Source organism: Rathayibacter sp. AY1B5, assembly GCF_002932795.1.
Classification (GTDB): domain Bacteria; phylum Actinomycetota; class Actinomycetes; order Actinomycetales; family Microbacteriaceae; genus Rathayibacter.
Window position 1 is genome coordinate 1 of record NZ_PSWM01000009.1, and the last position, 54,397, is coordinate 54,397.

Genomic DNA, 54,397 nt, shown 5'->3' on the forward strand with positions numbered 1-54,397 from the left:
CGGCGCTCGGCGACGGTGGGCGTGGAGGTGCGCTGGCACGGCGGTGCCCAGCCGCGGATCCGCGCGGAGGTGCTCGACGCCGTGGCGCGCGCGACCGGGGAGTGCCTCGAGAACGTGCGCCGTCACTCCGGGGCCGCGGTGGCGCATGTGAGCGTCGCGGAGGAGGCGGGCTCGCTCCGGGTCGTCGTCACGGACGAGGGGCGCGGCTTCGATCCGGCCGCGGTGCCGCCGGGGCGCCTGGGCCTCGCGGAGTCCGTCGTCGGCCGCGTCGAGGCGGTGGGCGGCACGGTCCGGGTCTTCTCGGCGCCGGGATCCGGCGCGACCGTGCTGCTGAGCGTGCCTTTGCCGAGCGTGCCGCTGTGAGCGGGAGGCGGCAGGAGGAGGGGCCGGAGGACGGGACGCTCCTCGAGCTGGTCCGCGCGGCGGACCGGAGCCCCGGAGCGCTGTGGAGCATCCGCGAGCGCCTGACGCGGCCGAACCGCCTGAGCGGGAGCTACCTCGGGCTGGGCTTCCTCACCATGGCGGTGATGCTCGACATCCGCGGACTGATCTCGTACCTCTGGTCCCTCGACGCCCGGTCCGCGACCTGGGTGAGCGGTCTCTCCTGGCTGCTCGTGATCGCCGCCAGCGCGGCGGGGGCAGCGATCGCCCTGCGCCGCCACGGCGAGCTGCCGCGCTGGGCCTTCGCGGGCGTCCTCGGCGTCGACGTGGTCGCGCTGCTGCTCGAGTTCGCCGACCACGCGCTGCCGACTCCGGCTCCGATGTACTACCCGTCGGTCTGCGTGGGAGTGGGCGCGGGCGTGATCGCGCTGATCACCTTCCAGCCGCTCTCGCGCTCGTTCCTCGCCCTCGTGGTCCTGGTCGCGCTCGCGGCGCTCGGACTCGTCGGCCAGGCGCTGCTCGGCGACGGAGGCGCCGCCCTCGCGGTGGGCAACGTCCTCCTCGCCACCGCACCGGCGGCCGTGTGCGTCGTCGTGCTGACCGCGCTCGACCAGTACGTGCGGCGCACGCTCGACCGGAGCCTGGCCGACAGCACCGTCCACGCCGCGGACGACGAGTTCTCGCAGGTGGACGCCCGCATCGAGGAGCTCCTCGAGCGGGTCCGGACGCCGGTGCCGCTGGACGAGGAGCTGGGCGAGCGGGCGCGCGTGCTGGGAGACGAGCTCCGGGAGGCGCTCGCCCGCAGCCACGACCGCACCTGGCTGCGCATCGCCGTGGAGGAGTCGGCGCTGCTGTCCTCCGCGGTCGCGGTGGACGATCCCGCCGGAGCCGCCGCGCTGCTGCCTCCGCTCGACCGCTCGCGCCTGCTCTCGGTGCTCTGGCTGCTCACCGTCCCGGCGGCCCGGCCCTCGCTGGCCGTCCGCCTGGAGGCGGGCGCTGGCGGCGAAGTGGAGCTCACCCTCGTCGCCGCGGGCATCCGAGCCCGCGACCTGGACCGCTCGGTCTGGGGCATCCTCAGCGAGCTCGGCGAGCACCGCACGACGACCGACCACGGCGCGACGAGAATCCTCGTCGCTCACCGGCCCCGGAGGAGGACGACGACATGAACGACCAGCCCGCGATCACCCTGGCCATCCTCGACGACCACCCGATCCTGCTGGCGGCGCTGGCCGAGTGGATCCGCCGCTCGGGCCCGGACATCCGCGTGGCGGCGACGGCCGGCACCTGGACGGACCTGCTCGCGCACCCGGCCTTCCCGACCGACGTGGTGCTGCTGGACATCGACCTCGGCGACGAGCTCGACCTGGCGATGAAGATCCGGATCATCGCGGCCGCCGGCGCCGCCACGATCATCATCAGCACCCACTCCGAGCCGGGCACGATCAGCCGGGCGCTCGAGGCCGGAGCGCACGGCTACGTGGTCAAGAGCGAGCGGACGGAGACGATCCTCGCGGCGATCCGCGCGGCGGCGAGCGACGAGCGCTTCCTGACGGCGCAGACCCGGGAGCTGCTGGGGGCCGACCGCCCGGGCACCCTGACGCACCGGGAGCGGGAGATCGTCCGCCTCTTCGTCGACGGGATGCCGCTGAAGCAGGTCGCCACGCTCCTCGGCATCACCCAGGACGCCGCGCGGAGCTCGCTGCGCAGCGCCCGGGGCAAGTACCGGGCGGAGGGGCTCGCCGTCGGCACGAAGATCTCGCTCCGCCGCCAGGCGCTGCGCGACGGGATCGTCGAGCGCTAGGCGCGCGCTCGACGAGCCCGAGGGCCTAGACCGTCTCGGGGCGCTTCTGCCGCGCGGGCTCGGCGGGGTCGGAGGGGCCGTTCCAGATCGAGACGATGCCCCAGACGACCGCAGCGATCGGCACGGCCAGCACGGCGCCGACGATGCCGGCGAGGACGGTGCCCACGGTCAGCGCGATCAGCACGATCAGCGGGTGCAGCTTCAGCGAGCGCGCCATCACGACCGGCTGGAGGAAGTTGCCCTCGAGCTGGTTGACCCCGATGACGACCAGGATCACGATCAGCGCGGCGACCGGGCCGTTGGCGACCAGCGCGACGAGAGCGGCGAGGATGCCGGCGGCCGTCGCTCCGACGATCGGGATGAAGGCGGTGAGGAAGACGATGACGGCCAGCGGGATCGCCAGGGGCACCTGGATGATCGCCAGCGCGACGCCGATGCCGATCGCGTCGACCGCCGCGACGGTCGCCGTTCCGCGGACGTAGCCGCCCAGCACGTCCACCGTCTTGTGCCCGACGCGCTTGGCGCGCTCGTACCCCGAGCCGGTGAAGGGGCGCAGGAGGAACTCCCAGATCTTCGGGCCGTCCTTCATGAAGAAGAAGAGCACCACGATCATCAGGACGAGGCCGGTGATGAAGTTCGCCGCCGCGGAGACGCCCGCGAGCGCTCCGTTGCCGAACGAGCTGGAGGTGAGGAAGTCGACGACCGACTGGCGGGCGGACTCGATCTGCTCGTCGGTGATCTGGAACGGCAGGTGCTGCACGTAGTCCTGCAGCGAGGTGATGCCGTCGGAGGCGCTGCTGACCAGCTCGTCCCACTGGTTGCGGACCGCGACCGTGATCAGCCAGCCGACCGCGCCGAGGATCGCGAGCAGCCCGATCAGCGCCAGCCAGGTCGCGAGGATCGACGGCACGCCCTTGCGCCGCATCCACGACAGGACCGGGTGGATCGCCGCGGCGAGGATGAGCGCGATCATCACGGGGATGAGCACCAGCGTGAGCTGCGTCATCGCGAAGACGAGCACCGAGGCCAGCAGGAGGACGATGACCACCTGGAGGCAGCGGGTCGCGAACCGGCCGAGGCCGTCGCTCCAGACCCGCCGCTGCGGATCGGGTGCGCTCGGCTGCGGCGCGGCGGCGCGGGTCGAGGAGTCGTTGCGGTCGAAGAAGCCCATGGAGGGACGGTATCGGCTCGGCCCGACCTGCCGTCCCTCCTTGACACCCCGGCCGCGCCGCGGCGATCCGGGGGTCAGAGACCGGCGGGCTTCTCCGGCGTGCGCAGCCAGGTGTCGAAGAACTCCGCCAGATCGGAGCCGGAGACGTTCTCGGCCAGGGCCTGGAAGTCGGCGGTCGTCGCGTTCGAGTAGCGGTTCTCGGAGGCCCAGCGCTTCAGCAGCACGCCGAACGCGTCCGCGCCGATCCGGTCGCGGAGGGCGACGAGCGTCAGGCCGCCGCGATCGTAGACGGGCGCGTCGAAGAGTCCCGCGGCTCCGGGGTCGGCGACGGCGGTCGACCAGAACGGGTCGTCGGCGGGAGCGGCGGCGACCCGGGCGGCGGACTCGGTGACGCTCGCACCGCCGCTGTGCTCCTCCCAGAGCCACTCGGCGTAGGTCGCGAAGCCCTCGTTCAGCCAGATGTCGGACCAGGTCTCCGGAGTGACGCTGTCGCCGTACCACTGGTGCGCGGTCTCGTGCGCGACGGTCGACTCGTCCGCGCCGCCGGAGTAGAACGAGCGTCCCTGGGTCTCGAGGGCGTAGCCGATCCGCTCGTCGTCGACCACGGCTCCGGCCGAGCGGAACGGGTACGGGCCGAAGACCGAGGAGAAGTAGTCGATGATCGCGCCCTGCTTCGCGAGCGCCGCCTCGGTGCGGGCGCGGGTGTCGCCGGTGATGTCCCGGTCGATCGCGTCGATCGTCGTCACGCCGCCCTGGGTGGAGCGGACCAGGTCGTAGTCGCCGATGTTCACCATGGCGAGATAGCTCGCCATCGGGCTGGTCTCGACCCAGCGCGAGGTCGTCCAGCCCTTCGACGTGGTGGGGGAGCCGATCGGCAGGCCGTTCGCGACCACCGTCCGGCCCTCCGGGACCGTGATGCTGAAGGTGTAGCGCGCCTTGTCGGCGGGAGAGTCGTTGACGGGGTACCAGGTCGAGGCGCCGTCCGGCTCGCTGGCGACCAGGGCGCCGTCGTCCGTCGACCACCAGCCGAAGGGGGCCCCGGTGCCGTCGACGGGATTCCCGGTGGTCCCGGCGTAGTCGATGCTCACCAGCGCGGGAAGGCCCTTCCGGAGGGTCCGGGCGGGCGTGACGGTCAGCTCGTCCCCCGACTGCGAGAACCGGGCGCCCCCGGCGTTGACGGTGACCTTCGAGACGGTGAGGCCGGTCAGGTCGAAGGAGAGGGAGCGCAGGTCCTTCTGGGGCGCGAGCGTCACCACGGCCCGGCCGCCGAGGGCCCGGGTCGCCGGGTCGTACGTCAGGACGAGGCTGTAGGTGAGGGCGTCGAAGCCGCTGCTGCCGAGGCCGGGGAAGTACGGATCGCCGGCGCTGGTGCCCCCGTCGACGGCGCCCGCGCGGGCGGCGGGGGAGGCGATGGCGGCGGGTGCGAGGAGGAGGGAGGAGGCCACGAGCGCGCAGAGCGCGGCTGACGCACGGAATGTCATGTCCGCACGGTAGCGGGCGGGCGTTTCGTGCGCGTGTCGGCGCCGTGCCGGGGAGAAGCACCGTCGGCCGAGGGACGGCCGATCCCGTGCGCCTCGTCGCCGAGGAGCTGCGGAATCCGTCGTGGTGACGGACCATCACAAGGTGGAATTACCCGTTCGAGCGGTCGGAGCCGCCCGGATCGTTGCGGCGGCGACGGATTCCGCACTACAGTCTCCGTGTTCATGCAGGTGCATGGGGTGCGGTACCCGAAGCCGCACTGCACCGCCCTGCTCGGAGCAGACGCCTCCGCCGGGAGGGATGACGATCCTCTCTCCCGGCGGGAGGCGGACCGGGCGGATCCGCCCGGCCGCCGCCGGCGCTAGGCCGGGACGCGCACCGTCAGCCCGCCGGGCTCGATCCAGGTGCGGAACGCCGAGGTCGAGCCGAACGGATCGCCGTCGAGCTCGATCTCCTGCGCGTGCTCGAGGCGGACCGTGAGGTCGCGGCCCTTCACGTACCGCAGGGCCGACACCTCCTTGGTCAGGCCCATCAGCTTCTTGCCGACGACGCCGCTGCGGCGGAGCACGCCGTTCTCCCACACCACCTTGAAGATGATCTGCACCCAGCCGAAGAAGCCCTCGGGGCGCAGCAGGACGATGTCGAACTCGCCGTCGTCGACGGCCGCGTCCGGCAGCAGGAGGATGTTCGCGGGCAGGGCGCCGCAGTTGCCCACGATGATCGTGTGCGCGCGCACCTTGCGGGTCTTCGAGTCGTCGAGGCGGTAGCGGAACTCGAGCTGGTTCTTGTCGAGGAGCGCCTTCCGGAGCGCGTCCACGTACGCGAGCCAGCCGGCGCGCTTCTTGAGGTCGTCGTCGGTGTTGGCGAGCATCTTCGCGTCGATCCCGAGGCCCGCCATCACGACGTAGGCGTGGCGGTCGCGGCCCGTCGACGTCTCGATGTCGATCATCCCGACGTCGATCGCGCGGTCCCGACCGGAGAACGCGACGGTGAGGGAGTTGTCGATGTCGTCGAGCGTGAGGTTCAGGTTGCGGGCGAGCAGGTTGCCGGTGCCGGAGGGCAGCAGCGCGAGCGACGCGTCGGAGCCGCGGAGGGCCTCCGCCACGACGCGGACCGTCCCGTCGCCGCCGGCCGCGATCACGACGTCGGCGCCCGCGGCGAGGGCCTCCTTCGTCTGGCCGGCTCCGGGGTCCTCGACGGAGGTCTCGTACCAGAGCGTCTCCTCCCAGCCGGCGGCCTCCTCGGCGCGCTTCACGGCCGCCTTCACGGACTCCAGGTCGACCTTGACCGGGTTGTAGACGACGGCGGCACGGCGGCGCTCAGGCATCGTCGCGGTTCTCGTCGAGCTCGTCGCCGTTCTCGTCGACCCGGCCCGGACGCACGGCGGCGTCCTCGCGGATGTCGATGCGGGTGTCGCCGGCCTCGGTGGTCGAGACCTCGATGCGCGGGGCCGCGTCGGCCTCAGTCGCCTTCGGGGCGCTGGTCAACTGGTCGTGGCGGTCGTCCGCGCTCTGGTCGGTCATGCCTGGACGGTAGCAGCGGGCGATCCGCGCCCGCGCGGGCTTGCGTCAGCGGCTGCGTGCCGCCTGGAGCCCCCAGAGCACGAGCGGGATCTGGAGCGGGAGGCGCAGCAGCGTGATCGCCCGGGTCCGCGGCCGACGGGCGTCCCGCGCCATCTGCACGTTGCCGGGGAACACAGCGGCCATCAGGGCGGCGGAGGCGAGACCGCCGGCCGCGCGGGTCCGCGGATGCAGCGTCGCGGCCGCACAGGCCAGCTCCGCCGCTCCCGAGACGAGGACCCAGGCGCGCGCCGAGCCCGGCATCTTGCGCGGGACCACCGCGTCGAAGGTCCGCGGGTGCACCAGGTGGACGACTCCCGAGACCGCCATCGCCGACACGAGCACGAGGGGGCCCGCGCCCAGGCGGCTCATCGGCCCTCCGCCCCGCGCTCGAGCGGAGCGACGTGGTCGAGGATCCGGCGCCACTCGCGCACCAGCGCCAGCCGGCCGGCTCCGTCGACCGTCACGGTGCGGGCCTGGGCGAGGCGGCCGCGGTACCAGCGGCCGTCCTCGGCGCTCGCCACCGGATCCGCATCGCCGTGGACCAGGAGCGTCTCGGCCGTCACCCGGTCGAGGTCGTCGGCCCAGGAGCCGTCGCGGAGGGCCGCGAGGTCGGTCGCGGCGCCGCTGGGTCCCTGCCGCCAGCCCTCGGCGAGCATCCGCTCCAGCCGGTTGCGCAGTCCGCCGTGGGTGGCGAGCACCGGGTCGTCGGAGTCGATCCCGAGCGCGTCCAGGCCCGGCTGCGTCTGCGGGAGGGCGGCGGCGATCGTGTCGGCGTCCTCCCCGCGCAGAGTCTCGCGCCGCTCCCACGCGCCGGTGGGGTGCACGATCACGCCGGCCTGCGGGGGCGCGGGGGTGCCGACCAGCGCGAGGCGGTCGACGAGGTCGGGGTGCCGGGCCGCGAGCGAGAGCGCGAACGCGCCGCCGGAGCCCCAGCCGACCACGCCGACGCTGCCGAAGCGGGCGCCCTCGACCATGCGGGCCGTGCGCTCCGAGCGGCGCAGGTACTCGGCGAGGTCGTCCGCGCGGTCCTCGACGCGGCCGTGAGCGGCGTCGACCGGGTCCGAGGCGCCGTAGCCGGGGCGGTCGAGGATCAGCAGGTGCAGGCCCCATGGGCCGGTGACGGTCGGGTCGGGGTCGAATCCGCCCGCTCCGGGGGTGGGGTGGCAGAACACCACCAGCCGGTCGGCGACGGGATCGCCCGCCGCCGAGACGCCCATCCCGCGGCCGGACCGCAGCTCGAAACGGTGGTTCGCCATGTCGCCTCCCGGGTGCGCCGAGGGTCGGCGCGTCGCCCCCAGTCAAGCGGAGACGGCGGCCCGCGCGCTGGGCCTTGTGCCGGAGCGGGAGCAGTCGGACGCGGACCGGGCGGGTGGACGGGACGGTCCCTCCAGGAAGCAGCGGCGCGGGCCGGAGCCGCCGTCGCCGGCGCACCGTCCGTTCGCCCGATGTCCACGTGACGCCGCGGGGGAGGGGAGCGAGGATGGCGGTATGTCCCGTCGTCTCCTCCTCCCCATCGCCGGCGTCCTCGCCGCGGCCCTCGCCGCCGGCGGGCTGACGCTCCTCGTCTGGACGATCGACGAGACGCACTTCGCGCGGCCCGACCCCGGCTTCGACCGTCTGACGAGCGAGGTCGCCGCAGTGCCCGGAGTCTCCCTCGACGGCGCCGAGCGCTGGGTCGAGGCGCCCGCGTTCGGCCCGCCGACCTCGTGGGTCGGGGTCGCGGTCGAGGAGCCGGCTCTCGCCGACGCCCTCGCGACCGCCTGCGCGACCGAGTACGCGGATCCGGTGCTGTGGTCGTTCCGGGCGACGTCGGCAGGCGGGAACGCCCTCTCCTTCGCGGGCGCGGAGGAGCCGACCGCCGCGTGCCCCGCTCCCGCTGTCGACGCGTCGGCCCTGCTCGAGCGGATCGACGGACTCGGCCGCGGCCTGGAGCTGTACGCGTCGGTCCGCGAGGGGGCCTTCGCCCTCGACGCCTTCGAGGACGTCTCCGGCGGGCTGCCCGCGCTGCTCCCGATCGTCCGGGCGGCGGAGGACCTGCGGGACGCTGCGGGCGCGGACCGGGGCGCCCCCGTCGAGATCTCCGGCCCGTGGACAGCGATCACCGTCGGTCCCGGCGAGCAGGAGCGGACCGCTGCGCTGCTCACGACCCTCGTCGAGGAGCACGGCGTCACCGCTTACTGGGCGACCGAGGACGGCCTGCGGATCGTCGCGCCCGACGGCGGGCATACCGCGATCGAGGCCGCCGTGCGCGCCTCCGGGCTGCCGGTGGCCGACCTCCCCCTGCGCTTCGAGGCCGACGAGTCCTGACGTCCGGCGCCCGTGATCGCGGGCGCCCCGCGTCAGCCCTCGGTGGAGGGCGCTCGACGTGCTCCTCGGCTCACGACGGGAGGCACCTCCAGGACGGGGACTGCACGCTTCATGAACCGGTCGAAGTCCGGAACAGTGAACGCGGCGTACCCGTGCTCGGGAGTGAAGAGGAGTCCCATCCCGATCAGCTCGGCACGGACAGGTCCGAGCTGGGTGGACGCCCGCTCCAGGAGTGCCGCGACGTCGCCCGCTTTCTGAGGCTCCGGTCCGAGCTCCGCCATGGCCCGCATGTACGCGGTCTGGAGTGGACTCGCTCGATCGAGCCGCACGCGGAAGAAGGAGCTGTCGAGCTTCGCCTCGTAGGCCTCCCTTGCCAGTTCGACGTCCTCCCGGTGGATGCGATCGTTCTCGGCCACCGTCCAGACCTGGTAGCCCAGTTCCTGGATGAAGTAGGGGTAGCCGCTCGTGATCTCGACTGCGAGCTCGACGGCGTCGTCGTCGTAGACCGCGCCCTCGACCGCTGCCGGCTCTCGGAGAGCCGCTACTGCTTCGTCGTGATCGAGCGAGTCGATGCGGGGAAAGGTGAAGAGCCGCTCGGCGTACGATCTCGCGTCGCCGACCAGCTCTGCGATCTGCGGAAGTCCGGCGCCGACGAACGTGACCGGGAGGCTCCGCTGCACGGTCTTGTGGATGGCTTGGATGAGCGCTTCGAGCTGCGGCGAGTCGAGGAACTGGACCTCGTCGATGAGCAGGACGATCCCCTCGCCCTGCTCGGCCGCCGCTTCACCCACGGCGACGAGGACGTCCGTCAGGTCCAGCCTGAGATCCCGATGATCGGCCAGTCCTTCTGCCGGCGGTACGTCCCATCCGATGGACCACACGGCGTCCGCTCCGACAGACACCGCGAAGGCGCTCAAGACCGCGGCGGCGTGCCTCCCGCGATCGGTCCATCTCGCGCGGGGGGACAGCCGGAGGAGTGCCGCCTTCAGCTGCGAAGCCAGCACCTGACGGAACCGGCCCTCGTCGTGCTTGACCGCCTCGAACTCGATCACTTCCCAGTTCTCCTCCTGGGCGATCGTCCGGAAGCTGTTGAGAAGAACCGTCTTTCCGACGCCTCGCAGCCCCGTGATGATCATCGACTGGTTCGTGCGGCCCCGCCGAAGTCGCGTCAGCAGTGTGCGGAACGCCTGGGTCTGCTCGTCTCTGCCGATGAGGATCTCCGGTCGCGCTCCCGCGTTCGGCGTGTAGGGGTTGTCGACGGCATCCATGCGTACCAGTTTAGGAGTTTTAGGGCACTTTATTCAGATCGAATAAAGCGCAGTAAAGCCATCAAACCGCGCCGGTCATGCGCGCCAGGCGGCCAGCTCCTCCGGGGTCGCCAGGACGCGGTGGGTCGGCGAGAGCTCGTGGACGCTCCCGGCCGAGTAGTCGATCCCGAGCGCGACCGGGTCGTACGGCTCGGAGGGGGCGCGGCGGCGCATCGCGCGCGGGTCCGCCGAGAGCACGGCGCGCAGCAGCGAGCGGGTGTACGGGTGCACGGGTCCGGAGAAGATCTCAGCGGTCGTGCCCGTCTCGACCAGGTGGCCCTTGTGCATGACGCCGATGCGGTCCGAGATGTACTTCACCATTGCGAGGTCGTGGGCGATGAAGAGGTACGCGGTGCCGAGCTCCTCCTGGAGTGCGCGCATCAGGTTCACGACCTGCGCCTGGATCGAGACGTCGAGCGCCGAGACGCACTCGTCCGCGATCACGAGGTCGGGCTGCATCACGAGTGCGCGGGCGATGCCGATGCGCTGCCGCTGGCCGCCCGAGAACTGGTGCGGGTAGCGGTCGGCGTGGGAGCGGTCGAGGCCGACCTTCTCGAGGATCGCGTAGACCTTCTCGTCGCGCTCGGCGGCGGAGGAGTACCGGCGCTGGGTCGTGAGTCCCTGCGCGACGATGTCGAAGACGGTCTTGCGCGGGTTGAGGCTCGACATCGGGTTCTGGAAGATCATCTGGATGCTGGAGCGCAGGTGGTCGCGCTGGGCGGCGTCGAGCCGGCCGCTGATCGTGCGGCCCGCGAGCACCACCTGGCCGTCGGTCGGGTCGATCAGCCGGATGATCGATCGGCCGATCGTGGACTTGCCGCTGCCCGACTCCCCGACCAGCCCGAAGGTCTCGCCGCGCCGGATCTCGAAGTCGACGCCGCCGATCGCCGTCACGTGGTGGCGCCGCCCCAGCCGGAACACCTGGGTGAGGCCGCGCACCGAGAGCAGGGCGGGCGCGGAGTCGGGCGTCGGAGCGAGTGCGGTCACGGGGTCGGTCCTTCACTGGGGGCGAGCATGGCGTCGATCTTGGCGCGCAGCGGCGCCGGCATCTCGACCGGGGGAGCGGAGGGGTGGCAGAGCCACGAGGCGACCCGGTGCCCGCCGCCGACGTCGAACAGCGGCGGCTCCTCGACGAAGTCGATCTCGAGCGCGAACGGGTTCCTCGGAGCGAAGGGGTCGCCCGGCGCGCGGTTCACCAGGCTCGCCGGGCTGCCGGGGATGGCGAACAGCTCGGGGGAGTCGGTGGTCAGGTCCGGCATCGCCGCGAGCAGGCCCCAGGTGTAGGGGTGCCGCGGGTCGTAGAAGACCTCCTCGGCGGTGCCCTGCTCGATGATCCGCCCGGCGTACATCACGCTGACGTGGTCGGCGACGGTCGCGACGACGCCGAGGTCGTGGGTGATGAAGATCACCGAGAGGCCGCGGTCCGCCTGCAGGCGCTTCAGCAGCTCGAGGATCCGCAGCTGGATCGTCACGTCGAGCGCGGTCGTCGGCTCGTCGCAGATCAGCACGTCCGGGTTGCACGACAGCGCGATGGCGATGTTCACCCGCTGGCACATTCCTCCGGAGAGCTGGTGGGGGTACTGCTTGAACCGCCGCTCCGGATCGTCGATGCCGACCTCGCCGAGGAGCTCCACGGCTCGGGCGCGCGCCTCGCGGCGGCCGAGCCCGAAGTGCTCCTGGATCCCCTCCATCACCTGCTTGCCGACCGACATCGTCGGGTCGAGGCAGGTCAGGGCGTCCTGGAACACCATCGCGATGCGGCGCCCGCAGATCTCGCGGCGGATCGCCGACTCGGGCATCGCCGCGATGTCCTTCGTGGTCACCGTGCCGTCGTCGCTCCGGTGCGAGAACTCGATGCTGCCCGCGGTGATCCGCTGGTTGCGGGCCATCAGGCCGAGGATCGCGCGAGCCGTGACCGACTTGCCGCTGCCGGACTCGCCGACGATCGCGACCACCTCGCCCTCGTGCAGGTCGAAGCCCAGTCCGCGGATCGCCTCGACGCTGCCGCCCTCGTTGTCGAACGAGATCGCCAGATCGCGCACCGACAGGAGGACTCTGCCGCGCGCCGGCCCGGCCGTGTCCTGACGGGTCGTGCCCGTGCTGCTCTCGGTCATGTCAGTGGCCTCTCGAGTGGGACAGTCGCGGATCGGTGGCCTCTTTCAGCCCGTCGGCGACGAGCGTGAACGCCACCATGAGCAGGCCCAGCACGACCACGGGGACGATCACGAGGAACGGATAGGAGAGGAACGACTTGTAGCCGACGCTGACGAGCGAGCCGAGCGAGGCCATCGGCGCCTGGACGCCCAGGCCCACGAACGACAGGTACGACTCGGTGAAGATCGCCGACGGGATCGAGAACATGCTCATCGTCACGATCGGGCCGATGATGTTCGGGAGGATCTCGACGAACACGATCCGGCTGTCCCGCGCTCCGAGGGTGCGCGAGGCGAGCACGTACTCCTCCGTCTTCTGGCGCAGCGCCTGCGCGCGGCTGACGCGGCTCATCGCGAGCCAGTTGCTCAGCAGCAGGCCGAAGACGATCGCGCCGATGCCCGGCCCGACGGCGACCACGAAGAGCGTCACGATCACCAGCTGCGGGATGCCGGAGAGGACCTCGACCACGCGTTGCATCGCCGAGTCGGTGCGACCGCCGAAGTAGCCCGAGACGAGGCCGTAGGTCATGCCGATGACCACGTCGATCGCGAAGGCGATCACGGCGATCAGGAGCGAGACGCGCGTGCCGCTCCAGACCCGCGACCACACGTCGCGGCCCAGCTCGTCGGTGCCGAAGAGGAAGTAGGTGCCGGGCGGCAGGCCCGCCGCGGCGTACGCGTCCTGGCCGTCGCGGGTGCCGTCGAGGATCCCGAGGCCCTCGAGCAGCGGCACGCGCGGCGGGAGGAAGCGCGAGCCGACGTCCGCTCCTCCTCCGGCCGCGGGGAAGAAGGGGACCACCAGGCTCAGCACGACGATGACCACCAGCAGCACCAGGCCGACCATCGCGGGCCAGTTGCCGCGGAAGCGCCGGGCGATGTCGCGGCCGCCGCCGCGGATGATGCGGGTCGAGGTGGTCGGCGGGCCGGCGGGCCGGTTGCCCGGCGAGACCAGGCGCAGGCCCTCGGGCGGGACGCCGGCGTCGAGGCCGGCCGTGGGGGAGACGCGGTCGCTCATGCTGCCTGTCCTGCCAGTCGGATGCGGGGGTCGATCAGTCCGTAGAGCACGTCGACGAGCAGCATCACGAGGATGTAGATGATGCTGTAGACGAGGCTGATCGCGATGACGATGTTGTAGTCGACGTTCTGGATCGCCGTGAGCAGCAGCTGGCCCAGGCCCGGCGCTCCGAAGATCTGCTCGATGACGACGGACCCGGTGATCAGGCCGATCAGCAGCGGCGAGAGCACCGTGATGATCGAGACCAGGGTGTTGCGCAGCGCGTGCCGCCCGATCACCTTCGAGGGGCCGATGCCCTTCGCCTTCGCCAGGAGGATGTAGTCGCTCTCGAGGCAGTCGAGCATCTCGGAGCGGGCGTAGCGGGCGGTCACCGCCATCACGTAGGCGGCGAGCGAGATCGTCGGCAGCACGCTCGAGGTGAAGGGGTCCGACTCGGAGTACCGGATCGGCAGCAGCTTCCACTCGAAGCCGACGAAGTAGACCAGCAGCAGCGCGATCACGAACGAGGGGACGCTGAAGGCGATCACCGAGACGAACGTCGAGAGATTGTCGAACCAGCCGCGCGGGCGGATCGCCGAGACGATGCCGATCAGCAGGCCCAGCACCACGCCGAGGACGAGGGCCTGGAGTCCGATGCGGATGGTGACGGGCAGGCGGCTGCCGAGCATCTCCGAGACGGGGAAGTCCGGGATGAGGTTGTACGAGATGCCGAAGTCGCCGCGGGCGAGGTTCACCAGGTAGGTGCCCAGCCGCAGGAGCACCGGCTCGTCGAGCCCGTACTTCTGGGTGAGCAGCTCCTTCTGCACCGCGTCGAGCTTCTCGCTGTTGAAGGGCGAGCCCGGGAGCAGCTGCAGCAGCGCGAACATCACGATCGCGATCGCGACGATCGTGAAGACCGAGGTGAGCAGCCGGGTGGCGACGTACTTCGTCACCGGCTCGACCCCTCGGCGATCTCGGTGCGAGCGCCGTCCTCGGGGATGCCGGCCCAGGAGCGGGCGTGGAACTGGGTCAGCCCCACGCGCACCAGGGCGCGGCGGGCGAGGGAGTCGATGATCTCCTCCACCGAGGCCGGCCGCGTGTAGAACGCGGGGACCGGCGGCGCGATGATGCCGCCCGAGCGGGCCACCGCGTCCATCGCGGCGAGGTGGCCGCGGTGCAGCGGCGACTCCCGCACCATCAGGAGGGTCGGCACGCCCTCCTTGAGGCAGACGTCGGCTGCCCGGGTGATCAGGTTGTCGGCGAGCCCGTAGGCGATGCCGCTGAGGGTCTTGATCGTGCAGGGCGCGATCACCATCGCTGTGGCGGGCGTGGACCCCGACGCGATGGAGGCGCCGATGTGCGCGGGCCGATGAGCCGTGTCGGCGAGCGCCTCCACCTGCTTCTGGGTGAGGCCGCACTCCTGGTCGAGCGTCATCGCGCCCGCCTTCGAGACGATGACGTCGCTGCGCAGCCCCGGATCCATCCGCAGCAGCTCGAGGATGCGGACCCCGATGCCGACTCCGGAGGCGCCGGTGATGGCGACGATCACGCGGCCGGGGGGCTCCTGGCGGGTGCGGTTCATGCGAGGCCTTCCTTGTCGAGGGTGAGCACGGACTGCGCGAGCGCGTGCACGCCCACCGCGATGTCCGTGATCCCGGTGTACTCCTCCGGGCAGTGGCTGCGGCCGTCCTGCGAGGGGATGAAGATCATGCCGATGGGTCCCAGTCTCGCCATCTGCACCCCGTCGTGCCCGGCTCCGCTGTAGAGGCGGGCGGCGGGGTGGCCGAGGCGCTCGATGGAGCGGCCGATGCCGTCCGCGAGGCGGGGGTCGATGGCCGTCGGGCGCTCCCAGGGCAGCCAGGTCACCTCGTGGCCGAGGCCCCGCGCCGCCGCCTCGGAGGCCGCGGCCTCGGCGATCTGCTCGCGGGCCAGGGTGAACCAGCAGGGGTCGGGGCTGCGGAACTCCGCGGTGACCAGGGCGCTCTCGGTGACGACGCTGGTCGCCTCCGGGGTGAAGGTGACGGAGCCGACGGTGCCGACCGCCTCCGCGGCCCGGGAGGCGATGCGCTCGACCGCGAGGACCACGCCGGCCGCGGCGCAGCCGGCGTCGTGCCGCAGCGCCATCGGCATGGTGCCCGCGTGGTCGCGGCGGCCCGAGAAGAGGGTGCGGAACCGGGAGATCCCCGCGATCGAGGTGACGACTCCGAGCGGCAGCCCCTCGCGCTCGAGGACCGGCCCCTGCTCGATGTGCAGCTCGAGGAAGCCGAGCACCTCGTCGGGGCTCCAGCGGGTGCCCGAGAGCGGATCGGACCAGCCGGCGGCCTCGAGCGCGGCGCCGAGGGTGCGCCCGGTGTCGTCGGTCGCCGAGAGGTGCTCGCCCGTGAGCGAGCCGGCGAGCGCGCGGCTGCCCAGGCAGGAGAGCTCGAAGCGGTTGGCCTCCTCGTTGTAGAAGTCGACGACGCGCAGGTCGTGGTGGAGCCGGATCCCCGACTCCTGCAGCAGGCGCGCCACCTCGATCGCGCCCAGCACGCCGACGATGCCGTCGTAGCGCCCGCCGCCGTCCACCGTGTCGGTGTGCGAGCCGATCACGATCGCGCGGCGGGCGGCTCCCGTGCCGGCGAGGGTGCCGATCACATTGCCGATCCCGTCGATCCGGACCTCGAGGCCCGCGGAGCGCATCCGCTCGGCGACCCAGTGGCGGGAGTCGGTGTCGACCTCGGTCATCGCCACGCGGCTCCAGCCGGGGCGCGAGGAGTCGACGAGGCCGGCGATCTCCTCGAGGTCGAGGGTCAGCCGGGCCGTGTCGGGGAAGCGCACGTCGGGGGTCATCGCGGGTCCTCCCCGCCGTCGGCCAGGGAGCCGTGCACGACGATCGCGGGGCGGAGGGTCAGCCCGTCGGCGACGAGGGCGTCGCGCACGCGGCGGAGGACGTCGGCGGGCGGGACGGCCAGCTCGGCGCCGAGGGCGCGGTCGCCCTCCTTGCGGGTCGCGTCCATCCCGACCTTCGTCACCGTGCCGCCGACCTGCATCGGCACGTTGCGGTCGGTGGCGACTCCGTCGACCAGCATCAGGTCGCGGTCCCACCGCATCCGGCTCGTCCGGGCCCAGTGCACGTGCTCCGGGTCCCAGGCGTCCACGTCGGAGTCGACGACGGTGACCTGCTTGACCATGCTGACGGCCGCGAACGCGCCGAACATCACGCGCTTGGCGGTGCCCGGACGGCCGTTCGCGATCGCGACCACCACGTCGACGCGACCGCCGCCGGAGTGCGTGACCGCCACGTCGACGATGTCGCAGCCGACGTTCCGCAGCGCGTGCCGGATGCCGGCGGCGATGGGCAGCGCCGCGATGTAGCTGTGCTCCGAGGAGAGGCCGGGCAGGATCACCTGGACCTCGGGGGACTCGCGGCGGGTCACGGCGGTGACCTCGAGAGTGATCCCGTCGCCGTAGTCCTCGTACATGCCGTGGTACTCGTTCACGAGGCCCTCGTGCACCGGCCGGTCGGCGTGCAGGATCCCCTCGATCACGATCTCGGCGTCGGCGGGGACGAGCACGTCGCTGGTCGTCGCCCGCGCGACCCGCACCTCCTCGCCGAGCAGGTGGGCGGCGTGCTCCAGCTCGTCGTCGCCGAGGGCGAGGTAGCAGCAGGCGGCGAGCTGCACGGCCGGGTGCGCTCCGAGGACCACGGCGACGGGGAGCCCGCCGACGGCCGCGGCCGAGCGCGAGAGCGCGGTGAGGTGGTGGTTCGGCGCGATCCCGACGAAGCCGGTGGTCGCGTCGAGCGGCTTGATCCGCGCGTAGGAGGCGTTGCGGTGCCCGGTCACCGGGTCGAACGCCACGATGAGCCCGGCGGTGAGGTAGCCGCCGGAGTCCTTCTCGAACCAGACCGGAGCGACGACCTCCTCCCACACGGAGGCGGCGGGCAGGCGCACGGCCTGCACCGGGGCGTCCTCGACCACGCGCACCGGGGTGCGGTCGGCGACCGCGGCGGTGAGCCGGTCGAGCAGCTCGTCGACCCGGCAGCCGACGGCGCGGGCGATCCGCTCGCGGCTGGAGAGCACGTTGCCGACCACCGGGTGGGCCGAGCCGGCGACGGAGGTCAGGCGCACGGCCGGCCCGCGGTCCAGGAGCGCGAGCACGCTCGACAGCTCGAAGCGGGCGTCGACGGTGCGCTCGACGGTGACGAGCTCGTCGGCCGGCAGCGCGTCGACGTAGGCGCGGAGGGACTGCTCGCCCATCAGGCGGCCCTCGCGACGAAGCGGCCGTCGCCCGGCCGGCCGAGCAGACCCGCCTCCCGGCTGAAGACGGGGGTCCCGCGGACCACGGTGGTCTCGAGGCGCCCGGGGAAGGACATGCCCGCGTAGGGGCTCCAGGTCGCGGTCGAGAGCATCGGCGTCTCGTCGATCACGGTCGTGCCGGACGGGTCGACCACGGCGAAGTCCGCGTCCAGGCCCGCCTCGATCGCGCCCTTGCGGTGGCCGAGGCCGAACGCGCGGGCGGGGTTCGTCGCGAGGACCTCGGCGGCGCGCAGCAGCGAGAGGCGGCCGCCGAGGTAGCCGGCGCCGATCACGATCGGCAGCAGGGTCTGCACGCCGGGCGCTCCGGAGGCGTTGTCGAAGATCACGTCGGCGCTCTTCTTCGCCAGCGGCCACGGCGCGTGGTCGGAGGTCACCAGGCCGATCCGGCCGTCGGCGAGCGCCTCCCACATCCCGCGTGCGTGCTCGGCGGTGCGCAGCGGCGGATTGATCTTGCCGAGGGCGCCGAGGCGCTCCATGTCGTCCTCGCTGAGGACGAGGTAGTGCGGGCAGGTCTCCAGCGTCGCGTCGAGCCCGCGGTCGGCGCTCGCCGTCACGAGCTCGACGGTGCCGGGGAGGCTCGCGTGGAAGATGTGGAAGGGAACACCGGCCGCCGAGGCGAGCTCGAGTCCGAGCGCGACCGAGGAGGTCTCGGACACGGGCGGGCGGCTGCGGACGTGGTCGAGGGGGGCGGTGCGGCCGGCGGCCCTCGCCGCCGCGACGAGCGCGCCGATGATCTCGCCGTCCTCCGCGTGCACGCCGACGCGGACGCCTCGCTCGGCCATGATCGCGAAGGCCTCGAGCAGCTGGTCGGAGGGGATGCGGGGGAAGCGGATCGGATCGGTCTCGAACAGCGAGACCTTGAATCCGCAGACGCCCTCGTCGATCATCCCGGCCACGTCCCGCGCGCCGTCCCCGGGGCGGACCGTGCCGTGCAGGGCGACGTCGACGACGGCCTCGCGCTCGAGGCGCTCGCGCTTGGCGACGACGGCGGCGGCCGTGTTCACCGGGCTGCCCGCGTCGTAGGGCATGTCGAGGATCGTGGTCACCCCGCCCGCCGCGGCGGCCGAGGTCGCGCCGGTGAACGTCTCGGCCGGCTCCGAGAAGGCGTGGACGTGCGCGTCGACCGCGCCGGGCAGGACGAGCATCCCCGCGCCGCCGATCACGACCGAGGCCTCCGCGAGGGCGCGCGCCGCCTCGCGTCCGCGGAGCACGGCGGCGATGCGGCCGTCCTCGACGACCACCGCCCCGTCCTCGATCACGGCGCCCGGCGTGACGACGCGGCCGTGGACGACCGTCCCGCCCGCGGTCACCGCACGGCTCCGATGCGCGCCTCGACGGCGGTGAGGACGGTGCCGAGCACGACCATCGCCTGCGCGTTGATCATCTGCTCCGACTGGTAGATGTCCTCGCGGGTCATCGGGACGATCGAGCGGACCGCCTCGTAGGCGGCCGTGCTGCCCTCGCCGAGCGCCCGGTCCTCCAGGTGCGGCGACGCGAGGTCGATGCCCTGGGTGGCGAGGATGAACTCCACTCCGAGGATCACCTGCGTGTTGTGGATGATGCTGCGCGCCTTCCGCGAGGAGAAGGTGCACATCGAGACGTGGTCCTCCTGGTTCGCCTTCGTCGGGATCGAGTCGACGACGGAGGGGAAGCAGAGCACCTTGTTCTCGGAGGCGATGGCCGCCGCCGCGCAGTGCACGATCGAGAAGCCCGTGTTGAGGCCGAGCTGGCCTCCGACGAGGTTGAGCGGCAGTCCGTAGCTGAGGTTGGGGTCGGTGAGACGGAACGAGCGGCGCTCGGAGATGGCCCCGATCTCGGCCACCGCGATCGAGATGAGGTCGGCCGCGACGCCGATCGGCTCGCCGTGGAAGTTGCCGCCGGAGAGCACGTCGTAGCCGCCCTCGCCGTTCGGGAGCACCAGCGGGTTGTCGGTCGCGGCGTTGGCCTCGCGCACCAGCAGGGTCTGCGCGAACAGGAGCGACTCGCGGGTCGTGCCGTGCACCTGCGGCGCGCAGCGGAGCGAGTAGGCGTCCTGCACGCGCGGCTTGTAGACGCCGCCGACGCGCTGCTCGTCCGGGAGGCGGAGGCGGCGCGCCTCCTCGACGGTGCGCTCGCTGCCCGCGGTGAGGGCGCGGACGTTCGCGGCGACGTCGACCTGGCCGGGGGCGTTCCGCGCGAGGTGGATGCGCTCGTCGAACGCGTCGAGCTCGCCGCGGATCGCCTCGAGCGAGAGCGAGAGGGCCACGTCCGCCTGGCGGGTGAGGCTCCACGCGTCGTGCAGGGCGAGGCAGGCGGTGGCGAGCGAGATGGTCGAGCCGTTGATCAGGGCGAGGACGTCCTTGGGCTTGAGCTCGAACTCGGTGGCGAGCCCGGCGGCCTCGAGGGCCTCGACGGCGGGCATCCGCACGCCGCGGTGGTAGGCCTCGGCCTTCTCGTGGCCGACCATCACGCTGACCATGTGCGCGAGGGGGGCGAGGTCGCCCGAGGCGCCGACCGAGCCCTGGCCCGGGATGACCGGGAGGACGTCGGCGTTGAGCATCGCGATCAGGCGGTCGATGCACTCGATCCGCACGCCCGACATGCCCTTGGCGATCGCGTTGGTGCGCAGCAGCAGGAGCGCGCGGGTCTCGTCCAGGGGGAGCGGCTCGCCGACTCCGGCCGAGTGGGAGTTGATCACCAGGCGCTGGAAGCGGGCCTGGTCCTCGGCGGGGACGCGGACGTCCATCAGCCGGCCGAGCCCGGTGTTGATGCCGTAGATGGCGGGGGCGTCGGGGGCGAGGAAGTGCTCGTCGACGTAGGCCCGGGCCTCGTTCGTGACCCGGCGGGCCTCGTCGCTGAGGACGACCTCGGGGAAGGTGCCGTCCGAGAGCCCGCGGGCGACGAGGGCGATGTCCTCGATCGTGAGCGTGAAGCCGTCGATCTCGACGAAGTCGGGCTGAGAGGAGCCGATCGTGGCGGTTCCGCTCGTCTGTGCCAGTTCAGTCATGGGAGTGAGTCTCTTTCGTTGATCCGGCTTCGGAGCCTCGGTCGTTCGGTGGTAGTGGCTCAAGTCTGCATAGAACGCGGATCAGCAGCAAGTCAGCCGAACAGAAGCGCTGAAGCGCGACTGCTGCCGAAGCGGATTCGGCGGTGTGCGGCGATGGGGGCTGTCGGCCGAACGATGTTCGGCACCGCGCCCCCCGCGCCCCGCGCACGACGGAGGGCCGCCCGCCGCGCTCGAGGCGCGGGCGGACGGCCCTCCTGCGGTGCGGTCGCGCTCAACCGGCCGGGGCCGTGTGCACGGTCCGCGGGTCGTTGAACGACTGGACGCGGCCCGAGAACTCCGACTCGAGGTCGAGCAGCTCCTGTGCGGCGAAGAACGCCATGCCGCTGTGACCGGGGTACTCCTCCGGCATCAGCTCGTTCGAGTACGTGTTGCCCATCTCGGCGAGGTTCGCCCGGCCGGCCTCGATCATCCCGGCCATGGCCGCCTTCATCGTGAAGTGCATCGTGACCAGCTGGAAGCCCAGCTCCGCCAGCTGCGCGAACGACATCTGCTCGAGGCCGCGCTTGGCGTTGATGTCGGCGAACATCTTCAGCCCCGGCACCCGTCGGGCCACCTCGGCGGCGTCCGCGAGGGTCGTGACGTTGACCACGACCGTCGCGTGCGCTCCGAGGGCGACACAGTCGATCATCCGCTGGATGCCCTCCTCCAGGTTCGCGCTGCCGTAGTTGCTGCGCGCGATCACCATGCAGTCGGTGCCCTCGACGGCGCGGACGGCGGCCCGCACCTTCGCGTAGTACTCCTCGCGGGGGATCATGTTGTCGGCCGAGACGTCCCGGGCGTAGCCGGGCTCGAACTCGTCCTCCATCAGCACCGCCATCGCGCCGGCCTTGGCCACCCGCCTGCAGGTCTCGTAGACCTGCAGGGGGCTGGCGCCGAAGCCGTCCTCGATGTCGACCGCGAGCGGCAGCGGCGACATGTCGACGATCCGCTCCACCGCCCAGAGGAGCTCCTCCAGCGAGAGCAGCCCGAGGTCGGGGATGCCCTTCATCGACATCGACACCTCCGATCCGCTCAGCAGCATCGCCTCGAAGCCGGCCAGCTCGACCGCGCGGGCGGAGGAGCAGTCGAAGACGCAGGGGGCCAGGACGCTCCCGGACTCCATCAGCTCGCGCAGGGTCCTCGTCGCGGTCATCGTGCCGTCTCCTCTCGGGGGGTGGTCCGCATCAGTCGTCCTTCGTGACGAGGCGGTAGTTCCAGGTCAGGCTCACGTTGCGGACCTCCATGCCCTGCACGGCCGGGTTGATCAGCATCGCGATGCCGTTCTGCACGGTCGGGATCACCGCCACGTCGCCCATCAGGATGTCCTCCGCGTCGTGCAGGCTCTGCCAGCGCGCCTCCGGCTGGGAGAGCATGTCGGCGGTGCGGGCCGCGGCGATGATCGAGTCGTACTCCGGGTTCGCGTAGCCGCCGAAGTCGCGGGCGGAGGTGGAGGACAGCAGCTCCAGGAACGCCATCGGGTCCTTGTAGTCGGGGCCCCAGCGGAAGAGGTAGAGGTCGAAGTCGCCGGCCGTGGCCTGCTCGTTCGCCGTCGCCTTGGGCTGGCTGGTGAGCTCGATGCTCAGGCCGGGCAGATTGGCCTCCCACTGCGAGGCGACGTACTCGGCCTGCGCGATCGAGGCCTCGTCGTCCCAGTACGAGAGCTTCAGGCTCACGGAGTCGGTGCCCAGGGCGGCGAGGCCCTTCGTCCAGGCGGCCTGCGCCGCGTCGAGGTCGTAGGCGAGGTAGCTGCCGCCGGTGTCGCGGAACTGCTTCCCGTCGGGTCCGACCGCCAGGTTCTGCCCGACGAAGTAGTCGGCCGGCTGGGCGCCGTTCTTCAGCACCTCGTCGGCGAGCGCCTCCTTGTCGAAGGAGGTGGCCAGCGCGGTGCGGATGTCCTCGTTCGCGAGCGCCGGGTTCTGGAGGTTGGGGTAGAAGTACCACATGTGCACCTCGAGCGCCGTGGTCAGCTCGGGGGAGTCGGTGTAGCGGTCGATCAGGCTGCCGGAGATCTCGGTGAAGTCGAGGTCGCCGCTCTCCTGGAGGAGCGCCGCGGTCTGCGAGTCCTTCACGACCTGCCACTTGATCGCGTCCAGGTCGATCCCGGAGGCGTTCCAGTAGTCGGCGTTCTTGGCGACCGAGAAGTTGTTGGCGAAGTCCCACGAGTCCCAGACGAAGGGCCCGTTGTAGATCGTCGTCTCGGGGGTCTGGCCGTAGGTGTCGCCCACGCTCTCGAGGTAGGCCTGGTTCACCGGGAGGAACGCGGGCCGCACCAGCAGCGCCTGGAAGTAGGGCACGTCGGCGGCGAGCTGCACCTGCAGGGTCTTGTCGTCGAGCGCCGTGACGCCGAGCTGGGTGTAGTCCATCCCCTCGTTGACGATCTCGTTGGCGTTCTTGATGCCGGCGGCGACCGCCTCGTTGCTGTTCGGAGCCGCGGTGGCCGGGTTCACCAGGCGCTTCCACGAGTACTCGAAGTCCTGCGCGGTGACCGGCGTCCCGTTGCTCCACGACGCGTCGCGGATCGTGAACGTGTAGGTCAGGCCGTCGTCGGACTTCTCGACGCTCTCCGCCATCAGCGGGTCGATCTGGCCGTCGGCGTCGAGCGTGTAGAGGCCGTCGAAGACGGCGGTGAGCACCTCGTTCGACATGCCGTCGTTCACCTTGTGCGGATCGACGGCCTGCAGGGGGAGCAGCTTGCCGACGGTGAGGACGTGGGAGGACGTGCCGGCCTGGCTCGACGACGTCGAGTCGGTGCCGCAGGCGGACAGCAGGCCGACGGCCGCGGTCATCGCGACCGCCGCCATCAGGAGCTTCGGGAGCCGTTTCATGGGAGGAGGTACCCCTTCGTGTGTGGTGCATCGGGAGACTCGGGGGAGTCGGGAGGGTGCGGCGTCATCGAGGGGACTGGCGCATGCGTTCGGTGATCTCGCAGAAAGTCTGCACGGTGATGCCTCCGCAGGCAAATGGTCTGTATCCTGTACAGCGATTCCCACTCTGGCCGCACAGAAGCGGCTCACGCCCTCGAAAGGTGTCTCCCTTGCCGAACATAATTAGGCCGGTCCGGCTCGACGAGGTCGACCGCGCGATCATCAACGTCCTGGTGCAGGACGGGCGCATCCCGAACAAGGAGCTGGCCGACCGGATCGGCCTCGCACCCTCCTCCTCGCTGGCCCGGGTGCGGGCGCTGATCGAGAGCGGAGTCATCTCGGGCTTCCACGCCGAGGTCGACGCGCGCCTGCTCGGCAAAGGCATCCGCGCGATCCTCCGCGTGCAGCTGCGCGAGCACTCGCGGGCCGAGAACGCCCGCTTCGCCGAGGCGATGTCGAAGCTGCCCCAGGTGGTGAACCTGTGGCTGGTCGCGGGCGAGGACGACTACCTGATCGAGGTGGTCGCCGCGAGCCCCGACGAGCTGAGCGACTTCGTGCTCGACTGCGTCACCTCCGATCCGGTGGTCGCCGACACCTACACGACCCTGGTGTTCTCCCGCTGGCGCGGCGTCGGGCCGATCCCCACCGACGACGACGCGTGAGCGCCGAGCGCCTCCGCCGGCTCCTCGAGGGCGAGGTGCTGCTCGACACGCACAACGACCTGCTCTGCGGGCTGCGGCGCTACGAGGGGTACCGCGTCGAGGGCTTCGACCGGCTCCGCCCGGAGTTCCACACCGACCTGCCGCGGCTGCGCGCGGGGGGAGTCTCGGCGCAGGTCTGGTCGGTCTTCGTCTCGGCCCTGCAGAGCGAGGGCGACGCGGTCGCCGCGACGCTGGAGCAGATCGACGCCGCGTACCGGTTCGCCGCCGCCCACCCGCGCGACCTCCGGATCGTGACCACGGTGCGGGAGGCGGAGCAGGCGATCGCCTCCGGTCGGATCGCCTCGTTCCTCGGGATCGAGGGCGGCCACTCCGTCGCCTCCTCCCTCGGCGTGCTCCGGATGCTCGCCCGGCTGGGCGTCCGGACGATGACGCTCACGCACAACAGCTCGCTCGACTGGGCGGAGGCCGCCACCGGCACCCCGGTCGAGGGCGGGCTGACGGCGGACGGGGTGGCCGTCGTCCGCGAGCTGAACAGGCTCGGCGTCGTCGTCGACCTCTCGCACACCTCCGAGCGCACCCAGCTCGCCGCGCTCGCCGCCGCCTCCGCTCCCGTCCTCTACTCCCACTCCGGAGTCGCGGACGTCGCCGCGCACCCGCGCAACGTCTCCGCCCGCGCTCTCGCGGCGCTCGCCGCGAACGGAGGAGTGCTGCAGATCGCCTTCGTCGCGCAGTTCGTCTCGCGCGCCTTCGCCGACTGGTCGGCCGAGGCCGACGCCGCCCGCGCCGAGCTCGGGATCACCACCTCGATGCCCTGGCCCCGCGCCCCCCGCCCCTCCGAGGCGCCCGAGGACGCCGCCCGGGCGAACCGGGCCGCGTTCCCGGTGGCCGAGCCCGCCGCGCTCGCCGCCTTCGAGCAGTGGCGCCTCGCGCATCCGGCGCCGCTGGTCACCGTCGCGCAGGTCGCCGACCACGTCGACGCCGCCCGACAGGCGGTCGGGTCGCGGCACGTCGGCCTCGGCAGCGACTTCGACGGCGTCGCCGACCTGCCCGAGGGGCTCGGCGACGTCTCGGGCTACCCGCGCCTGCTCGCCGAGCTGGCCGACCGCGGCTGGAGCGACGCCGAGCTGCTCGACCTGGCCGGACGCAACACCCTGCGCGTGCTCCGCGCGGCGGAGGAGGCCGCCGAGGCCCCGGAGGACGCGCGCGCCTGAGCGCCTGCGAGGGCCGGATCCCGCCTCCTGGACCCGCGACCCAGGGAACGCTGGCAGGATGTACGGGACGGCCGGTGCGCGAGAGCGCGCCGCACGGACGGCACCGCCCGCTGAGAGCGGCCCCGCCCGGACCCGTCCCGCACACCTCCACCCGCTCCCGACAGCGCTCACAGCGCCGGAGCGACACATCACCGCGGCCCGACCGGGCGCGCGGTCGGACCCTGCGCCGCGCGCCCGCGTCCAGCCACTCCCTCCCGGAAGAACCGCATGAGAAACGCCAGAACCGCCAAGCCCGCCCGCCACCACCTCGAGCTCCCCAAGCCCAAGCCCCTCGAGAAGGGCGCCATGCGGATCACCCCGCTCGGCGGCCTCGGCGAGATCGGCCGCAACATGACCGTCTTCGAGCACAAGGGCAAGCTGCTCATCGTCGACTGCGGCGTCCTCTTCCCGGAGGAGAACCAGCCCGGCATCGACGTGATCCTCCCCGACTTCGCCGCGATCCGCTCGCGCCTGAAGGACATCGAGGCCATCGTCCTCACCCACGGCCACGAGGACCACATCGGCGGTGTGCCCTACCTCCTCAAGGAGCGCGGCGACATCCCGATCATCGCCTCGACCTTCACCCTCGCGCTGATCAGCGCGAAGCTGCAGGAGCACCGCATCACCCCGCGCACGCGCCCGGTGAAGGAGGGCGACCGGATCGACGCCGGCGTCTTCGACCTCGAGTTCCTCGCCGTGAACCACTCCATCCCGGACGGGCTCGCCGTCGCGATCCGCACCGAGGCCGGCCTCGTGCTGCACACGGGCGACTTCAAGATGGACCAGTTCCCGCTCGACGGGCGCACCACCGACCTCCCCGGCTTCGCGCGCCTCGGCGACGAGGGCGTCGACCTGTTCCTGGTCGACTCCACCAACGCCGACGTCCCCGGCTTCGCGATCTCGGAGGGCGACCTCGCCCCCGCGATCGACCAGGTGTTCCGCACCGCGCCGCGCCGCATCGTCGTGTCCAGCTTCGCGAGCCACGTGCACCGCATCCAGCAGGTCCTCGACGCCGCGCAGCGCCACGGCCGCAAGGTCGCCTTCGTCGGCCGCTCGATGGTCCGCAACATGGGCATCGCCGCCGACCTGGGCTACCTCAAGATCCCGGCCGGCCTCGTCGTCGACATGAAGGTGCTCGAGAAGCTCCCCGCGACCGAGATCGTGATGATCTGCACCGGTTCGCAGGGCGAGCCGATGGCGGCGCTCTCGCGCATGGCCAACAAGGACCACATCATCGACATCGGCCCCGGCGACACCGTGCTGCTGGCCAGCTCGCTGATCCCCGGCAACGAGAACGCGATCTACCGGATCATCAACGCCTTCACCCGCTGGGGCGCCACCGTCGTGCACAAGGGCAACGCCAAGGTGCACGTCTCGGGTCACGCCAGCGCGGGCGAGCTCGCCTACTGCTACAACATCCTCCGCCCCACCGCGGTGCTCCCCGTGCACGGCGAGTGGCGCCACCTCACTGCGAACGCGGCGATCGCGACCCGCACCGGGATCGACGAGAAGGACGTCTTCGTCATCGAGGACGGCGTCTCGATCGACCTGGTGAAGGGCCGCTCGCGCATCAGCGGGCGCATCCCGGCCGACCAGATCCTGGTCGACGGCACCACGATGGGCGTCGCCACCGAGGACGCGATGAACGACCGCATCGTCCTCGCCGAGGAGGGGGCCATCACGGTCCTCGCCATCGCCGACCTCGACCGCGGCACCCTTGGCGAGCCGGTCGAGTTCTTCACCCGCGGTTTCGTCGAGGAGCCGGGCTGGAAGGCCAACGCGAGCAAGGCGATCGACGACGCGGTCCTGCAGGCCGCGGGCAAGCCGGTCGAGCTCGAGGCCATGGAGGCGCTGATCACGCGCACCCTCGGCCGCTGGCTGACCCGCCGCCACCGCCGCAACCCGGTCATCACCACGATCGTCGTCGAGGAGTAGGCGCCTTCCACGCCGGCCTCCGCCTCCGCTACCCCCTGCCCCGCGAGGCGCGGGCGGAGCAGAGTGGGAGGGTCGGCAGGTCGCCGACGTGAAGGGAGAGCGCCATGAGCACCGACCGCACCACGGGTGAGGACACCGAGAAGACCGAGGACCTCCCCGACGGCACCGGGACGGACACCTCCTCCGGTGGCGGCGACACCGACACCGTCTCCGGCGGAGAGCCGGACGAGCCCACCGAGTAGGGCCGTGAACGACGAAGGGCGGGACCGCGAGGTCCCGCCCTTCGTCGTTCCGCCGATCAGATCAGCGGACCGTCGCTCTCGCTCGAGCGGCGGGTGACCTGCTCGCCGCTGGCCGGGTCGACGGCCGAGCGCGTGGTCGAGACGGCCTGACGGCGGCGTGTCAGCAGGACCAGCCCGAGGATCAGGCCGACCGCTCCGGCCGCCATGAGGATGTAGCCGACCAGCTTCAGGTCGATCCCGGACACCTGCACGTCCACCGCGAAGGCGAGGACCGCGCCGACGACGAGGAGGAAGATCCCTGCTCCGATGCTCATTGCGTGCTCCTTCTGACTGCCGCCGGAGCGCGCGCGGGAAGCGCGCAGGGGCACCGGCGATCGCCTCACCGTAGACCCGGGGTCCGGCGGCCCCCAGGCCTTCCAGCGGGAGCCTCCGGGGGTGTAGGGCCGCGCGGGGTCAGCGGTCGGAGACGCGGAGCATCACGCGGGTGCGGTCGGCGCGGGTCACCAGGCCCTCGATCAGGAGGAAGACGCGGTACTCGAGCCGGTACTTCGCCAGGAACACGCGGCCCAGGCGCTCGACCTCGCCGGGGTCCGCGTCGATCTCCGCGGCGGCCTCGACCGGCACCGCGTAGTCCGAGACGCGGCCGCGGCGGTCGCACGGGACGAGAGTCACCCGCGCGTCGTTGCGGAGGCGCTTCACCTTGCCGCTGCGGCGGGGGGTGGTGACGATCAGCTCGTCGCCGTCGCGGGCGATCCAGACCGGGGTCGAGACGGCGTCCCCGGACTTGCGGAACGTGGTGAGCGAGACGAAGCGCTCGTCGGCGAGAGCGGTGAGGTCCGGGGAGAGGGGCATGACCGAAGTAGAGCGGCCGCGAGCGGTCACCGCAAGCCTCCCTGCCACCTCGATCCGCCCCCGTAGGGTGGAGTGATGACCGACGCGACGCCTCTGATCGGCCCGACCGAGGCGCCCGAGCTGCACGTGATGACCTACAACATCCGCCGCCGGATGCCGCGCCTCACCTCCCGTGCCGTCGACCAGTGGGACCGCCGCCGCCCGCTCGTCCAGCGGGTGCTGGAGCAGGAGCGCCCCTCGATCCTCGCCGTGCAGGAGGCGCTGCCGGACCAGTCGGCCGCCGTGCACGAGGCGCTGGGCTCCTCCTTCGAGGCGATGGGCTTCGGCCGGGACGCGGACCGCGGCGGCGAGCGCGTGATGCTCTTCGTCGACCGCAGCCGCTACGCCGTCCGGCACTGGACTCAGATCGCCCTGTCGGACACCCCGGACGTCGCCGGCTCGCGCAGCTGGGGCAACCGCATCCCCCGCACGGCCGTGATCGCGGAGCTGACCGATCACGCGACCAGCCGCGAGCTCACCGTGATCTCGACCCACTTCGACCACATCTCGCGGCGCTCGCGCCAGCGCTCCGCCGAGCTGATCGCCCGCCGCGTCCTCGAGCTCGGACGCCCCGCGATCGTGATGGGCGACACCAACACCGACGTCGACACCGTCCCCTACCGGACGATCCTCGACGAGGGCAGCCTCGTGGACGCGTGGGAGACGGCGGAGGAGCACCTCACCCACTCCTGGAGCACCTTCTCGAACTACCGCCCGCCCGCGCCGGGCAAGCGGATCGACTGGCTGCTCGTCAGCGCGGGCGCGTTCGAGGTCGTCTCCGCGGGGATCAACGCCGTCCGCTACGGGGGAGCGGCGCCCTCCGACCACGAGCCGGTCCAGGCCGTGCTGCGCTTCACGAACCCGTGAGCGGCACCGCCCTCGTCGAGACCTTCCTCGAGCCCCCGCGCACACGCGGGGAGTGGACGGCCGACGGCATCCGCGCGATCGGGGCGGCGAGCATCGTGGCGGCCGCGATCGGCTGGGACCTGGTCGACGTGGCGGTGCTCGCGCTCGCGGCGATCGGGCTGGTGCTGCCGCGCTTCCTCGGCATCCGGCCGGCGCTCGACGCCCTCTTCGGGCTCGCGCTGCTCGTGGCGTCCTGGAGCAGCGTCCTCGGCCTCTACGAGGCCTGGCCGCAGTGGGACCTGGTCGTGCACTGCGTGCTCAACGGGTTGATCGCCGCGGTGGCCTACATCGTCGCCGCGCGGGCCGGAGTGGTGCCGGCCGTCGCGGGCGATCGCGGGCCGCTGCTCCCGGCGGTCGTGCTCTGCGCCTGCTTCGGCACGACCGCGGGCGTGCTGTGGGAGTGGGGCGAGTGGGCGGGGCACCGCTTCATCGACTCCTCGATCTTCGTCGGCTACGAGGACACGCTCGGCGATCTCGCCGCGGGTGCGCTGGGCTCGATCCTCGCCGGCGCGCTGATGCGCTTCTGGTCCGCGAAGTCCCGGGTGGTCGGACCGGGCGCCTCGCGCGGCGTCGGAGGTGCGGCGTAGCCTGTCCCGCATGTGCGGCCGCTTCGCGATGGACTCCGAGACCGATGAGCTGATCCGCGAGTTCGTCGCCGCGGGCGGGCGCGCCGAGGACTGGGCGCCCGACTACAGCGTCGCTCCCACCGACATCGCGCCGATCGTGCGCGAGCGGCTCCACGAGGGAGAGCGGGAGCGCGAGCTGGAGCTCGCGTCCTGGGGCTTCACCCCGTCCTGGTCGAAGGGCAAGGGGCCCTCGCCGATCAACGCGCGCCTCGAGACGGTCGCGACGAACGGCCTGTTCCGCGGAGCGTTCGCCAAGCAGCGCGCGATCGTCCCGATGCGCGGGTACTACGAGTGGGAGACCCGCGCCGACGGCAAGCAGCCCTGGTTCCTGCAGGGCGAGGAGCCGATCCTCGCCGCGGCCGGCCTCTACACGGCGCGCAAGGAGGGCGACGACTGGCGCGTCTCCTTCACGGTGATCACCCGCGAGGCGCGCGACGCCTCCGGCGAGGTGCACGACCGGATGCCGGTGTTCCTCACCCCCGACGTGCGCGACGCCTGGCTCGACCCTGCGCCGCTCGCCTCCGCCGAGGAGATGCTCGCCACCCTCGACCGGGCGTCCGCCGCGATGGCCTCGACCGTCACGGCCCACCCGGTCGACCGCCGCGTCAACAACTCCCGCACCGTCGACCGCCGCGACCCGGGCCTGCTGACGCCGCTCGCCTGACAGGCCCGGGCTGATCCGCGCCACGGCCGGCGCCTCCCTCCCTCGCCCGCGTCGCCCCTGTGAGAACGCGGGAGGGGCGGAGCCGCGGCCCCGCCCCTCCCGGGCGTCCTACTTCGTGCCGGCGTGACCCGGGAACGGCTTGCCGTTCAGCGAGACCTCGTCGGGGTCGACCTCGACGTCGCCCACGTCGTCCGGGCCGCCCGTGCCGGGCACGGCCTTCACCTCCGCCGAGCCGGAGACCTCGGTGCGGCTCTCCGCCGGGTCCGAGTCCTGCTTGGCCTCGGTCTCGCGCTCGCTGCCGGGCGACTCCGAGATGTCCTTCTCGATGGTCTCGCTCTCGGAGGAGGTGGCGGGCGCCGCCCCGTCCGGCTTGCCGATGGTCGAGCCCTGGTCGTCCTGCTCCGTGCGGTCCTGGTCCATGTCGTCGCCTTTCGTCGGGACCTCCGACGCTACGTCGGGGCGTCCGCGGGGGCACCCGCTTGACAGCCCGGCCGAGGGAGGGCGGCGTGCAGGGTCGACGTACTACCCTGGGTCGACGGTCGCACCGGGGGGCGCGGCACACCCGCCGCCGACCGCGAGGAGGACCCGTGGCATCCCACCGGACAGGCGACACCCGCATCGTCGGGACGACGGTCGACGGCCGGTACACGATCGAGGAGCTCATCGGCCGAGGCGGCATGGCCACGGTCTACCGGGCGCGCGACGGCGTCCTCGGCCGCTCCGTCGCGCTGAAGATGTTCGCCCCCGGCATCGACGACGCGCAGGACCTGCAGCGCAAGGCGTCCGAGATCCGGCTGCTCGCGGCCCTCAACCACCCCGCCCTCGTCACCCTCTACGACGCGCACGACGGCGGCGACGACACCAACGGCCAGGCCTACATGGTGATGGAGCTCGCCGAGGGCCCGAGCCTGTCCGAGCGGCTCGCGGAGGGCCCGGTCGCGCCGAACGACGTCGCCTCGATGGCGGGCGACCTCGGCGAGGCGCTGCACACGGTCCACGCGGCCGGAGTCGTGCACCGCGACGTGAAGCCGTCGAACGTCCTGCTCGTCCCGAGCCCGCTGACCAGCCGCGAGTTCCGCCCGAAGCTGGCCGACTTCGGCATCGCCTCCCTCATCGACGCGACGCGGATCACCGCCCCCGGCACCCTCATCGGCACCGCCGCCTACCTCAGCCCCGAGCAGGCGCACGGCGATCCGGTCACCTCGGCGAGCGACATCTACTCCCTCGGCCTGGTGCTCCTGGAGTCGCTGACCGGCCGCCGCCCGTTCACGGGCTCGGCGATCGAGGTGACGCTCGCCCGCCTGCTCCGCGATCCCGAGGTCTCGGAGTCGCTCGGCAGCGGCTGGACCTCGCTCCTGACCGCGATGACGCGGCGCGAGCCCGATGAGCGCCCCGCCGCGCTGCAGGTGGCGGAGTCGGCGCGCCGCCTGATCGATCCGCGGCGCGACTCCCCGCCTGCGGCCATCGTCGTCCCCGACGTCCCCGCCACCCGCGTGATGTCGACGGAGCCCCTCCCCGAGACCCAGCAGATCACGCGGACGGAGGCTCTCGACCCGACCCGCCGGCTCGCGGCCGACCCGGCCACGGAGGCGATCGCTCCGACGCAGCGCTTCACGGCGACCGAGCGGATCGCTCCGGCCCCGCAGGCCGCTCCGGCCCCGCAGACCGCTCAGGCGCCGCAGACCGCTCCGGCGCCGCGCACGGCCACGCTCCGCTCCGCGTCCGCGGCTCCGCAGCGCCGCGGCCCGAGCCCGTGGCTCATCGTGCTGGTGCTCGCGCTGGTCGCGGTCGCCGTCGGGCTCGCGATCATCCTGATCGACGGTCCCCAGTCTCCTCTGCCGCAGGTGGACGGCGAGCTGGGCGACCACCTGCGTCAGCTGCGCGAGAGCATCCGCTCGTGAGGGGCCTCCGACTGCGCGCCGCCGGCGCCGTGCTCGCCTCGGTCCTGCTGCTGAGCGGCTGCTCCTCCGCGCCGCAGGGCATCGACGACGGCACCGCCCGGACCCTCGACGACGCCGTGGTGGCCGTCGCCGAGAAGGCCTCGGCCGACGACTACCAGGGCGCCCTCACCGAGCTCGCCGCACTGCAGTCGGCGCTCGACGCCGCGCTCGCCGAGGGCTCGGTCAGCTCCGACCGCGCGGCGACGGTGCAGACGCAGGTCGACGTCGTCCGCGGCGATCTCGAGTCCCTGATCGCGGGAGCCCCGGAGCCGACGCCCGCCGAGACGACGGCGCCGGCTCCCGAGGAGACGACCCCGGTCGAGGAGGAGCTGGAGGACACTCCCGCTCCCGTCGAGACCGAGGACGACCCCGCGCCCTCGCCCGAGGAGTCGGAGCCGGAGGAGACGCCGACCGAGCCGGAGGAGCCCGCGGAGGAGACCCCGGCCGCTCCCGGCGACGACGCTCCGGGCGGCAGCGGCGACGCTCCGGGGAACGGCGGCGACGCACCGGGCAACAGCGGGAACGCTCCCGGCAACGGCAACGGCAACGCGGGCGGCAACGGCAACGGTCCCGGCGCTCGCGGCGCAGCGACCGGAGTCGGCGCCCCCGCGGGCAGCGGTGCCGCGCCCGGGGCCGCGAAGGGCCCCGGCGGCCGCTAGAGCGCTACTCCTGCGTCGAGAGCACGACGAACGCGGCGTCGAGCTCGACGTCCACGTCGGTGCCGTCCTCGCGGGTGACCTCCACCTCGAAGACGTGGTCGGCGTCGTCGCTGCGCTCTGCCTCGGTGACCGTCCCCGAGCCGACTGCGCCCAGCGCGGCCTCGCTCGCACGGGCGAGGTCGTCGCCGGTGAGGTCGTCCGGATCCACGGCGGCCGCGGTGGGGTCGCCGCCGCCGGCCGGGGCGACGGCGTCGCCGGAGCCCGCCTCGAGAGCGCGGTCGTCGGGGTCGACGGACACGACGGCGAAGGAGTCGTCGAGGCGCACCTCGTACTCGAGGCCGTCGCGGCCGGTCAGGTCCAGCTCGTAGCCGGTGGCGCCGTCGTCGTCGCGCTCGGCCGAGGTGACGGTCCCTCCGCCGATCTCGGCGAGGGCTGCCTCGCTCGCGCGGTCCAGGTCGCTGCCGGTGAGGGAGTCGGATCCCTCGAAGCCGTCGGTCGCGGCGTAGGCGATGCCCGTCCCGGCTCCGATCAGCACGACCGCTCCGGCGATCCCGGCGATGATCTTCGTCTTCTTCTGCACGACGGCTCCGTCCCGGCGCCGCTCGTCGACGCCTCCAGCACTCTCGCGGTCGGGCGCTGAAGCCAGCCTGAAGCGCCCGCTCAGCGGACGAGCGGCACCCGCACCTCGACCCGGGCGCCGCCCAGCGCCGAGTCGCCCACGACGACCCGTCCGCCGTGCGCCCGGGCGATCCCGGCGACGATCGCCAGGCCGAGCCCCGATCCTCCGGCGTCGCGCGCCCGGCCCTCGTCGAGGCGGACGAAGCGCTCGAGCACCCGCTCGCACTCCGCCGCCGGGATCCCCGGTCCGTCGTCGTCCACCGCGAGCACCGCCTCCGCTCCGTCGATCCGGGTCGAGAGCGCCAGCTGCGAGGAGCGGTGCCGCATCGCGTTGTCGACGAGGTTCCGCAGCGCCCGCGAGAGCAGGGATCCGTCGGCCACCGCCTGCACGGGCGAGATCCCGCTCGCGTCGACTCGGGCTCCGGAGTCGCGCAGGCGCCGCACCTCGCCGAGGGCGAGGTCGTCGAGGTCCACCGGGGCCGCCGCCACGGCCAGGCGCGCCTCGTCCGCCCGGGCGAGCAGCAGCAGGCCCTCGATCAGGCCGCCGAGCCGCACCGACTCCTCCGCGACCGTCCTCGCCAGCCGGGCGGAGTCGAGCCGGTCCGGGTGCGCGAGCGCCACCTCCGCGGTCTGGCGCAGCGCCGCGACGGGGGAGCGCAGCTCGTGCGAGGCGTCCGAGACGAAGCGCCGCTGCCGCTCCTGCCCGTTCTGCAGCCGATCGAGCATCCGATTGAGGGTGTGCGCCAGCCGGTCGACCTCGTCGCCGGAGCCGGGGGCGGCGATCCGGCGGTCCAGGGCGGAGGAGGTGACCGCCTCGGCCTCCGTGCGCATCCGCTCCACGGGGCGCAGCGCCCGGCCGACGACGAGGGCGCACACCACCGCCACCAGCGCGATCAGCAGCGGGACGGCGACCGCGAGCAGTCCGATCGTGGTGGACACCGCCTCCTCGCGGCCCTCGTCGGGCACGCCGACCACCACGAGGGAGTCGTCGTCGAGCCGACGGGCGGCGACCACCACCGGCCCCTCGTCGTCCACGTCGACCGTGACCGGGTCGTCGCTCTCGGCCCGCGCGAGCGGAGGGAGGTCCTCCGCGTCCTCGCCCGCCGCGGCGACCCGCCCGTCCACCACGAGCTGGACCAGGCCCTCCGAGCCGCGGACCGCCTCCGGGCCGCCCTGCTCCACCAGCGCCGCGACCCGCTCCGCCTCGGCGTCGGCGGCGGAGGCGGTGCTCGAGGCGAGCACGAAGGAGAGGACCAGGACGAAGAGCACGCTCCCGAGGAGCGCGGCGGCGGCCACCACGGCGGTCGCGGCCGCGGTGATGCGGGTCCGCAGGCTCCGGCGGCTCACCCGGCCACCAGCGTGTAGCCCGCCCCGCGCCGGGTGCGGAGGGTGTCGCGGCCGAAGGGCCGGTCGATCTTGTTGCGCAGGGTGCGGACGTACACCTCGACGATGTTCGGGTCGCCGTCGTAGTCGAAGTCCCAGACGGCTCCGAGGACGTCCCGCTTGGAGACGACCTCGCCCGTCCGCGAGACGAAGTACTCGAGGACGCTGAACTCGCGCGCGGTCAGCGGCACGGCCACTCCGCCCCGCTCGACGCTCCGGGAGGCGGGATCCAGCACGAGGTCGCCGACGACGCGCACGGTCGGCCGCTCGGCGGCTCCGCGGCGGATGAGGGCGCGCAGCCGCGCGACGAGCACCGGGAACGAGAACGGCTTGGTGAGGTAGTCGTCGGCTCCGGTGTCGAGGGCCTCGACCTGGTCGAGGTCGCCGTCCTTCGCCGTGAGCATCAGGATCGGGGTCCAGTCCTCGGCGGCGCGCAGGCGCTCGCAGACGCGGAACCCGCTGAGGTCCGGGAGCATCAGGTCGAGGACGATGGCGGCGTAGTCGGCCTCCTGCGCGTACCAGAGGGCGTCGGTGCCGGTGGTGGCGGTGTCCACGGTGAAGCCCTCGGCCTCCAGGCCCGTCTCGAGGGCGCGGAGCAGATTGATCTCGTCGTCGACGACCAGGATGCGGATGGCGGCCTCCCCGGGCTCGGCGCGCGGAGTCCCGCGCGAGCCCAGGCTAGCCGCGGGCCCGCTGAAGCCCGCCTGAAGCTCCGGCGGACACCCGCGTCCCGCCGAGGCGCCGGCTCCCCGCCGGGACACCGGCCGGAGCGCGGTGGTCCGCCGGGACGCGCGGCGCCTGGGCGCGAGCGCGGGTCACTCGTCGCGGTCGGTGTACTCGCCCTCGCCCTCGGCGGAGGTGCCCGCGGCGCTGGTGTCGACGTAGCTGCCCTTGTCGGCGGTGGCCTGCTCGTTGACCGAGGTGTCGACGTAGCTGCCCTCGGCCTCGCCGGCGGTGTGCGAGACGCCCTCGGTCGAGGTGTACTCGCCGCCCTCGGTGTCCTCGGTGCTCGTGCCCTCGGCGACGTGACGGCCGTGGCCGGCGGTGTGCTCGTCGTGACCCTCGTGGTGGTCGTGGTGCTCGTGACCCTCGTGGTGCTCGTTGTCGTGGTCGTGGTGGGCCATGGCGGCCTCCTCGCTTCGTCGCGTCGGTGCGCGGTCGGATCGGCCGCGCTCGCTCCGAGACTTCTGCATCGCGGGCGGGGGTGCAAGACGTGGCGGCTGCACATCCGTGCCGCGCAACTCCTACCGGCGCCGGATCCGTCCGCCTAGCCTCCGAGGATGAGCAGACCCCCTCGCACCCGCTGGAGCGTCATCGGCCAGCTCGGCCCGGCGTTCGACGACGGCGGCCCGATGCTGCTGGTCGAGGCCCGATCGGCCTTCGGGCGCCGCCCGATGCACCGCGCGAAGGCGCAGCTACTGCTGTCGGCGCTGCGCCACCGGGCCCGCGAGCTCGGCGACCGCGTCGAGTACGTCCGCTCCGAGACCTTCGGCGAGGCCCTCGCCGGGCGCGACGATCTCGAGGTCATCGATCCGCCGACCCGCGGCGGCCGCCGCCTCGCCCGCCGGCTCGGCATGAGCGTCCTGCCCAGCCGCGGCTTCATCACGGCCGAGGAGGACTTCCGCGAGTGGGCGCTCGCCCGCTCCGGCAAGCGCCTGCTGCTGGAGGACTTCTACCGCTGGAGCCGCGAGCGCACCGGCGTGCTGATGCGCGGCGACCAGCCCGAGGGCGGCCGCTGGAACTACGACCACGACAACCGCCAGCCGCCGCCCAAGGGTGCCTCCCGGCTCGGCCTGCCCGACCCGTGGTGGCCGGAGGAGGACGACATCGACGAGGAGGTGCGCGCCGACCTGGCGCGCTGGGAGGCCGAGGGAGCGGTCCGCCTGGTCGGTGCGGACGGTCCGCGCCGCTTCGCCGCGACCCCGGCCGAGGCCGAGGCGGCGCTCGCCGACTTCGTGTCGTCGCGCCTGGGCGACTTCGGGACCTACGAGGACGCGATGCTCTCGGGCGACTGGACGATGGCGCACTCGCTGCTCAGCGCCCCGATGAATCTCGGCGTCCTCGATCCGCGCGCCGTCATCGACGCGGCCGAGGCCGAGTACGCCGCCGGCGGCGCCCCGATCGCGGCCACGGAGGGCTTCGTCCGCCAGATCCTCGGCTGGCGCGACTACGTCTGGAACCTGTTCTGGCACCTCGGCCCGGAGTACCGGAACCGCAGCCGGGCGCTCGGCGCCTCCACCCCGCTGCCCGCCGAGCTGCTCGCTCTCGACCCGAGCGGCATCGAGGCGAACTGCCTGCACGAGACTCTCGACGACGTGCACCGTCACGGCTGGGCTCACCACATCCAGCGCCTGATGGTGCTCGGCAACTGGGGACTGCAGCGGGGCTGGGACCCGGCGGAGCTCAACGACTGGTTCGTGGACGTCTTCGTCGACGGTACGGAGTGGGTGATGCCCGCGAACGTGATCGGGATGTCCCAGCACGCCGACGGCGGCGTCGTCGCGACGAAGCCCTACGCGTCGGGCGGCGCGTACATCAACCGGATGTCCGATTACTGCGGCGGCTGCCGCTTCGACCCGAAGGTGCGCCTGGGCGAGAACGCCTGCCCGGTGACCGCCGGCTACTGGGCCTTCCTCGACCGGGCCGAGCCGGTCCTCCGCGGCAACCACCGGATGGCCCAGCCCCTCGCGGGCCTGCGCCGCCTCGCGGACCGGGAAGCAGTGGTCGACCAGGAGCGCCGGCGCGAGACGTACTGACGCGGGGCCGGCGGCGCGCCCGCCGCTACTCCGCGCGCACGAAGCGCGACACGGTGACCGCGACCGTCACCGCGGTCGTCCCCTCCATTGCCGCGAGTCGAGCGTCCAGCGCCTCGGGATCCACGTGGTGGGCGCTCGGCCCCATCAGCACCTCGGCGCGCAGCTCGTCGACGCTCATCAGCACTGCCGTGTCCAGCTCGATGCGCTCCCCGAGCGCGAACCCCGCCAGCTGCTCGTCGAGCCGCTCAGCCTTGCCGGCGTCGATGCCGAGCATCCCGAACCGCTCGCGGATCTCGTGCAGGTGCCGCTCGCGCGGAGTGACGACGACGGCGACGCCGCCCGGACGGAGCACCCGTCGCATCTCCGGGGCGTTCCGCGGCGCGAAGACGGTGAGCAGCGCGTCGGCGGAGGCGTCGGCCAGCGGGAGGGGCTGCCAGAGGTCCGCGGTCGCGATCGCCGCCCGGGGGTGCGCGCGGGCGGCGCGGCGGGCGGCCGGGGCCGAGAGGTCCAGGCCCAGCCCGTCCGCCGCCGGATGCGCGTCGAGCACGGCCGCGAGGTACGCCCCGGTGCCGCAGCCCAGGTCGACCACGAGCCGCGCGTCGCCGGGGACGGCCGCGGCGACCGCGTCCTGGATCACCCGGTAGTGGCCGGAGCCGAGCAGGTCGGCGCGGGCCTGCACCATCGCCGCGGTGTCGCCCGAGGTCGCGTGCCTGCCGCGCAGCAGCGAGGCGTAGCCCTGGCGGGCGAGGTCTGCACTGTGCCCGAGAGGGCAGCGGAGCGAGGAGGGCCGGGGGAGCGCATCGGGGGCGAGTTCACCGCCGCAGACCGGGCAGGCGAGGGCGGGCAGCACCGTCGATCCGGGTCGGGCGTCCGGATCGAACGCGCTCACTCCGCGACGGGCGCGCGGGCCCGCATGGCGGTGACCGCCGCGTTCAGCGTCGCGATGGCCGGCACGGCGAACAGCGCCCCGGCGAGCCCGGCCACCTCGAGCCCGGTCGCGACTCCGAGGACCACGGCGAGCGGATGCACCTTCACGGCGGTCCCGAGGATCAGCGGCTGCAGCACGTGCCCCTCGAGCAGGTGCACCAGGATCACGACGCCGACCATCACCAGCGCGGCGACGGGCCCGCTGAACAGCAGCGCGACCAGCGCGGCGAGCGCACCGGTCACGATCGCGCCGAGGATCGGGACGAACGAGCCGAGGAACACCACGATCGCGATCGGCACGACGAGCGGCAGCTGCAGCGCGAGCGCGCCGATGCCGATGCCGACGGCGTTGATCCCGGCGACGCCGAGCTGCGCGATCACGAACTGGCTGAGGGTCCGCCAGCCGGCGGCACCGCCGCGCTCCATCGCGGGGCGCGCGCGGCGGGGGAGGAGGCGGAGGAACCAGTGCCAGATCCGGCGGCCGTCGAGGAGCAGGAAGATCAGCGAGAACAGCGTGAGCAGCGTCCCGGCGAAGACCTCGGCGAGCTGGGAGCCGACGGCGAGGGCTCCGGACGCGATGGTCGACGCCTGCGCGTCGGCCCAGTCGACCGCGCGCTGCGCCCAGTCCGAGAGCTGCACGTCCGAGAACGACAGCGGCGGGCTCCGCAGCCACGCCTCGACGCCGTCGACCGCGTCGAGAGCGCGCTGCCCCACGCCGCTGAAGCCGGAGCGGGACTGCACGACCACCAGCCCGACGAGGCCGGTCAGCAGGAGGAGCATCAGGACGATCGAGACCAGGACCGCGAGCGGGCGGGGGAGCCGCAGGCGCTCGAGCCGGTTCCGCAGCGGGGTGAGGAGCGCGGTGAGCAGCAGGGCGATCAGCACCGGCACGACGATCACGGGCAGCAGCGAGACGAGGCGCACGAGGAGGTAGAGGAGACCGGCGACGGCGAGGAACCGCCACGACCAGGCGGCGGCGATCCGCATGCCGGTCGAGACGTCGCCCGAGGCGTCGTCGGGCGAGTCCGAGGGCGCCGGAGCCGGGACCGGAGCCGGGGGAGCGGCGTCCGCCGTCGGGGTCGCGGCAGTGCCGTGCCGCTCGTCGCGCGCTCGCCGTCCCCGCATGACCCCTCCGATCCCCTCGCAGTGTACGGCGGAGCGGGCGTCCGGGACCGGGAGGGAGCCCGGGAGCGCCACGCCTGGACGGATCGGCGCGCCGGATGCGTCGGCAGCGGCTCGTCGGGCGGGCGGAAGGCGCCCGTTCGCGCCGTCTCCGTCCCGTTCCCCGCCTCGGCCGCGGGAGGCCCGTCCTCGCCGGTAGCGTCGCGCGGGTCGGTGCCGAGCGAGGAGGCGACGGATGGTGGAGGCGGTTCTCGCGATCGCCGCGTGGTGCGCGGGCGCGGTGCTCGTCGTCAGCGGTGCCCTGAAGCTGGGCCGCACGGAGCGGTTCCGGGTGAGCCTCGAGGCGCTCGGGGTCCCGCCCCTCCTCCGGCGCCGCGGCTGGTTCGCGGCCGCCTTCCCCGTCGTCGAGATCGCGCTGGGCGCCGCAGTGGTGCTGGCGCCCGCTCCGCTGCACCGTGCCGCCCTCGTGCCGGTGGCGCTCCTCGACGCCGTGTTCCTCGTCGTCGCCGTCCGCGCGGTCCGCGCCAGGGAGGACGTCGACTGCGAGTGCTTCGGCGGCCTGGGCTCGGCGCGGATGACCGGACGCACCGTCGCGAGGAACGCGGTGCTGCTCGTGCTGGCGGTCGCCGGGGCGCTCGGCGGGCTCGCTCCGGCCGCGCTGCTCGGCGGCGGCGGGGCCTCGGCGGCGGCGTCAGGCCTCGCCGCCGCGCTCGCCGCGGTCTCGCTCGCGCTGGTGCGCGACCGCCGTGCGGCGTCGACGGCCGCTCGCGTCCGGGCGGCCGCCCGCTTCTCCGCAGCCGACCGGGGGTCCGCGCCGGGGCCCGCGCCCGAGGGCGACGTCTCGGCCGCCGACCTCGCGTTCGTCACGGTGGCCGGCGAGCTCCTGACGCTCGAGGAGCTGTCCCGCCCGGCGACGCACCTCGTCTTCTTCTCGCCCTCGTGCGCCTCCTGCCACGAGCTCGTCGAGCGCTTCCGCTGGTGGCCCCACGGCCTGCGCCCGGGCGAGGAGCTGCTGCCCGTCCTCCTCGGCCGCCGTGAGGACTTCGCGGTGCACGCCGTCTACGGACCGCTCGTCGACCACGCCCTCTACGATCCGGAGGGCCGCGTCGCCGCCGTGCTCGGCCGAGCGGGGACGCCGGGACACGTGCTGCTCACGCCCGGGCGTCCGCTCGGCGACGGCTGGACCTCGGGAGCCTCGTCGATCGAGGCGCGCGTGCTCCGTCCCGGATTCCTCGCCGAGCTGCAGGCGGCCGATCCGGACCCGGCTCCGGCGGCGGGCGGCGCGGCACCGCCGGGGTGACGACGGCCGACCGACGGCGGGCGGCCGGGCTCAGCGGCGCTCGAACTCGCCGGACATCGAGCCGTGCACGGGGTGGGCGGGATCGTCGCCGACGGCGCGGGCGGGGTCGTCGATCTCGACCGCTCGGGACGGAGTCTCCTCGTCGCTCGCGTCGAGGCCGAAGCCGTCCTCGAGCAGCTCCTGGGCGATGCGGCTCGAGAGGCCGCTCCTCTCGCCCGGTCCGGGGTCGCTCTCCGGGTCGACGGGGGCGGCGAACGCCTGCTCCAGTCCGGACGCCGGCATCCCGGCGTCGTCGATCGAGTCGGCTCGCCCGTCGGAGGGTCCTCGTGCAGGTCTCGGCATGCGCCCGAGCGTAGAGGACCGGCTCCCGGAGGTCGATGCTCCGTCGAGCACTGACCTGCCGCCTGGGCGCCGGGTCAGTCGTGCAGCGACCAGGAGTGGGGAGCGACCTTGACGCCGCCGACGGTCGCCGTCTCGTCGCCGAGGTTCAGCGCGAGCCGCGCGGTGCGTCCCTCCTGGCCCTCCGCCACGAGCAGCACGGCGGTGTTGGAGAGGTCGACCGTGCGGGTGCTCGCGCCGACCAGCCACGGATTCCGTCGGCGGAACGCGATGACCTCCTGGTGGGCCCGGTACGCCTCGCCGCCCGGCCACTCGGCGGGATCGGCCGGGAACTCGGGGCGGATCGCGTCGTCGCCGCCGATCCGCTCCTCTTTGACGCCGCGCAGGCCCCGCTCGTCACCGGAGTAGATGCTCGGCACGCCGGCGACGAAGCCGAGGATCGCCGTGGCGTGGCCGTGGTGGCGCTCGTCGCTGATCGCGCTGGCGATCCGGGTCACGTCGTGGTTGCCGAGGAAGGTCAGGGGCAGGAACTCGCGGACGAACTCGTCGTGGCGCTTCAGCGACCAGGCCAGCTCGAAGAGGTTCGCCTCCTCGAGGGAGTTGCGGACGGCCTTCCAGAGCTCGTACTGCGTGACCGAGTCGAGCCCCGACTCCCGCACGTAGCCGGAGTAGTCGCCGTGGATGACCTCGCCGACGAACCACGCGTCGGGGAAGCGCCGGCGCACGGGGTCGATCGCTGCGTGCCAGGCCGCCGGCGCGACCGCGTACGCCGCGTCGAGCCTCCAGCCGTCGATGCCCCGCTCGAGCCAGTGCGCGAGCACGGAGGACACCTGCTCCGCGACCTCGGGGTTCCCGTTGTCGAGCTCGACCAGGGCGTCGTGGCCCTCGAACACGTCGACGCGGAGACCGTCGACCTCCTGCGACCGCTCGCTGCGGGAGAAGCGCGCCGCCTCGGAGGAGCCCTCGCCGGCCGCGACCGCGGCACGCCACCAGGGGTGCTCCCGTCCCACGTGGTTGAAGACGCCGTCGAGCAGAACGCGGATCCCGCGCTCGCGGCACGCGGCGATCAGCGCGTCGAGGTCGGCCTCGTCGCCGAGGCGCGGATCGACCCGGAAGTGGTCGACCGTGTCGTAGCCGTGAGTGGAGGAGGCGAAGACCGGCCCGAGCAGCAGCCCGTTGCAGCCCAGCGCCAGCAGGTCGTCGAGCCAGGGCAGCAGGGCGCGGAGGCGGTGCTGCGGCTCGTCGTCCGGACCCGGACCCTCCGAGGCGCTCGCCTCGGCGCCGGTGAAGCCGAGCGGGTAGACGTGCCACCAGATCGCCGTCGAGATCCAACCGTCCGTCTGAGCCATCGTGGCCGTCCTCCCGGCCCGCTCGGGCGCGGGCCGCCGTCACTGTAGCGAGGCGGGCTGGACCGGAGCCGCGCCCGCTCACGGGCCGGGCCGCAGGGAGGCGATCCAGGCCAGCACGGCGAGGCCCGCCCGCACGGAGGCGGGTGCCGTGACGGAGCAGACGAGCAGCGCGAGGGCCGCGCAGGCGAGCCCGGCCACCGCGCTCCTCCGCTCGCCCGACCACCGCAGCGCCCGCACGGACGCGGTCACCGCGACGACCGCCACGGCGACCGCGGGGAGCGCCCAGAGCGGATGCACGGAGGACGCGAGCGCGAGCAGGCCCAGCGCGAGCGCCGCGAGCCCGGGCTCGTACGGTCGACGGGCGGAAGGGTGCAGCCGCGGCGGGCGGGGGAGGCCCGAGCCGGCCGGAGCGGGTGGAGGAAGGAATGCCGTCGTCGTCATGCGCCGATCCTCGTCAGGCGGTGGGCCCCGCGGAGAGGCGATCGGCGGATCGGTGGACGAGGGGCGCCGAGCGCCTCCTGTGGAGGGACCGACCGGCGCGATCGGCGTCGTTCCGGGCGTCTCGAGGTCGGAATCGCCGGAGATCCGGGGCGGGGCTGGTAGGTTACCGACGGTCCGACCGGTTGAGGACGTCCGTCCCCGGCCGAGGACGATCCATCGAAACCAGCTGTTCCGACAGCGAGAACGTCCTGGGAGGACACTCCATGGCTGACAAGTCGCTCAACCGCACCGAGCTCGTCGCGAAGATCGCCGCCGACTCCGGCCAGAGCCAGGCCGCCGTCAACGGCGTCCTCGACTCGCTCTTCACCACCCTCGCCGACTCCGTGTCGAACGACGTGAAGGTCACCATCCCCGGCTGGATCGCCGTCGAGCGCACCTCCCGCGCCGCGCGCACCGGCCGCAACCCGCAGACCGGCGAGACCATCCAGATCGCCGCCGGCCACTCGGTCAAGGTCTCCGCGGGCACCAAGCTCAAGGCCGCCGCGAAGTAGTCGCGCCCTCCGACACGGCCCCGGCATGCGCCGGGGCCGTCGTCGTCCGCGGACGCGGCTCCCGATCAGCCGCGGAACGTAGGCTGGAGCGGTGAATCGAACCGTCCGGATCGTCGGCCCTGCGCTCGTGCTCGTCGCCGCAGCGCTCGTCGCCCTCCTCGCGGCCCTGGCCTTCGGCGGGGGAGCCGCGGCTCCGCTGCTGAACGATCCCGGCCCCGTGGTCCGCTACGGCCTCCCCATCGCCAAGCTCGCCGTCAATCTCGGCGCCGCGGGCATGATCGGCTCGCTCGTGCTGACGCTGTTCGCGCTGAGCCCCCGCGCCGCCGCCGCGCGCGACGCCCGGTCGTCGTCCCGCGCGTCGACCGCGCACGCCTCCTCGCGCGCCGGCCACGCCTCCTCGCGCGGTGGCCAGTCCTCGTCCCGCGCCGGATCGACGCGCACCGCGGTCGCCCCCGCGCGCACCGCGGTCGCCGAGGCCGCGCCCGAGCCGCGCACCGAGTTCTCGATCGCCCTCGACGTTGCGGCCGCCAGCGCCGCCTTCTTCGCGGCGGCCAGCGCGGTGACCGGGTTCCTCACCTTCCTCAACGTCACGCAGACGCCCCTGAGCCTCGACCGCGACTTCGGCACCAAGCTCAGCTACTTCATCGGCAGCATCGAGGTCGGCCAGGCCTGGCTCATCACGACCCTGCTCGCGGCCGTCGTCACCGTCCTCTGCTTCGCCGTCCGCAACCAGACCGCGCTCGTCTTCGTCACGGGCCTGGCCCTGCTCACGCTGCTGCCCATGGCGCAGCAGGGGCACGCGGCGGGAGCGAGCGGGCACGACGCCGCCGTCACGGCGCTGGGCCTGCACCTCGTCTTCGCGGCGATCTGGCTGGGCGGCCTCATCACCGTCATCGCGTTGCGGCCCCTGCTCGGCGGCTCCCGCCTGCTGCCCGTGATCGAGCGCTACTCCAGCCTCGCGCTCGTGAGCTTCGTCGTGGTCGCGGCGTCCGGCTACGTCAGCGCCGAGCTCCGGCTCGCCACCCTCGACAACCTGCTCACCGGCTACGGGATCCTCGTGCTGGTCAAGGTCGCGGCCCTGGTCGCGCTGGGCCTGTTCGGCGTGCTGCAGCGCCGCTACCTCATCGATCGGATGCGGAAGGCGGGCGGCGTCGGCGGCCGCAGCTTCTGGTGGCTCGTGGGCGCCGAGATCGCCTTCATGGGGATCGCCTCCGGAGTCGCCGCGGCGCTCGCGCGCACCGCGACCCCGGTCGACCAGATCGCCGCGAGCCAGCTGACGGATCCGACCCCGGCCCAGCTGCTGACGGGCGAGCCCCTGCCGCCGCCCGCGAGCGCGATGAACTTCCTCACGCTCTGGAACATCGACCTGGTCTGGCTCCTGGTCTGCTCCTTCGCCATCGCGTTCTACGTCGCCGGAGTGGTGCGCCTGCACCGCCGCGGCGACCGCTGGCCCCTGCACCGCACGATCCTCTGGATCGCGGGCATGCTCCTCCTGGCCTACATCACGAACGGCGGAGTGAACGCGTACGAGAAGTACCTGTTCAGCGCCCACATGCTCTCGCACATGGTCCTCACGATGGCGGTGCCGCTGCTGCTCGTCCCGGCGGCACCGGTCACGCTGATCGCCCGCGCCGCCGCCCGCCGCACCGACGGCTCCCGCGGCGCCCGCGAGTGGGTGCTGCTCGCCGTGCACTCGCGCTTCGCCACCGCGATCTCGCACCCGATCGTGGCCGCGCTGCTGTTCGTCGGGTCGCTCTGGGGCTTCTACTACTCCCCGCTGTTCCGCTGGGCCACCACGGACCACATCGGCCACGAGTGGATGATCGTCCACTTCCTCATCACCGGGTACCTGTTCGTCAGCGTGCTGATCGGAGTGGACCCGAGCGTGCACCGCGTGCCCTACGCGATGCGCCTCCTGCTGCTGCTGGGCACGATGGCGTTCCACGCCTTCTTCGGCCTCGCGCTGATGACGGGGGAGGGGCTGCTCCTCGCCGACTGGTACGGGGCGATGGGCTGGGGTACCTCCGCGCTCGCCGATCAGCAGGCGGCCGGCGGCATCGCGTGGAGCATCGGCGAGATCCCCACCCTCGCGCTCGCGATCGTCGTGGCGATGATGTGGAGCCGCTCCGACGCCCGCGAGACCAAGCGCCGCGACCGTCAGGCCGACCGCACCGGAGAGGCCGAGCTCACGGCCTACAACGACCGCCTGGCCGCCCTGCAGAAGCGCGGCTGACGCCCCGGGGTACGGGGGCCAGCCCCCCGATGCGGGTGGGCGCACCCCCGCATCTCGCGCCACGTCCGACGCCGACGGCGCCTTCGTTCCTAGACTGGCCGCGCCGCTGGGCCGGGCCCTCCTCCGAGGCCGCGCCGGGCGGCTCGGACGAGCGAAGGGGGCCTCATGATCGAGGCACGAGGACTGACCAAGAGGTTCGGCGCCAAGACGGCGGTGGACGCGATCGACTTCACCGTCGAGCCCGGACGGGTGACGGGCTTCCTGGGCCCGAACGGGGCCGGCAAGTCGACGACCATGCGGATGATCGTCGGGCTGGACCGGCCGACGTCGGGCTCGGTCCGCGTCAACGGCCGGCCCTACGCCGAGCACTCGGCTCCGCTGCGCGAGGTCGGCGCCCTGCTCGACGCGAAGGCGGCGCACCGGGGGCGGTCGGTCCGCGACCACCTCCGCGTCATCGCCGCGACCCACCGCATCCCGCGCGCACGCGTGGAGGAGGTGATCGAGCTCGTCGGGCTGCAGAGCGTCGCCCGCAAGCGCGTGGGCGGCTTCTCGCTCGGGATGGGCCAGCGGGTCGGCATCGCGACGGCCCTGCTGGGCGACCCCCGGACGCTCCTGCTCGACGAGCCGGTCAACGGGCTCGACCCCGAGGGGGTGCGCTGGGTCCGCGACTTCGTGCGGGGCCAGGCGGCGGAGGGCCGCTGCGTCCTGCTGTCCTCGCACCTGATGAGCGAGATGGCGCAGACGGCGGATCACATCATCGTCCTCGGCCGGGGCCGCATCCTCGCGGACGCCCCCCTCGCCGACTTCCTCGCGGAGGCGCGCCCCCGGGTGCGCGTCGCGAGCCCCGAGGCCGACCGCCTGGCCGAGCTGCTCGCCGGAGGCGGCGCCCGGGTGGCCCGCACCGAGGGCGGGCTCGAGGTGGAGGGACTCGACGCCTCCGCGATCGGCGAGCTGTCGCTGCGCGGCGGCATCGTCCTGCACGCCCTCACACCGCTGACCCGCTCGCTCGAGGACGCCTACACCGCGATGACGGCGGACGCCGTCGAGTACGCCACCGCGACCGCCTCCGCCACGGAAGGAGCCGTCCGATGACCGCTCAGAGCACCGCACCCCGTCCTTCCACTCTCGACGGCGTCCGGCTCCGAGCCGGGGGAGTCGTCGCCTCGGAGGCGCTCAAGCTGGCGACCGTCCGCTCCACCTGGTGGTCGCTCGGCGTCTCGGTCCTCCTCGCCCTCGGTCTCGCGGCGATCCTCGGGGGGACCCTCGACGGTGTCGGATCCGCCGAGGGGGCGACTCAGCTGGCGGTCGCCGCCGCCACCGTGCACCTGCAGCTGGTCGGCCTCGTCGTCGCGGTCCTCGGCGCCCTCTCGATCGGAGGGGAGTACACGACCGGGATGATCCGGTCGACCTACACCGCCGTCCCACGCCGTCTACCCTCGCTGCTCGCCCGCACGGCGATGGTGGCCCTCGTCGCCTTCGTGCTCGGCCTGATCACCACGGGCGGGTCGTTCGCCCTGATCGCCTCCGGGCTGGCGGGCAGGGGAGCGGCGCCGGTGGTCGACGGCGAGGTCCTCGGCGCACTCGTCGGCGGCGCGTTCCACCTCGCCGTCGTCGGGGCCTTCGCCGTCGGGCTGGGCGCGCTGCTGCGCAGCTCCGCGGCGGCGATCGGCACCGCCGTCGGGGTCCTCTTCGTGCTCCCGATCGTCGTCTCGCTGGCGGGCTCGCTCCTCGACGCGCAGTGGATCACCGATGCGTCCGCCTATCTCCTCTCGAGCCTGGGGTCGACGCTCTCCCGCCTGCCGGACGAGTCCGGCACCGGCGTCGGCGTCGGCACCGCCGTCCTGGCCTCGCTGGCCTGGGTCGCCGCGGCCGTCGTGCCCGCCCTCCTGGTCACCCGCGTCCGAGACGTGTGAGCCGGTCGCAGAGCCTCCTCCCCAGGCCTCCGTCACCGTTGCTCCTGCCGGCGGTGACGGGGGAGGAGGCGGGGCGCCTGTCTCCGCTGGGTACAGTGGAGCGGTGACTCAGCCGACCCTCTCCGACGAGCAGCAGCGGGTCTTCGACCTCATCGAGAACACGCGCGAGCACCTGTTCGTCACGGGTCGCGCGGGCACGGGCAAGTCCACCCTGCTCAACCACCTGAGCTGGAACACCGACAAGCAGATCGTCATCTGCGCCCCCACCGGGGTCGCGGCCCTGAACGTCGGCGGCCAGACCATCCACTCGTTGTTCCGGCTGCCGATCGGCGTCATCGCCGACTCCGACCTCGACCAGCCGCCCGAGCTGCGCAAGCTCCTCAACACCATCGACACGCTCGTCATCGACGAGATCTCGATGGTGAACGCCGACCTGCTCGACGGGATCGACCGCAGCCTCCGGCAGGCGCGGCAGCGGCGCTCCGAGCCGTTCGGGGGCGTGCAGGTCGTCCTCTTCGGCGACCCGTTCCAGCTCGCGCCCGTCCCCGGCGATCCGGAGGAGCGCGCCTACTTCGCCGACCGCTACCGCTCGCTGTGGTTCTTCGACGCCCTCGTCTGGCAGGAGGCGCCGCTGCGGATCGTCGAGCTCGGCCGGATCCACCGGCAGAGCGACGAGCGCTTCAAGTGGATGCTCAACGCGGTCCGCTTCGGCATGGTGACGAAGGAGATCGCCGACGTGCTGAACGCGGCGGGCGCGCGGACGCCGCCGGCCGACGACGCGATCACGCTCGCGACCCGCAACGACACGGTCAACCGCATCAACCAGGCGGCGCTGGCGCGGCTGAAGGGCCCGCTGAAGACCGCCTCGGCCGAGATCAGCGGCGACTTCGGCGGGCGCGCGTATCCGGCGGACCAGAACCTCGAGCTCAAGATCGGCGCGCACGTGATGTTCCTGCGCAACGACTCCGAGCAGCGCTGGGTGAACGGCACGATCGGCCGCGTGACGAAGGTCGCGGGGACGGTGTGGGTCGAGGTCGACGGCGAGGTCCACGAGGTCGAGCCGGCGACCTGGGAGCGCTACCGCTACTCCTACTCCGCCGCGACGAAGAAGCTGACCCGCGAGATCGTCGCCGAGTTCGCGCAGTTCCCGCTGCGGCTGGCCTGGGCGGTCACGATCCACAAGTCGCAGGGCAAGACCTACGACTCGGCCGTGGTCGATCTCGGGCAGCGCGCGTTCGCGCCCGGGCAGACCTACGTGGCGCTCAGCCGCATCACGAGCCTCGAGGGCCTCTACCTGACCCGGCCGCTCCGGCCGAGCGACATCATCGTCGACAAGGACGTGCTGCGGTTCATGTCCGAGCGGCGGGCGGAGCCGGCGGCTGTCGCGGAGGCGTCGGCGGATTGACGCCCGGCGGAGGACGTCGGAGCAGGGGCCTCAGGCCGCCGCGCGGGTCCGGGCGAGATCGCGGAACAGCTCCGTCGTCAGCCGGTACGCCTCCGCGACCTCCGCGATGACCCGCTCGCGCTCCTCCTCGTCCCAGCCCGCGGCGTCGAGCTGCTCGCGGTAGGTGGCGCGGAAGGTCGACGGCGCGGCGATCTCGCCGAAGAGGAAGAAGCCGACGCCGTTGGTCTCGAAGCCGAACCGCCGCTGCAGCAGCCCGCGCACGATCGCGCAGCCGGAGAGGTCGCCGAGGTAGCGCGTGTAGTGGTGGGCGACGAAGCCGCCGCTCCAGCCCGAGGCCACGGTGCGGATGCGGTCGACGTAGGCGCTGGTCGAGGGCAGCGGGCGGATGCGCTCGCGCCAGTCCTCGCCGACGAGGAAGCGCAGGTCCTCCGCGATCGCGGGGAGCCGGGTGAGCTTGGCCGAGAGGAACGGCTCCGCGACCGGATCGCCGGCCATGTCCTCCGCTACGGCCTCGAGGGCCTCGTAGACGAAGTAGTGCTGCGAGACGAGCGCGATGTAGTCGTCGCGGCTGCCGGAGCCGGTCATCAGCGAGGTCATGAAGGCGGCGCCCTCGTCGTCCGCGCCGGACTGCCCGATGCGCAGGCGCAGGGCCTCGGAGAACGGGATGACGTTCGACACGGTGGCCTCCCTCGCTGCTTAGGTTGGCCTTACCTTAGCCGAGCGGAGTCGCCGGGACCAGAGGGCGTCAGTGCCCGTGTCCGCCGTCGACGACCGAGTGCATCATCCCGCCCATGTCGCCCGAGCCGCCCGAGGAGGCGGCCATGGCGGGGGTGGCGAGGGCCGAGACGGTGAGCGCTCCGGCCAGGAGCCCGACGAGCGCGCGCGACGGCGAGACGGCCTTCTCCTCCGCGCGAGGAGAGCGGAGCGAGACGGCCACCACAGCGACCGCGATCAGCTGGAGGACCGCGGCGGCCAGTGCGGGCAGGGGCTCGGCGAGTGCGCCCAGTGCCAGAGCGAGCGCGAACGCCGCCAGGGAGGCGACCGCCACGACCAGCGACGTGCGCGCCGCGACGATCCGGCCGCGCGCCAGGACGAGGACCGCCCAGAGGATCTCGACGGCGCCGAGGACACCGATCACCGGAGCCTGCACGCCCTCCCCGCCGGCGGCGAGCGAGAGGTGGACGAGCCCGGCGCCGAGTCCGGCGAAAGCGGCGTTGCAGCGGGCCACGGTGGTCATGGCGGCTCCTTCGCTGGTTCGGGGAAGAAGAGGAGGCCCCGGATCGACACACCGCATCGTGTCGTCCGGGGCCGTGCAGTCCGTCCGCCGCGGAAAACGGCGGGCCCACGGCGGACGGAGTAGAGGGGGGCGGCGGGTGCCGCCCGGGTCAGGCGGTCGCGGCGGTGCGCGTCCTCGCCGTCTTCTCGGTGCCGAGCCCGACTCCCAGGAGCACCAGCGCGCTGGCCAGGTGCAGGAAGTGGTCGGCGGTGTTCAGCGCCAGCACGTTCACGGCGGTGTCGACCAGGAAGAAGCCGACGATGCCCAGGAGCAGGTACACCGCTCCGACGGTCACGTTGACGGTCTTCGCCGCGGCGGCGGTCGACAGGCCCGCGATCAGCAGCGCGCCTCCGATGAGCAGGTGGGCGATGTTGTGCAGCGGGTTCACCTCGAAGATCCCGAGCAGGAGCCCGCCTTCGGTCGAGAGGAACTGCACGCCTCCGGTGACGACGAAGCCGAGGAGCCCGACGACGACGTAGACGGCTCCGAAGAGAGTCGCCAGCAGACGATTGGGGGATCTGCGCATGGTCTCCTACCTCCTTCGAGCAGCGCCTCTGCGCTGTACTCCCTCTCTTCGTAACCCGGCGCCTGCCGGTTTGGGAACGGGGTGGACTCCGCCGGTCACGGTCAGGACACGAATCGCGATCGGGCGCTCAGCGGCCCTCTCCGGCCGGACAGCGCCCCCGTACAGTGGTGCCGTTCGCAGACGACGGGGGAGTCGCACGGCATGGGATCTCGCAGACGGACGCGGACGGGACTGCTCGTCGTCCCGGTCCTCGTGCTCGCACTGGCCGGCTGCACGCCCGCCGCCGCCTCGCGGGTGGCGGAGGCGCCCGCGCAGGCAGCACCGGAGGAGCTCGCCTCCGCGCTGACGGGGTTCCTCGACGAGACGGTCGGCGTCGCCGGCGCGACCGGAGCGGTCGCCGGAGTCTGGTCGCCGTGGGGCGGCAGCTGGGAGGGCGCGGTCGGCTGGGAGTCGGACGAGCGCACCACCGCCCTCACCACCGACGCGCACCTGCGGCTCGGCACCGGCGGCACCGAGGCGATGACCTGCGACGTGGTCCTCGCCCTCGCCGACTCCGGCCGGGTCGACCTCGACGCCGACGTCGGCGAGACGCTCCGCTCCCTGCCCGGCATCGACGGGCTCACCCTGCGCGAGCTCTGCGCGCACACCTCCGGCCTGGCCGACTTCCGCTCGGCCCTCTGGCCGACCGTGCTCCAGAACCCTCCGCGGCAGTGGCCGACGCTCGAGCTGCTCGCCGCCGCCCAGGTGCGCGGCGCCTCGGCCGAGCCCGGAGCGGCGTGGTCCGACTCCGCCACCGGTCCGCTGCTCGCCGGCATCGTCGCGACGCAGGTGACCGGTCGGAGCATCGGGGAGCTCTACGACCAGTACGTGGTGCCGCGGTACGGGCTGCGCAGCACGGAGCTGCCCGGCGCCTCCGAGGTCGACCTGCCCGCTCCGTCCCCCCGCGGCTACGCGGTCGCGCTGGACCCGGCGACCGGGGAGAAGCGCTGCGACGTGCGCCTCGACGTCACCGCCGCGTCCCCGTCCGCCCTCGGCGCCGCGGGCGGAGCGCTGACCGATCTCGAGGACCTCCGGCGGCTGGCGACGGGCCTCGCGACCGATCCCGCGGGCGACGCGATGTGGCAGGACCCGGTCGTCCAGGGCCAGGGCCGCGCCGACTACCTCCGCGCCGGGCTCGGCGGGCACGAGGCGGGACCCCTCCGCGGCTTCTCGGGCCTCGCGCCCGGCTTCGTCACCGCGGCCTACTCCGACCCGGTCTCGGGCCTGACCGTGGCCGTCTCGATCAACAGCTCGACGCCCGGCGGCGACTTCGCCGCGACGGTCGCCCGCACCCTGGCAGCCATTGCCGTCGAGCAGGGAGCCGCTTCGGGAGCCGAGGGCCTGCCCGAGCTCCCGTGGACGGCCGACGGCGAGCGCGGCGCCGTGCAGGGCACCCCGACGCGCTGCTGACCCGGCGGCGCCCTACTCTGGTGCCATGCCGATCACTCCCGACACCAAGGACTGGACCTGGGTCCTCGAGCGCCCCTGCCTCGAGTGCGGTTTCGACGCCTCGCTCGTCGACGCCGACGAGGTCGCCGAGCTCATCCGCGAGAACGCCGCCGCGTGGCCCTACGTGCTCGACCGCGACGACGCGGCGGGCCGGCCCGACGACGAGACCTGGTCGCCGCTCGAGTACGCCGCGCACGTGCGCGATGTGCACCGCATCTACCGCACCCGCGTGCAGCTGATGCTCGCCGGCGACGACCCGCTCTACCCCAACTGGGACCAGGACGTCACCGCCGTGGAGGAGCGCTACGACCAGCAGGACCCGGCCACGGTCGGCCGCGAGCTGGTCGAGTCGGCCGAGCGCATCGCCGAGGTGTTCGACTCCGTCGCCGGCGCCCAGTGGCAGCGCCGCGGTCGCCGCAGCGACGGCGCGGCCTTCACGGTCGACACGATCGCCCGGTACTACCTGCACGACGTCCAGCACCACCTGCACGACGTGCAGGGCTGAGCGCTCAGGTGTCGATGAGCTGCGGATTGAGGAACGAGAGCGTCCGCGCGTAGGCGAGCGCCGCGGAGGCGGGGCTCACCGCGTCGCGCAGGTTGCCGTTCGCGAAGTGCCGCTGCGTGTCCGGGTAGGTGTGCGCCGTGACCGGCGTCCCCGACTCCTTCAGCCGTCCGACGAACGACTCCGGGTCGTCGCCCGCGGGCCACTCGTCGCTCTGCGCGTAGTGCAGGAGGGTCGGGCACGGCACCAGCACGTGCTCCTGGGCGCCGAGGGTGGCGTAGTACGCGACGACCGCGTCCACGAGCCCGGTGCCCGCGGCGAGCAGCCCGAGGCGGCCGCCGAAGCCGAAGCCGATGACGGCGCTGCGCGGGGCCCCGGCCGCGACTCCGGTGCCGACCGCCTCGGCGACGGCGGCGAGGGTGCGGTCCTGCGCGGCCATCGCGGCGAGGTCTCGCGCGTCCTCCGGGGCGAGCGTGGCCCAGCCGTCGTAGAGGTCCGGCACGAGCACGTGGTAGCCGTGCTTCGCCACGGCCTCAGCGAACGGCTCCAGCCACGGAAGGCGCCCGAACACGTCGTGCAGCACGACCACCACGGGCCGGCCGGGGTGCCCGTACTCGAGGGCGACGCCCGGCGACGGGATCTGGACGAGCTCTGTCACCCCTCCACCCTGCCCTCTGCGTCCCCCGATCCCGCGCGCTGCCGCGGATCCGCCCGGCGTGTCGCGTCGGAACGCCGCTCGGGCGCCTCACCGCTCCGCGCGGCCGTGCGGCTCCAGCGGCAGGACGACCTGCTCGCGCAGGTGCTCGTAGACGACCGAGGTGCGCACGTCGGCGACCTCGCGGCGCTGGGTCAGCTCGTCGATGACGAAGGCGTAGAGGTCCTGGTTGTCGCGGACGGCGACGTGGATGATGAAGTCCTCCGAGCCGGAGGTGACGAACACGCCGACCGTCTCGTCGAGGCCGGCGACCCAGTCGCGGAAGGCCTCGATGATCTCCCGCGACGGCGGACGGATGCGGACCGCGATCAGCGCCTGCACGCCGCGCCCGAGGGCGGCGAAGTCGAGAGTGAGCGTCGCGCCGGTGATGACGCCGCGGCGCCGGAGGCTCCTCGTGCGGTCGAGGGCGGTGGTCGGCGAGACGTGCACGGCGGCT

Annotated in this window: 57 protein-coding genes (1 of these 57 cut by a window edge); 22 read left to right on the forward strand and 35 right to left on the reverse strand. The window is 73.2% G+C overall.

The features are described 5' to 3' along the window. From C5D44_RS07665 to C5D44_RS07675, 3 genes are all read left to right on the forward strand, one after another. Positions 1-363 (forward strand): sensor histidine kinase (locus C5D44_RS07665; protein ID WP_374954070.1); only part of this gene is annotated, 363 nt, incomplete at its 5' end. Beyond that, on the forward strand, positions 360-1,547 hold the full coding sequence (locus C5D44_RS18025; protein WP_104281315.1) for a hypothetical protein: 1,188 nt from the start codon (positions 360-362) through the stop codon (positions 1,545-1,547). The genes C5D44_RS07665 and C5D44_RS18025, both read left to right, overlap by 4 nt. Next, on the forward strand, positions 1,544-2,182 hold the full coding sequence (locus tag C5D44_RS07675; protein ID WP_104276288.1) for a response regulator transcription factor: 639 nt from the start codon (positions 1,544-1,546) through the stop codon (positions 2,180-2,182). Before C5D44_RS18025 ends, C5D44_RS07675 begins: the two co-directional genes overlap by 4 nt. 25 nt (positions 2,183-2,207) lie before the next feature. Here C5D44_RS07675 and C5D44_RS07680 read toward each other — a convergent pair whose 3' ends face one another. The 6 genes from C5D44_RS07680 to C5D44_RS07705 all read right to left on the reverse strand — a co-directional run bounded on the left by C5D44_RS07680 (position 2,208) and on the right by C5D44_RS07705 (position 7,650). Next, the gene (locus tag C5D44_RS07680) at positions 2,208-3,353 is read right to left on the reverse strand and encodes an AI-2E family transporter (RefSeq protein WP_104276287.1); all 1,146 of its coding nucleotides are present in this window, start codon (positions 3,351-3,353) and stop codon (positions 2,208-2,210) included. A 74-nt stretch (positions 3,354-3,427) separates the two neighbouring features. Next, on the reverse strand, positions 3,428-4,834 hold the full coding sequence (locus C5D44_RS07685) for a M1 family metallopeptidase (protein ID WP_104281316.1): 1,407 nt from the start codon (positions 4,832-4,834) through the stop codon (positions 3,428-3,430). Between the two features lie 359 nt (positions 4,835-5,193). After that, complete coding sequence (locus C5D44_RS07690; RefSeq protein WP_104281317.1) at positions 5,194-6,159, reverse strand: diacylglycerol kinase family protein; 966 nt, start codon at positions 6,157-6,159, stop codon at positions 5,194-5,196. Next, positions 6,152-6,355, reverse strand: coding sequence for a multidrug transporter (locus C5D44_RS07695; RefSeq protein WP_104276284.1), 204 nt, complete (start codon positions 6,353-6,355; stop codon positions 6,152-6,154). The genes C5D44_RS07690 and C5D44_RS07695 overlap by 8 nt, the downstream gene beginning before the upstream one ends. Positions 6,356-6,400: 45 nt before the next feature. Then, a complete protein-coding gene (locus C5D44_RS07700) occupies positions 6,401-6,763 on the reverse strand; it encodes a hypothetical protein (RefSeq protein WP_104281318.1) in 363 nt (120 codons plus the stop codon). Continuing rightward, complete coding sequence (locus C5D44_RS07705; protein ID WP_104276282.1) at positions 6,760-7,650, reverse strand: alpha/beta fold hydrolase; 891 nt, start codon at positions 7,648-7,650, stop codon at positions 6,760-6,762. Before C5D44_RS07705 ends, C5D44_RS07700 begins: the two co-directional genes overlap by 4 nt. A 232-nt stretch (positions 7,651-7,882) precedes the next feature. Between C5D44_RS07705 and C5D44_RS07710 the strand changes: the two genes are divergently transcribed. After that, complete coding sequence (locus tag C5D44_RS07710) at positions 7,883-8,701, forward strand: hypothetical protein (protein WP_104281319.1); 819 nt, start codon at positions 7,883-7,885, stop codon at positions 8,699-8,701. Positions 8,702-8,733: 32 nt separating this feature from the next. Here the strand turns inward: C5D44_RS07710 and C5D44_RS07715 are convergent, their stop codons facing one another. The 12 genes from C5D44_RS07715 to C5D44_RS07770 all read right to left on the reverse strand — a co-directional run bounded on the left by C5D44_RS07715 (position 8,734) and on the right by C5D44_RS07770 (position 23,303). Further along, positions 8,734-9,969, reverse strand: a complete 1,236-nt coding sequence (locus tag C5D44_RS07715) for an AAA family ATPase (protein WP_104281320.1) — start codon at positions 9,967-9,969, stop codon at positions 8,734-8,736. Positions 9,970-10,044: 75 nt separating this feature from the next. After that, positions 10,045-10,995 (reverse strand): ABC transporter ATP-binding protein, encoded by a 951-nt coding sequence (locus C5D44_RS07720; protein ID WP_104249941.1) that lies wholly within the window; start codon positions 10,993-10,995, stop codon positions 10,045-10,047. After that, positions 10,992-12,122 (reverse strand): ABC transporter ATP-binding protein, encoded by a 1,131-nt coding sequence (locus C5D44_RS07725; protein ID WP_104281321.1) that lies wholly within the window; start codon positions 12,120-12,122, stop codon positions 10,992-10,994. Before C5D44_RS07725 ends, C5D44_RS07720 begins: the two co-directional genes overlap by 4 nt. Position 12,123: 1 nt before the next feature. Then, on the reverse strand, positions 12,124-13,176 hold the full coding sequence (locus C5D44_RS07730; RefSeq protein ID WP_104238807.1) for an ABC transporter permease: 1,053 nt from the start codon (positions 13,174-13,176) through the stop codon (positions 12,124-12,126). Further along, on the reverse strand, positions 13,173-14,108 hold the full coding sequence (locus tag C5D44_RS07735) for an ABC transporter permease (protein WP_104276279.1): 936 nt from the start codon (positions 14,106-14,108) through the stop codon (positions 13,173-13,175). The genes C5D44_RS07730 and C5D44_RS07735 overlap by 4 nt, the downstream gene beginning before the upstream one ends. Beyond that, positions 14,105-14,737, reverse strand: a complete 633-nt coding sequence (locus C5D44_RS07740) for a UbiX family flavin prenyltransferase (protein ID WP_104276278.1) — start codon at positions 14,735-14,737, stop codon at positions 14,105-14,107. Before C5D44_RS07740 ends, C5D44_RS07735 begins: the two co-directional genes overlap by 4 nt. Further along, complete coding sequence (locus C5D44_RS07745) at positions 14,734-15,984, reverse strand: M20 family metallo-hydrolase (protein WP_104281322.1); 1,251 nt, start codon at positions 15,982-15,984, stop codon at positions 14,734-14,736. The genes C5D44_RS07740 and C5D44_RS07745 overlap by 4 nt, the downstream gene beginning before the upstream one ends. After that, the gene (locus C5D44_RS07750; RefSeq protein ID WP_104281323.1) at positions 15,981-17,393 is read right to left on the reverse strand and encodes a UbiD family decarboxylase; all 1,413 of its coding nucleotides are present in this window, start codon (positions 17,391-17,393) and stop codon (positions 15,981-15,983) included. Before C5D44_RS07750 ends, C5D44_RS07745 begins: the two co-directional genes overlap by 4 nt. After that, positions 17,393-18,763: a dihydroorotase family protein gene (locus C5D44_RS07755; RefSeq protein ID WP_104281324.1), complete on the reverse strand. Its 1,371-nt coding sequence runs from the start codon at positions 18,761-18,763 to the stop codon at positions 17,393-17,395. Before C5D44_RS07755 ends, C5D44_RS07750 begins: the two co-directional genes overlap by 1 nt. Continuing rightward, the gene (hutH, locus tag C5D44_RS07760) at positions 18,760-20,439 is read right to left on the reverse strand and encodes a histidine ammonia-lyase (RefSeq protein ID WP_104276274.1); all 1,680 of its coding nucleotides are present in this window, start codon (positions 20,437-20,439) and stop codon (positions 18,760-18,762) included. Before hutH ends, C5D44_RS07755 begins: the two co-directional genes overlap by 4 nt. Positions 20,440-20,710: 271 nt before the next feature. Then, positions 20,711-21,631 carry an oxaloacetate decarboxylase gene (locus C5D44_RS07765; RefSeq protein WP_104276273.1) on the reverse strand — a complete coding sequence of 307 codons (921 nt, stop codon included), beginning with the start codon at positions 21,629-21,631 and terminating at the stop codon, positions 20,711-20,713. A 31-nt stretch (positions 21,632-21,662) separates the two neighbouring features. Next, entirely contained in the window at positions 21,663-23,303 is a 1,641-nt protein-coding gene (locus tag C5D44_RS07770) for a peptide ABC transporter substrate-binding protein (protein ID WP_104281325.1), read from the reverse strand. A 209-nt stretch (positions 23,304-23,512) separates the two neighbouring features. Between C5D44_RS07770 and C5D44_RS07775 the strand changes: the two genes are divergently transcribed. The 4 genes from C5D44_RS07775 (at position 23,513) to C5D44_RS18030 (ending at position 27,431) form a co-directional block, all read left to right on the forward strand. Beyond that, on the forward strand, positions 23,513-24,004 hold the full coding sequence (locus tag C5D44_RS07775; RefSeq protein WP_208543320.1) for an Lrp/AsnC family transcriptional regulator: 492 nt from the start codon (positions 23,513-23,515) through the stop codon (positions 24,002-24,004). Next, the gene (locus C5D44_RS07780) at positions 24,001-25,215 is read left to right on the forward strand and encodes a dipeptidase (protein ID WP_104276271.1); all 1,215 of its coding nucleotides are present in this window, start codon (positions 24,001-24,003) and stop codon (positions 25,213-25,215) included. Before C5D44_RS07775 ends, C5D44_RS07780 begins: the two co-directional genes overlap by 4 nt. 267 nt (positions 25,216-25,482) lie before the next feature. Then, on the forward strand, positions 25,483-27,189 hold the full coding sequence (locus tag C5D44_RS07785; RefSeq protein ID WP_104222925.1) for a ribonuclease J: 1,707 nt from the start codon (positions 25,483-25,485) through the stop codon (positions 27,187-27,189). A gap of 104 nt (positions 27,190-27,293) precedes the next feature. Next, positions 27,294-27,431 carry a hypothetical protein gene (locus C5D44_RS18030; RefSeq protein ID WP_181110003.1) on the forward strand — a complete coding sequence of 46 codons (138 nt, stop codon included), beginning with the start codon at positions 27,294-27,296 and terminating at the stop codon, positions 27,429-27,431. A gap of 56 nt (positions 27,432-27,487) precedes the next feature. Here the strand turns inward: C5D44_RS18030 and C5D44_RS07790 are convergent, their stop codons facing one another. After that, entirely contained in the window at positions 27,488-27,745 is a 258-nt protein-coding gene (locus C5D44_RS07790) for a DUF6458 family protein (protein WP_104222924.1), read from the reverse strand. Between the two features lie 139 nt (positions 27,746-27,884). Then, positions 27,885-28,283, reverse strand: coding sequence for a PPOX class F420-dependent oxidoreductase (locus C5D44_RS07795; RefSeq protein ID WP_104281326.1), 399 nt, complete (start codon positions 28,281-28,283; stop codon positions 27,885-27,887). 75 nt (positions 28,284-28,358) lie between these two features. On the opposite strand from C5D44_RS07795, the gene C5D44_RS07800 reads away from it, so the two are divergent. Genes C5D44_RS07800 through C5D44_RS07810 form a run of 3 tightly spaced genes read left to right on the forward strand, consistent with a single transcriptional unit; the run spans position 28,359 to position 30,518 of the window. Beyond that, positions 28,359-29,189: an endonuclease/exonuclease/phosphatase family protein gene (locus tag C5D44_RS07800; RefSeq protein ID WP_104276269.1), complete on the forward strand. Its 831-nt coding sequence runs from the start codon at positions 28,359-28,361 to the stop codon at positions 29,187-29,189. Next, positions 29,186-29,815, forward strand: a complete 630-nt coding sequence (locus C5D44_RS07805) for a hypothetical protein (protein WP_104276268.1) — start codon at positions 29,186-29,188, stop codon at positions 29,813-29,815. Before C5D44_RS07800 ends, C5D44_RS07805 begins: the two co-directional genes overlap by 4 nt. Before the next feature lie 10 nt (positions 29,816-29,825). Beyond that, positions 29,826-30,518 carry an SOS response-associated peptidase gene (locus C5D44_RS07810; protein WP_104281327.1) on the forward strand — a complete coding sequence of 231 codons (693 nt, stop codon included), beginning with the start codon at positions 29,826-29,828 and terminating at the stop codon, positions 30,516-30,518. Positions 30,519-30,626: 108 nt separating this feature from the next. Here the strand turns inward: C5D44_RS07810 and C5D44_RS07815 are convergent, their stop codons facing one another. Further along, entirely contained in the window at positions 30,627-30,938 is a 312-nt protein-coding gene (locus tag C5D44_RS07815; RefSeq protein WP_104222919.1) for a hypothetical protein, read from the reverse strand. Positions 30,939-31,105: 167 nt separating this feature from the next. On the opposite strand from C5D44_RS07815, the gene C5D44_RS07820 reads away from it, so the two are divergent. After that, positions 31,106-32,419 carry a serine/threonine-protein kinase gene (locus C5D44_RS07820; RefSeq protein WP_104281328.1) on the forward strand — a complete coding sequence of 438 codons (1,314 nt, stop codon included), beginning with the start codon at positions 31,106-31,108 and terminating at the stop codon, positions 32,417-32,419. Further along, positions 32,416-33,117, forward strand: coding sequence for a hypothetical protein (locus C5D44_RS07825; RefSeq protein WP_104281329.1), 702 nt, complete (start codon positions 32,416-32,418; stop codon positions 33,115-33,117). Before C5D44_RS07820 ends, C5D44_RS07825 begins: the two co-directional genes overlap by 4 nt. A gap of 4 nt (positions 33,118-33,121) precedes the next feature. Here the strand turns inward: C5D44_RS07825 and C5D44_RS07830 are convergent, their stop codons facing one another. The 4 genes from C5D44_RS07830 to C5D44_RS18290 all read right to left on the reverse strand — a co-directional run bounded on the left by C5D44_RS07830 (position 33,122) and on the right by C5D44_RS18290 (position 36,242). Further along, positions 33,122-33,697 carry a PepSY domain-containing protein gene (locus C5D44_RS07830; RefSeq protein ID WP_104276264.1) on the reverse strand — a complete coding sequence of 192 codons (576 nt, stop codon included), beginning with the start codon at positions 33,695-33,697 and terminating at the stop codon, positions 33,122-33,124. An 80-nt stretch (positions 33,698-33,777) separates the two neighbouring features. Next, positions 33,778-35,082 (reverse strand): cell wall metabolism sensor histidine kinase WalK, encoded by a 1,305-nt coding sequence (locus C5D44_RS07835; protein ID WP_104281330.1) that lies wholly within the window; start codon positions 35,080-35,082, stop codon positions 33,778-33,780. Then, entirely contained in the window at positions 35,079-35,750 is a 672-nt protein-coding gene (locus tag C5D44_RS07840) for a response regulator transcription factor (RefSeq protein WP_104281367.1), read from the reverse strand. Before C5D44_RS07840 ends, C5D44_RS07835 begins: the two co-directional genes overlap by 4 nt. 183 nt (positions 35,751-35,933) lie before the next feature. Next, a complete protein-coding gene (locus C5D44_RS18290; RefSeq protein ID WP_104276262.1) occupies positions 35,934-36,242 on the reverse strand; it encodes a hypothetical protein in 309 nt (102 codons plus the stop codon). Positions 36,243-36,398: 156 nt separating this feature from the next. On the opposite strand from C5D44_RS18290, the gene C5D44_RS07850 reads away from it, so the two are divergent. Beyond that, positions 36,399-37,874 (forward strand): cryptochrome/photolyase family protein, encoded by a 1,476-nt coding sequence (locus C5D44_RS07850; RefSeq protein ID WP_104281331.1) that lies wholly within the window; start codon positions 36,399-36,401, stop codon positions 37,872-37,874. 25 nt (positions 37,875-37,899) lie between these two features. On the opposite strand, the gene C5D44_RS07855 is transcribed toward C5D44_RS07850, so the two are convergent. Further along, entirely contained in the window at positions 37,900-38,763 is an 864-nt protein-coding gene (locus tag C5D44_RS07855; protein WP_104281332.1) for a methyltransferase domain-containing protein, read from the reverse strand. Beyond that, positions 38,760-39,926: an AI-2E family transporter gene (locus C5D44_RS07860; RefSeq protein ID WP_104276259.1), complete on the reverse strand. Its 1,167-nt coding sequence runs from the start codon at positions 39,924-39,926 to the stop codon at positions 38,760-38,762. The genes C5D44_RS07855 and C5D44_RS07860 overlap by 4 nt, the downstream gene beginning before the upstream one ends. Positions 39,927-40,158: 232 nt before the next feature. On the opposite strand from C5D44_RS07860, the gene C5D44_RS18445 reads away from it, so the two are divergent. After that, a complete protein-coding gene (locus C5D44_RS18445) occupies positions 40,159-41,223 on the forward strand; it encodes a MauE/DoxX family redox-associated membrane protein (protein WP_104281333.1) in 1,065 nt (354 codons plus the stop codon). Between the two features lie 30 nt (positions 41,224-41,253). Here the strand turns inward: C5D44_RS18445 and C5D44_RS18450 are convergent, their stop codons facing one another. From C5D44_RS18450 to C5D44_RS07880, 3 genes are all read right to left on the reverse strand, one after another. Then, positions 41,254-41,565, reverse strand: a complete 312-nt coding sequence (locus C5D44_RS18450; protein WP_146082543.1) for a hypothetical protein — start codon at positions 41,563-41,565, stop codon at positions 41,254-41,256. A gap of 74 nt (positions 41,566-41,639) precedes the next feature. Continuing rightward, positions 41,640-42,911, reverse strand: coding sequence for an alpha-amylase family glycosyl hydrolase (locus C5D44_RS07875; protein ID WP_104281335.1), 1,272 nt, complete (start codon positions 42,909-42,911; stop codon positions 41,640-41,642). 78 nt (positions 42,912-42,989) lie between these two features. Then, positions 42,990-43,352 carry a hypothetical protein gene (locus C5D44_RS07880; RefSeq protein WP_104281336.1) on the reverse strand — a complete coding sequence of 121 codons (363 nt, stop codon included), beginning with the start codon at positions 43,350-43,352 and terminating at the stop codon, positions 42,990-42,992. Between the two features lie 263 nt (positions 43,353-43,615). Here C5D44_RS07880 and C5D44_RS07885 point away from each other — a divergent pair, with 263 nt between their 5' ends. The 5 genes from C5D44_RS07885 (at position 43,616) to C5D44_RS07900 (ending at position 49,454) form a co-directional block, all read left to right on the forward strand. Next, positions 43,616-43,903, forward strand: a complete 288-nt coding sequence (locus C5D44_RS07885; RefSeq protein ID WP_056037903.1) for an HU family DNA-binding protein — start codon at positions 43,616-43,618, stop codon at positions 43,901-43,903. Between the two features lie 91 nt (positions 43,904-43,994). Next, positions 43,995-46,136 carry a bifunctional copper resistance protein CopD/cytochrome c oxidase assembly protein gene (locus C5D44_RS07890; RefSeq protein ID WP_258067912.1) on the forward strand — a complete coding sequence of 714 codons (2,142 nt, stop codon included), beginning with the start codon at positions 43,995-43,997 and terminating at the stop codon, positions 46,134-46,136. 165 nt (positions 46,137-46,301) lie between these two features. Then, a complete protein-coding gene (locus C5D44_RS07895) occupies positions 46,302-47,228 on the forward strand; it encodes an ABC transporter ATP-binding protein (RefSeq protein ID WP_104276254.1) in 927 nt (308 codons plus the stop codon). Continuing rightward, positions 47,225-48,049 (forward strand): ABC transporter permease, encoded by an 825-nt coding sequence (locus C5D44_RS18455; RefSeq protein WP_258065076.1) that lies wholly within the window; start codon positions 47,225-47,227, stop codon positions 48,047-48,049. Before C5D44_RS07895 ends, C5D44_RS18455 begins: the two co-directional genes overlap by 4 nt. A gap of 103 nt (positions 48,050-48,152) precedes the next feature. Then, positions 48,153-49,454: an ATP-dependent RecD-like DNA helicase gene (locus tag C5D44_RS07900; protein WP_104222908.1), complete on the forward strand. Its 1,302-nt coding sequence runs from the start codon at positions 48,153-48,155 to the stop codon at positions 49,452-49,454. Between the two features lie 30 nt (positions 49,455-49,484). Here the strand turns inward: C5D44_RS07900 and C5D44_RS07905 are convergent, their stop codons facing one another. The 3 genes from C5D44_RS07905 to C5D44_RS07915 all read right to left on the reverse strand — a co-directional run bounded on the left by C5D44_RS07905 (position 49,485) and on the right by C5D44_RS07915 (position 51,256). Beyond that, positions 49,485-50,132 (reverse strand): heme oxygenase (biliverdin-producing), encoded by a 648-nt coding sequence (locus tag C5D44_RS07905; RefSeq protein WP_104281338.1) that lies wholly within the window; start codon positions 50,130-50,132, stop codon positions 49,485-49,487. 67 nt (positions 50,133-50,199) lie between these two features. Then, positions 50,200-50,691 (reverse strand): hypothetical protein, encoded by a 492-nt coding sequence (locus tag C5D44_RS07910; RefSeq protein WP_104281339.1) that lies wholly within the window; start codon positions 50,689-50,691, stop codon positions 50,200-50,202. A 148-nt stretch (positions 50,692-50,839) separates the two neighbouring features. After that, positions 50,840-51,256, reverse strand: a complete 417-nt coding sequence (locus C5D44_RS07915; RefSeq protein WP_104281340.1) for a DUF4383 domain-containing protein — start codon at positions 51,254-51,256, stop codon at positions 50,840-50,842. A gap of 201 nt (positions 51,257-51,457) precedes the next feature. Here C5D44_RS07915 and C5D44_RS07920 point away from each other — a divergent pair, with 201 nt between their 5' ends. Continuing rightward, complete coding sequence (locus C5D44_RS07920) at positions 51,458-52,705, forward strand: serine hydrolase (protein ID WP_104281341.1); 1,248 nt, start codon at positions 51,458-51,460, stop codon at positions 52,703-52,705. 25 nt (positions 52,706-52,730) lie between these two features. Then, positions 52,731-53,249 (forward strand): DinB family protein, encoded by a 519-nt coding sequence (locus tag C5D44_RS07925; RefSeq protein WP_104276248.1) that lies wholly within the window; start codon positions 52,731-52,733, stop codon positions 53,247-53,249. Positions 53,250-53,253: 4 nt separating this feature from the next. On the opposite strand, the gene C5D44_RS07930 is transcribed toward C5D44_RS07925, so the two are convergent. Next, positions 53,254-53,904: a dienelactone hydrolase family protein gene (locus tag C5D44_RS07930; protein ID WP_104281342.1), complete on the reverse strand. Its 651-nt coding sequence runs from the start codon at positions 53,902-53,904 to the stop codon at positions 53,254-53,256. An 87-nt stretch (positions 53,905-53,991) separates the two neighbouring features. Continuing rightward, on the reverse strand, positions 53,992-54,397 hold the 3' portion of the coding sequence (locus C5D44_RS07935) for an Lrp/AsnC family transcriptional regulator (protein WP_104276246.1). 104 nt of this gene lie beyond the right edge of the window; only the last 406 of its 510 coding nucleotides appear in the window; its start codon lies off the right edge, out of view; its stop codon occupies positions 53,992-53,994.

What these genes read in the sequence shown, in the direction of transcription:
- C5D44_RS07675 (WP_104276288.1), top strand. Translation starts at nt 1,544, where the DNA reads ATGAACGACCAGCCCGCGATCACCCTGGCCATCCTCGACGACCACCCG.
- C5D44_RS07680 (WP_104276287.1), bottom strand. Translation starts at nt 3,353, where the DNA reads ATGGGCTTCTTCGACCGCAACGACTCCTCGACCCGCGCCGCCGCGCCG.
- C5D44_RS07685 (WP_104281316.1), bottom strand. Translation starts at nt 4,834, where the DNA reads ATGACATTCCGTGCGTCAGCCGCGCTCTGCGCGCTCGTGGCCTCCTCC.
- C5D44_RS07690 (WP_104281317.1), bottom strand. Translation starts at nt 6,159, where the DNA reads ATGCCTGAGCGCCGCCGTGCCGCCGTCGTCTACAACCCGGTCAAGGTC.
- C5D44_RS07695 (WP_104276284.1), bottom strand. Translation starts at nt 6,355, where the DNA reads ATGACCGACCAGAGCGCGGACGACCGCCACGACCAGTTGACCAGCGCC.
- C5D44_RS07700 (WP_104281318.1), bottom strand. Translation starts at nt 6,763, where the DNA reads ATGAGCCGCCTGGGCGCGGGCCCCCTCGTGCTCGTGTCGGCGATGGCG.
- C5D44_RS07705 (WP_104276282.1), bottom strand. Translation starts at nt 7,650, where the DNA reads ATGGCGAACCACCGTTTCGAGCTGCGGTCCGGCCGCGGGATGGGCGTC.
- C5D44_RS07710 (WP_104281319.1), top strand. Translation starts at nt 7,883, where the DNA reads ATGTCCCGTCGTCTCCTCCTCCCCATCGCCGGCGTCCTCGCCGCGGCC.
- C5D44_RS07715 (WP_104281320.1), bottom strand. Translation starts at nt 9,969, where the DNA reads ATGGATGCCGTCGACAACCCCTACACGCCGAACGCGGGAGCGCGACCG.
- C5D44_RS07725 (WP_104281321.1), bottom strand. Translation starts at nt 12,122, where the DNA reads ATGACCGAGAGCAGCACGGGCACGACCCGTCAGGACACGGCCGGGCCG.
- C5D44_RS07730 (WP_104238807.1), bottom strand. Translation starts at nt 13,176, where the DNA reads ATGAGCGACCGCGTCTCCCCCACGGCCGGCCTCGACGCCGGCGTCCCG.
- C5D44_RS07740 (WP_104276278.1), bottom strand. Translation starts at nt 14,737, where the DNA reads ATGAACCGCACCCGCCAGGAGCCCCCCGGCCGCGTGATCGTCGCCATC.
- C5D44_RS07745 (WP_104281322.1), bottom strand. Translation starts at nt 15,984, where the DNA reads ATGACCCCCGACGTGCGCTTCCCCGACACGGCCCGGCTGACCCTCGAC.
- C5D44_RS07750 (WP_104281323.1), bottom strand. Translation starts at nt 17,393, where the DNA reads ATGGGCGAGCAGTCCCTCCGCGCCTACGTCGACGCGCTGCCGGCCGAC.
- hutH (WP_104276274.1), bottom strand. Translation starts at nt 20,439, where the DNA reads ATGACTGAACTGGCACAGACGAGCGGAACCGCCACGATCGGCTCCTCT.
- C5D44_RS07765 (WP_104276273.1), bottom strand. Translation starts at nt 21,631, where the DNA reads ATGACCGCGACGAGGACCCTGCGCGAGCTGATGGAGTCCGGGAGCGTC.
- C5D44_RS07770 (WP_104281325.1), bottom strand. Translation starts at nt 23,303, where the DNA reads ATGAAACGGCTCCCGAAGCTCCTGATGGCGGCGGTCGCGATGACCGCG.
- C5D44_RS07785 (WP_104222925.1), top strand. Translation starts at nt 25,483, where the DNA reads ATGAGAAACGCCAGAACCGCCAAGCCCGCCCGCCACCACCTCGAGCTC.
- C5D44_RS18030 (WP_181110003.1), top strand. Translation starts at nt 27,294, where the DNA reads ATGAGCACCGACCGCACCACGGGTGAGGACACCGAGAAGACCGAGGAC.
- C5D44_RS07790 (WP_104222924.1), bottom strand. Translation starts at nt 27,745, where the DNA reads ATGAGCATCGGAGCAGGGATCTTCCTCCTCGTCGTCGGCGCGGTCCTC.
- C5D44_RS07795 (WP_104281326.1), bottom strand. Translation starts at nt 28,283, where the DNA reads ATGCCCCTCTCCCCGGACCTCACCGCTCTCGCCGACGAGCGCTTCGTC.
- C5D44_RS07800 (WP_104276269.1), top strand. Translation starts at nt 28,359, where the DNA reads ATGACCGACGCGACGCCTCTGATCGGCCCGACCGAGGCGCCCGAGCTG.
- C5D44_RS07810 (WP_104281327.1), top strand. Translation starts at nt 29,826, where the DNA reads ATGTGCGGCCGCTTCGCGATGGACTCCGAGACCGATGAGCTGATCCGC.
- C5D44_RS07815 (WP_104222919.1), bottom strand. Translation starts at nt 30,938, where the DNA reads ATGGACCAGGACCGCACGGAGCAGGACGACCAGGGCTCGACCATCGGC.
- C5D44_RS18290 (WP_104276262.1), bottom strand. Translation starts at nt 36,242, where the DNA reads ATGGCCCACCACGACCACGACAACGAGCACCACGAGGGTCACGAGCAC.
- C5D44_RS07850 (WP_104281331.1), top strand. Translation starts at nt 36,399, where the DNA reads ATGAGCAGACCCCCTCGCACCCGCTGGAGCGTCATCGGCCAGCTCGGC.
- C5D44_RS07860 (WP_104276259.1), bottom strand. Translation starts at nt 39,926, where the DNA reads ATGCGGGGACGGCGAGCGCGCGACGAGCGGCACGGCACTGCCGCGACC.
- C5D44_RS18445 (WP_104281333.1), top strand. Translation starts at nt 40,159, where the DNA reads ATGGTGGAGGCGGTTCTCGCGATCGCCGCGTGGTGCGCGGGCGCGGTG.
- C5D44_RS18450 (WP_146082543.1), bottom strand. Translation starts at nt 41,565, where the DNA reads ATGCCGAGACCTGCACGAGGACCCTCCGACGGGCGAGCCGACTCGATC.
- C5D44_RS07875 (WP_104281335.1), bottom strand. Translation starts at nt 42,911, where the DNA reads ATGGCTCAGACGGACGGTTGGATCTCGACGGCGATCTGGTGGCACGTC.
- C5D44_RS07880 (WP_104281336.1), bottom strand. Translation starts at nt 43,352, where the DNA reads ATGACGACGACGGCATTCCTTCCTCCACCCGCTCCGGCCGGCTCGGGC.
- C5D44_RS07885 (WP_056037903.1), top strand. Translation starts at nt 43,616, where the DNA reads ATGGCTGACAAGTCGCTCAACCGCACCGAGCTCGTCGCGAAGATCGCC.
- C5D44_RS07895 (WP_104276254.1), top strand. Translation starts at nt 46,302, where the DNA reads ATGATCGAGGCACGAGGACTGACCAAGAGGTTCGGCGCCAAGACGGCG.
- C5D44_RS18455 (WP_258065076.1), top strand. Translation starts at nt 47,225, where the DNA reads ATGACCGCTCAGAGCACCGCACCCCGTCCTTCCACTCTCGACGGCGTC.
- C5D44_RS07910 (WP_104281339.1), bottom strand. Translation starts at nt 50,691, where the DNA reads ATGACCACCGTGGCCCGCTGCAACGCCGCTTTCGCCGGACTCGGCGCC.
- C5D44_RS07915 (WP_104281340.1), bottom strand. Translation starts at nt 51,256, where the DNA reads ATGCGCAGATCCCCCAATCGTCTGCTGGCGACTCTCTTCGGAGCCGTC.
- C5D44_RS07920 (WP_104281341.1), top strand. Translation starts at nt 51,458, where the DNA reads ATGGGATCTCGCAGACGGACGCGGACGGGACTGCTCGTCGTCCCGGTC.
- C5D44_RS07925 (WP_104276248.1), top strand. Translation starts at nt 52,731, where the DNA reads ATGCCGATCACTCCCGACACCAAGGACTGGACCTGGGTCCTCGAGCGC.